The 56,536-nt window shown below is 68.2% G+C and carries 58 protein-coding genes and 1 pseudogene (2 of these 59 cut by a window edge); 29 read left to right on the top strand and 30 right to left on the bottom strand.

The genetic code is table 11. The features are described 5' to 3' along the window. The 3 genes from ftsX to ABZ420_RS04005 all read left to right on the top strand — a co-directional run. Positions 1–296: the final stretch of a permease-like cell division protein FtsX gene (gene ftsX, locus ABZ420_RS03995; RefSeq protein WP_062969379.1), read on the top strand. The gene continues 610 nt to the left of window position 1, outside the view; only the last 296 of its 906 coding nucleotides appear in the window; its start codon lies off the left edge, out of view; its stop codon occupies positions 294–296. A gap of 877 nt (positions 297–1,173) precedes the next feature. Continuing rightward, entirely contained in the window at positions 1,174–2,565 is a 1,392-nt protein-coding gene (locus tag ABZ420_RS04000; RefSeq protein ID WP_357116836.1) for an acyl-CoA dehydrogenase family protein, read from the top strand. A 33-nt stretch (positions 2,566–2,598) separates the two neighbouring features. Beyond that, entirely contained in the window at positions 2,599–3,828 is a 1,230-nt protein-coding gene (locus tag ABZ420_RS04005; protein WP_357116838.1) for an acyl-CoA dehydrogenase family protein, read from the top strand. A gap of 93 nt (positions 3,829–3,921) precedes the next feature. Here the strand turns inward: ABZ420_RS04005 and ABZ420_RS04010 are convergent, their stop codons facing one another. The 13 genes from ABZ420_RS04010 to ABZ420_RS04070 form a co-directional block, all read right to left on the bottom strand. Continuing rightward, positions 3,922–5,187, bottom strand: coding sequence for a site-specific integrase (locus ABZ420_RS04010; RefSeq protein ID WP_357116840.1), 1,266 nt, complete (start codon positions 5,185–5,187; stop codon positions 3,922–3,924). Continuing rightward, entirely contained in the window at positions 5,187–5,372 is a 186-nt protein-coding gene (locus ABZ420_RS04015) for a helix-turn-helix domain-containing protein (protein ID WP_280294954.1), read from the bottom strand. Before ABZ420_RS04015 ends, ABZ420_RS04010 begins: the two co-directional genes overlap by 1 nt. 11 nt (positions 5,373–5,383) lie before the next feature. Beyond that, positions 5,384–7,093, bottom strand: a complete 1,710-nt coding sequence (locus ABZ420_RS04020; protein WP_357116842.1) for a replication initiator — start codon at positions 7,091–7,093, stop codon at positions 5,384–5,386. Then, positions 7,090–7,722: a hypothetical protein gene (locus ABZ420_RS04025; protein ID WP_357116844.1), complete on the bottom strand. Its 633-nt coding sequence runs from the start codon at positions 7,720–7,722 to the stop codon at positions 7,090–7,092. The genes ABZ420_RS04020 and ABZ420_RS04025 overlap by 4 nt, the downstream gene beginning before the upstream one ends. Continuing rightward, complete coding sequence (locus ABZ420_RS04030) at positions 7,719–7,877, bottom strand: hypothetical protein (RefSeq protein WP_357116846.1); 159 nt, start codon at positions 7,875–7,877, stop codon at positions 7,719–7,721. The genes ABZ420_RS04025 and ABZ420_RS04030 overlap by 4 nt, the downstream gene beginning before the upstream one ends. After that, positions 7,874–8,059 (bottom strand): hypothetical protein, encoded by a 186-nt coding sequence (locus ABZ420_RS04035; RefSeq protein WP_357116848.1) that lies wholly within the window; start codon positions 8,057–8,059, stop codon positions 7,874–7,876. The genes ABZ420_RS04030 and ABZ420_RS04035 overlap by 4 nt, the downstream gene beginning before the upstream one ends. Further along, on the bottom strand, positions 8,056–8,385 hold the full coding sequence (locus tag ABZ420_RS04040) for a hypothetical protein (RefSeq protein WP_357116850.1): 330 nt from the start codon (positions 8,383–8,385) through the stop codon (positions 8,056–8,058). The genes ABZ420_RS04035 and ABZ420_RS04040 overlap by 4 nt, the downstream gene beginning before the upstream one ends. Beyond that, complete coding sequence (locus ABZ420_RS04045; RefSeq protein ID WP_357116852.1) at positions 8,382–9,608, bottom strand: hypothetical protein; 1,227 nt, start codon at positions 9,606–9,608, stop codon at positions 8,382–8,384. The genes ABZ420_RS04040 and ABZ420_RS04045 overlap by 4 nt, the downstream gene beginning before the upstream one ends. A gap of 95 nt (positions 9,609–9,703) precedes the next feature. Further along, on the bottom strand, positions 9,704–10,015 hold the full coding sequence (locus ABZ420_RS04050) for a hypothetical protein (protein ID WP_357116854.1): 312 nt from the start codon (positions 10,013–10,015) through the stop codon (positions 9,704–9,706). Between the two features lies 1 nt (position 10,016). Next, the gene (locus ABZ420_RS04055) at positions 10,017–10,670 is read right to left on the bottom strand and encodes a DUF2637 domain-containing protein (protein WP_357116856.1); all 654 of its coding nucleotides are present in this window, start codon (positions 10,668–10,670) and stop codon (positions 10,017–10,019) included. Continuing rightward, positions 10,670–10,849: a hypothetical protein gene (locus ABZ420_RS04060; RefSeq protein WP_357116858.1), complete on the bottom strand. Its 180-nt coding sequence runs from the start codon at positions 10,847–10,849 to the stop codon at positions 10,670–10,672. The genes ABZ420_RS04055 and ABZ420_RS04060 overlap by 1 nt, the downstream gene beginning before the upstream one ends. Then, positions 10,846–11,094, bottom strand: a complete 249-nt coding sequence (locus ABZ420_RS04065; RefSeq protein ID WP_357116860.1) for a hypothetical protein — start codon at positions 11,092–11,094, stop codon at positions 10,846–10,848. Before ABZ420_RS04065 ends, ABZ420_RS04060 begins: the two co-directional genes overlap by 4 nt. Then, positions 11,091–11,549 carry a hypothetical protein gene (locus ABZ420_RS04070; RefSeq protein ID WP_357116862.1) on the bottom strand — a complete coding sequence of 153 codons (459 nt, stop codon included), beginning with the start codon at positions 11,547–11,549 and terminating at the stop codon, positions 11,091–11,093. The genes ABZ420_RS04065 and ABZ420_RS04070 overlap by 4 nt, the downstream gene beginning before the upstream one ends. Positions 11,550–11,693: 144 nt before the next feature. On the opposite strand from ABZ420_RS04070, the gene ABZ420_RS04075 reads away from it, so the two are divergent. Together ABZ420_RS04075 and ABZ420_RS04080 are read left to right on the top strand one after the other, a co-directional pair. Then, on the top strand, positions 11,694–12,530 hold the full coding sequence (locus tag ABZ420_RS04075) for a nitrogen fixation protein NifE (RefSeq protein ID WP_063025364.1): 837 nt from the start codon (positions 11,694–11,696) through the stop codon (positions 12,528–12,530). A 5-nt stretch (positions 12,531–12,535) separates the two neighbouring features. Beyond that, a complete protein-coding gene (locus tag ABZ420_RS04080; RefSeq protein ID WP_357116864.1) occupies positions 12,536–13,330 on the top strand; it encodes a PP2C family serine/threonine-protein phosphatase in 795 nt (264 codons plus the stop codon). A gap of 326 nt (positions 13,331–13,656) precedes the next feature. Here ABZ420_RS04080 and ABZ420_RS04085 read toward each other — a convergent pair whose 3' ends face one another. The 3 genes from ABZ420_RS04085 to ABZ420_RS04095 all read right to left on the bottom strand — a co-directional run bounded on the left by ABZ420_RS04085 (position 13,657) and on the right by ABZ420_RS04095 (position 16,316). After that, the gene (locus ABZ420_RS04085) at positions 13,657–14,364 is read right to left on the bottom strand and encodes a hypothetical protein (RefSeq protein WP_357116866.1); all 708 of its coding nucleotides are present in this window, start codon (positions 14,362–14,364) and stop codon (positions 13,657–13,659) included. Between the two features lie 777 nt (positions 14,365–15,141). Next, positions 15,142–15,486, bottom strand: a complete 345-nt coding sequence (locus ABZ420_RS04090) for a DUF5994 family protein (RefSeq protein WP_357116985.1) — start codon at positions 15,484–15,486, stop codon at positions 15,142–15,144. Further along, a complete protein-coding gene (locus ABZ420_RS04095) occupies positions 15,405–16,316 on the bottom strand; it encodes a phosphatidylinositol mannoside acyltransferase (RefSeq protein ID WP_357116868.1) in 912 nt (303 codons plus the stop codon). The genes ABZ420_RS04090 and ABZ420_RS04095 overlap by 82 nt, the downstream gene beginning before the upstream one ends. 635 nt (positions 16,317–16,951) lie before the next feature. On the opposite strand from ABZ420_RS04095, the gene ABZ420_RS04100 reads away from it, so the two are divergent. Together ABZ420_RS04100 and ABZ420_RS04105 are read left to right on the top strand one after the other, a co-directional pair. Beyond that, positions 16,952–17,584, top strand: coding sequence for a hypothetical protein (locus tag ABZ420_RS04100; protein WP_357116870.1), 633 nt, complete (start codon positions 16,952–16,954; stop codon positions 17,582–17,584). Positions 17,585–17,668: 84 nt separating this feature from the next. Beyond that, positions 17,669–18,169 (top strand): winged helix-turn-helix domain-containing protein, encoded by a 501-nt coding sequence (locus ABZ420_RS04105; RefSeq protein WP_040868881.1) that lies wholly within the window; start codon positions 17,669–17,671, stop codon positions 18,167–18,169. On the opposite strand, the gene ABZ420_RS04110 is transcribed toward ABZ420_RS04105, so the two are convergent. After that, positions 18,137–18,739: a carboxymuconolactone decarboxylase family protein gene (locus tag ABZ420_RS04110; RefSeq protein ID WP_357116872.1), complete on the bottom strand. Its 603-nt coding sequence runs from the start codon at positions 18,737–18,739 to the stop codon at positions 18,137–18,139. The genes ABZ420_RS04105 and ABZ420_RS04110 overlap by 33 nt on opposite strands. A 250-nt stretch (positions 18,740–18,989) precedes the next feature. Here ABZ420_RS04110 and ABZ420_RS04115 point away from each other — a divergent pair, with 250 nt between their 5' ends. The 6 genes from ABZ420_RS04115 (at position 18,990) to ABZ420_RS04140 (ending at position 26,680) form a co-directional block, all read left to right on the top strand. Then, entirely contained in the window at positions 18,990–20,615 is a 1,626-nt protein-coding gene (locus ABZ420_RS04115; protein ID WP_357116874.1) for an acyl-CoA synthetase, read from the top strand. 176 nt (positions 20,616–20,791) lie between these two features. After that, positions 20,792–22,450, top strand: coding sequence for an acyl-CoA synthetase (locus ABZ420_RS04120; protein WP_357116876.1), 1,659 nt, complete (start codon positions 20,792–20,794; stop codon positions 22,448–22,450). A gap of 79 nt (positions 22,451–22,529) precedes the next feature. After that, entirely contained in the window at positions 22,530–23,093 is a 564-nt protein-coding gene (locus ABZ420_RS04125) for a hypothetical protein (protein WP_357116878.1), read from the top strand. 338 nt (positions 23,094–23,431) lie between these two features. Then, on the top strand, positions 23,432–24,901 hold the full coding sequence (locus ABZ420_RS04130; protein WP_357116880.1) for a PepSY-associated TM helix domain-containing protein: 1,470 nt from the start codon (positions 23,432–23,434) through the stop codon (positions 24,899–24,901). A 100-nt stretch (positions 24,902–25,001) separates the two neighbouring features. Then, on the top strand, positions 25,002–25,790 hold the full coding sequence (locus ABZ420_RS04135) for a hypothetical protein (protein ID WP_357116882.1): 789 nt from the start codon (positions 25,002–25,004) through the stop codon (positions 25,788–25,790). A 338-nt stretch (positions 25,791–26,128) separates the two neighbouring features. Beyond that, positions 26,129–26,680 carry a hypothetical protein gene (locus ABZ420_RS04140; RefSeq protein ID WP_357116884.1) on the top strand — a complete coding sequence of 184 codons (552 nt, stop codon included), beginning with the start codon at positions 26,129–26,131 and terminating at the stop codon, positions 26,678–26,680. Between the two features lie 111 nt (positions 26,681–26,791). Here ABZ420_RS04140 and ABZ420_RS04145 read toward each other — a convergent pair whose 3' ends face one another. From ABZ420_RS04145 to ABZ420_RS04160, 4 genes are all read right to left on the bottom strand, one after another. Further along, a complete protein-coding gene (locus tag ABZ420_RS04145; protein ID WP_357116886.1) occupies positions 26,792–27,202 on the bottom strand; it encodes an arsenate reductase ArsC in 411 nt (136 codons plus the stop codon). Positions 27,203–27,217: 15 nt separating this feature from the next. Further along, a complete protein-coding gene (locus ABZ420_RS04150; RefSeq protein WP_357116888.1) occupies positions 27,218–27,949 on the bottom strand; it encodes an MIP/aquaporin family protein in 732 nt (243 codons plus the stop codon). Further along, positions 27,946–28,323 (bottom strand): metalloregulator ArsR/SmtB family transcription factor, encoded by a 378-nt coding sequence (locus ABZ420_RS04155; protein WP_357116890.1) that lies wholly within the window; start codon positions 28,321–28,323, stop codon positions 27,946–27,948. The genes ABZ420_RS04150 and ABZ420_RS04155 overlap by 4 nt, the downstream gene beginning before the upstream one ends. Positions 28,324–28,392: 69 nt before the next feature. Next, on the bottom strand, positions 28,393–28,917 hold the full coding sequence (locus ABZ420_RS04160; protein WP_357116892.1) for an ArsI/CadI family heavy metal resistance metalloenzyme: 525 nt from the start codon (positions 28,915–28,917) through the stop codon (positions 28,393–28,395). A gap of 98 nt (positions 28,918–29,015) precedes the next feature. On the opposite strand from ABZ420_RS04160, the gene ABZ420_RS04165 reads away from it, so the two are divergent. Then, positions 29,016–29,375: an Rv2640c family ArsR-like transcriptional regulator gene (locus tag ABZ420_RS04165; RefSeq protein WP_040868902.1), complete on the top strand. Its 360-nt coding sequence runs from the start codon at positions 29,016–29,018 to the stop codon at positions 29,373–29,375. A gap of 111 nt (positions 29,376–29,486) precedes the next feature. Here ABZ420_RS04165 and ABZ420_RS04170 read toward each other — a convergent pair whose 3' ends face one another. Further along, entirely contained in the window at positions 29,487–29,783 is a 297-nt protein-coding gene (locus tag ABZ420_RS04170; RefSeq protein ID WP_357116894.1) for a hypothetical protein, read from the bottom strand. 313 nt (positions 29,784–30,096) lie between these two features. On the opposite strand from ABZ420_RS04170, the gene ABZ420_RS04175 reads away from it, so the two are divergent. After that, positions 30,097–31,293 carry a helix-turn-helix transcriptional regulator gene (locus ABZ420_RS04175; protein WP_357116896.1) on the top strand — a complete coding sequence of 399 codons (1,197 nt, stop codon included), beginning with the start codon at positions 30,097–30,099 and terminating at the stop codon, positions 31,291–31,293. A gap of 133 nt (positions 31,294–31,426) precedes the next feature. Further along, positions 31,427–31,882 (top strand): annotated as a pseudogene (locus ABZ420_RS04180) (SRPBCC family protein); the annotation flags it as partial. Between the two features lie 237 nt (positions 31,883–32,119). On the opposite strand, the gene ABZ420_RS04185 reads toward ABZ420_RS04180, so the two are convergent. From ABZ420_RS04185 to galK, 3 genes are all read right to left on the bottom strand, one after another. After that, positions 32,120–32,374 (bottom strand): hypothetical protein, encoded by a 255-nt coding sequence (locus ABZ420_RS04185; RefSeq protein WP_357116898.1) that lies wholly within the window; start codon positions 32,372–32,374, stop codon positions 32,120–32,122. 12 nt (positions 32,375–32,386) lie between these two features. Then, complete coding sequence (locus ABZ420_RS04190; protein WP_357116987.1) at positions 32,387–34,078, bottom strand: sodium:solute symporter family protein; 1,692 nt, start codon at positions 34,076–34,078, stop codon at positions 32,387–32,389. A 262-nt stretch (positions 34,079–34,340) separates the two neighbouring features. Continuing rightward, on the bottom strand, positions 34,341–35,465 hold the full coding sequence (gene galK / locus ABZ420_RS04195; RefSeq protein WP_357116900.1) for a galactokinase: 1,125 nt from the start codon (positions 35,463–35,465) through the stop codon (positions 34,341–34,343). Positions 35,466–35,800: 335 nt separating this feature from the next. Between galK and ABZ420_RS04200 the strand changes: the two genes are divergently transcribed. Beyond that, entirely contained in the window at positions 35,801–37,333 is a 1,533-nt protein-coding gene (locus tag ABZ420_RS04200; RefSeq protein WP_357116902.1) for a GGDEF domain-containing protein, read from the top strand. 1 nt (position 37,334) lies between these two features. Here ABZ420_RS04200 and ABZ420_RS04205 read toward each other — a convergent pair whose 3' ends face one another. Together ABZ420_RS04205 and ABZ420_RS04210 are read right to left on the bottom strand one after the other, a co-directional pair. Further along, positions 37,335–38,096, bottom strand: a complete 762-nt coding sequence (locus ABZ420_RS04205) for a DUF6319 family protein (protein WP_357116904.1) — start codon at positions 38,094–38,096, stop codon at positions 37,335–37,337. A 335-nt stretch (positions 38,097–38,431) separates the two neighbouring features. Beyond that, a complete protein-coding gene (locus ABZ420_RS04210) occupies positions 38,432–39,052 on the bottom strand; it encodes a helix-turn-helix domain-containing protein (RefSeq protein WP_357116906.1) in 621 nt (206 codons plus the stop codon). Between the two features lie 210 nt (positions 39,053–39,262). Here ABZ420_RS04210 and ABZ420_RS04215 point away from each other — a divergent pair, with 210 nt between their 5' ends. From ABZ420_RS04215 to ABZ420_RS04240, 6 genes are all read left to right on the top strand, one after another. Further along, positions 39,263–40,630 carry an NAD(P)-binding domain-containing protein gene (locus ABZ420_RS04215; RefSeq protein ID WP_357116908.1) on the top strand — a complete coding sequence of 456 codons (1,368 nt, stop codon included), beginning with the start codon at positions 39,263–39,265 and terminating at the stop codon, positions 40,628–40,630. Between the two features lie 7 nt (positions 40,631–40,637). Next, positions 40,638–41,795 (top strand): serine hydrolase domain-containing protein, encoded by a 1,158-nt coding sequence (locus ABZ420_RS04220; RefSeq protein ID WP_357116909.1) that lies wholly within the window; start codon positions 40,638–40,640, stop codon positions 41,793–41,795. Further along, positions 41,795–42,841 (top strand): NAD(P)-dependent alcohol dehydrogenase, encoded by a 1,047-nt coding sequence (locus tag ABZ420_RS04225; protein WP_357116989.1) that lies wholly within the window; start codon positions 41,795–41,797, stop codon positions 42,839–42,841. The genes ABZ420_RS04220 and ABZ420_RS04225 overlap by 1 nt, the downstream gene beginning before the upstream one ends. A 28-nt stretch (positions 42,842–42,869) precedes the next feature. Further along, complete coding sequence (locus ABZ420_RS04230; protein ID WP_357116911.1) at positions 42,870–44,519, top strand: class I adenylate-forming enzyme family protein; 1,650 nt, start codon at positions 42,870–42,872, stop codon at positions 44,517–44,519. Between the two features lie 4 nt (positions 44,520–44,523). Beyond that, on the top strand, positions 44,524–46,275 hold the full coding sequence (locus tag ABZ420_RS04235) for an amidohydrolase family protein (protein WP_357116913.1): 1,752 nt from the start codon (positions 44,524–44,526) through the stop codon (positions 46,273–46,275). An 84-nt stretch (positions 46,276–46,359) separates the two neighbouring features. After that, a complete protein-coding gene (locus ABZ420_RS04240; protein ID WP_357116915.1) occupies positions 46,360–47,208 on the top strand; it encodes an alpha/beta hydrolase in 849 nt (282 codons plus the stop codon). A gap of 7 nt (positions 47,209–47,215) precedes the next feature. Here ABZ420_RS04240 and ABZ420_RS04245 read toward each other — a convergent pair whose 3' ends face one another. Next, the gene (locus ABZ420_RS04245) at positions 47,216–47,500 is read right to left on the bottom strand and encodes a hypothetical protein (RefSeq protein WP_157172852.1); all 285 of its coding nucleotides are present in this window, start codon (positions 47,498–47,500) and stop codon (positions 47,216–47,218) included. Positions 47,501–47,691: 191 nt separating this feature from the next. On the opposite strand from ABZ420_RS04245, the gene ABZ420_RS04250 reads away from it, so the two are divergent. Next, a complete protein-coding gene (locus ABZ420_RS04250) occupies positions 47,692–48,723 on the top strand; it encodes a DoxX family membrane protein (RefSeq protein ID WP_357116917.1) in 1,032 nt (343 codons plus the stop codon). Positions 48,724–48,954: 231 nt separating this feature from the next. On the opposite strand, the gene ABZ420_RS04255 is transcribed toward ABZ420_RS04250, so the two are convergent. Then, positions 48,955–49,785 (bottom strand): mycofactocin-coupled SDR family oxidoreductase, encoded by an 831-nt coding sequence (locus ABZ420_RS04255; protein WP_062975264.1) that lies wholly within the window; start codon positions 49,783–49,785, stop codon positions 48,955–48,957. Between the two features lie 433 nt (positions 49,786–50,218). Here ABZ420_RS04255 and ABZ420_RS04260 point away from each other — a divergent pair, with 433 nt between their 5' ends. The 5 genes from ABZ420_RS04260 to ABZ420_RS04280 all read left to right on the top strand — a co-directional run bounded on the left by ABZ420_RS04260 (position 50,219) and on the right by ABZ420_RS04280 (position 56,216). Continuing rightward, a complete protein-coding gene (locus ABZ420_RS04260) occupies positions 50,219–50,446 on the top strand; it encodes a hypothetical protein (protein WP_157114249.1) in 228 nt (75 codons plus the stop codon). Positions 50,447–50,558: 112 nt separating this feature from the next. Then, positions 50,559–51,215 (top strand): class I SAM-dependent methyltransferase, encoded by a 657-nt coding sequence (locus tag ABZ420_RS04265; protein ID WP_357116919.1) that lies wholly within the window; start codon positions 50,559–50,561, stop codon positions 51,213–51,215. 125 nt (positions 51,216–51,340) lie between these two features. Beyond that, positions 51,341–53,467, top strand: a complete 2,127-nt coding sequence (locus ABZ420_RS04270) for a glycosyltransferase family 39 protein (RefSeq protein ID WP_357116921.1) — start codon at positions 51,341–51,343, stop codon at positions 53,465–53,467. A gap of 494 nt (positions 53,468–53,961) precedes the next feature. Further along, the gene (locus tag ABZ420_RS04275; RefSeq protein WP_357116923.1) at positions 53,962–54,678 is read left to right on the top strand and encodes a response regulator transcription factor; all 717 of its coding nucleotides are present in this window, start codon (positions 53,962–53,964) and stop codon (positions 54,676–54,678) included. Then, positions 54,675–56,216: a HAMP domain-containing sensor histidine kinase gene (locus tag ABZ420_RS04280; protein WP_357116925.1), complete on the top strand. Its 1,542-nt coding sequence runs from the start codon at positions 54,675–54,677 to the stop codon at positions 56,214–56,216. The genes ABZ420_RS04275 and ABZ420_RS04280 overlap by 4 nt, the downstream gene beginning before the upstream one ends. A gap of 211 nt (positions 56,217–56,427) precedes the next feature. Here the strand turns inward: ABZ420_RS04280 and ABZ420_RS04285 are convergent, their stop codons facing one another. Beyond that, positions 56,428–56,536 carry the 3' end of a PIG-L family deacetylase gene (locus tag ABZ420_RS04285; RefSeq protein ID WP_357116927.1) on the bottom strand. 695 nt of this gene lie beyond the right edge of the window, so 109 of the gene's 804 nt are visible here — the last part of the coding sequence; the start codon falls outside the window, past its right edge; it ends in the stop codon at positions 56,428–56,430.

Below are 56,536 nucleotides of genomic sequence, written 5' to 3' on the forward strand. Positions count from 1 at the left end.
GCACCGAGGTCGGCATCATGCGATTGGTCGGGGCGACCCGCTGGTACACCCAGTTGCCGTTCCTGCTCGAGGCCATGGTCGCCGCGCTGGCCGGCTCGGTGCTCGCGGTGCTGGGTCTGCTCATCGCCCGCCCGCTGGTGATCGACCGCGCCCTCGGCGACCTGTTCGCCAGCAAGGTCTTCCCCCGCATCACCGGCGACGACATCGCGATGACCGCGCTGGTCATCGCCCCGGTCGGCATCGTCTTCGCGGCGATCACGGCCTACGCGACGCTGCGCTACTACGTGCGCGAGTGAGCGCCGGAGCCGGTGGCCGCCGCGCCACCGGCTCGTCCGGGCCGGGCCTTCCCGTCGTATCGCCGCCTGGGGCACATCCCAGAGCACAACCTCGACATCTTCCTTGACGTCCAGATACGCCGACGAATCCCCCGCCATGTGTTCACGGGCCGCGGCTTCCAGCATTGTCCGTAGCCGGTGAGCGGCTTCCCGGTGTGCCCGAGTCGGCGATGCGCAACGGACGGCGGCTCCGTTCACCACCTCCACCAAGCGGCGGAACTCCTCGGGAAGCTCGCGCCAGATGCCGACCGTGATCGGCTCCGGCTGCACGTTGTCCGGCCTGGCTCAGTCGAAGATCGACACGTCTCCGGAGTGCAGTGAGGACGCGACCTGCCGCTCGAACAGGCCGCCACCTCACCCGGCCAGGGGTCGTACGTACTGCGCTACACCGGCCCCCGAACCTCCGGTGGTCCGGTCGGTAGCCGCAACAGTCGGCCCGCCCACCTGTCATCCCGCGGAACTCGCGATCGCTCGCCCCGCGCGGATCCCCCATGACGCGGGCAGTTGGAAACCCACCGGAACGGATAACGAATCAGGATCGATCGCCGCTTTCGCCTTGGAACGGGGCGAATCGGCGGCGGCCGCTTCGACTGTTCTGCCCGGCAGCTTCTCCAGCAGGCCGGAAAGCGCAGCTCATCGCCCTGGCAGGCGTGGTGCCGCCCCCGGTGCGGACGGTGTCCAATCGCCGACTGCCCAGCTCTGGGCACTTGTCCAGCAAGGCCCGAATTCCCCGCGTATGCTGCCTCTCGACGCCGTTCTTACTCAGCAGTAAGATAGCCTTACTCTGGAGTAAGATAGCCGGAGACAGACCGCACCAAACCGTCCGAGAAAACAGGTGATGATGAGCACTCGAGACAGCGCAACGAAGCGACGTCCAGACACGTCCGCGGTCGGCCTGACCCAACCCAAGCGGGATTGGATGGGCGCGGCGATGCGGGTCATGACGACTCTCACCGGGTCGGAACTCGCCGAAAAATACAACCTGCGCAAGCCGATCGAGCGCGTCACCTATGAGGGCACCAAGACCGGCTTCCGCACACTCGGCGCGGCGACCCGCGCGTTCGCCAGGGTGGCGGGCAGTGGCGCGCCGAAGCGCCTGGCCACCAACGAGGCGAAAAACAAGGACTTCTTCGACCTGACGCCGTCGGACGAACAGCAGATGATCGTCGAGACGGTGCGGGAGTTCGCCGCCGAGATCCTGCGCCCGGCCGCCTACGAGGCCGACAACGCCGCCAAGGCGCCCCGCGACCTGCTCGAGCGCGCCGCCGAACTCGGCATCACCCTGATCAACGTGCCCGAGGAACTCGAGGGTGCGGCCTCCGAGCGCGGTGCGGTGACCAACTCGCTGGTCGCCGAGGCGCTCGCGCACGGCGACATGGGTCTGGCCCTGCCCATCCTGGCGCCCAGCGGCGTCGCGGTCGCGCTCTCGCAGTGGGGCAGCGACGCGCAGCAGAAGACCTACCTGCCGTCCTTCACCGGTGAGAACGTGCCGCAGGCCTCCGTGGTGATCAGCGAGCCGCGCGCCCTGTTCGATCCGTTCGCCCTGGACACCAAGGCGGTGCGCTCGCCGAGCGGCTATCGCATCTCGGGCGTGAAGAGCCTGGTGCCCGCCGCGGCCGATGCCGAGCTGTTCCTCGTCGCCGCGGAGCTGGACGGCCGTCCCGCACTGTTCATCGTCGAGTCGGACGCGCCGGGCCTGGTGGTGGAGGCCGACCCGAGCATGGGTCTGCGCGCCGCGGGCCTGGGCCGCCTGATCCTGGACAATGTCGCGGTCGGCACCGACGCCATCCTGGGCGATGGTGACGCCGCGGCCCGCGCCGAGGAGTACGCCGACGCCGTGCGCCTGGCCCGCCTCGGCTGGGCTTCGCTCGCCGCGGGCACCGGTAAGGCCGTGCTGGACTACGTGATCCCGTACGTGAACGAGCGCGAAGCGTTCGGCGAGCCGATCTCGCACCGTCAGGCGGTCGCGTTCATGGTCGCCAACATCGCCATCGAGCTCGACGGCCTGCGGCTGGTGACGCTGCGCGGCGCTTCGCGCGCGGAGCAGGGCCTGTCCTTCGGCCGCGAGGCGGCGCTGGCCCGCAAGCTCGCCACCGACAAGGGCATGCAGATCGGCCTCGACGGCGTGCAGCTGCTCGGCGGTCATGGCTTCACCAAGGAACACCCGGTCGAGCGCTGGTACCGCGACCTGCGGGCCATCGGCATCGCCGAAGGTGTCGTGCTCATCTAACCGGCCCGTTCCGTTTTCCAGGAGACCTCACCCATGATCAATCTCGAACTCCCCAAGAAGCTGCGGGCCAGCGCGAACCAGGCGCACCAGGTCGCGCAGGAGATCTTCCGCCCGATCTCGCGCAAGTACGACCTCGCCGAGCACGACTACCCGGTCGAGCTGGACACCATGGCCGCCATGGTCGAGGGTCTGGCCGACTCCGGCACCCAGAAGATCGGCGGCGCCGCCGGTGGCCGTTCCGACGACAGCGACACCGACCGTCACGCCACCGAGCTGCTCGGCAACACCAACGGCGGCAACATGTCCGCGCTGCTGAACGCGCTGGAGACCTCGTGGGGCGACGTCGGCCTCATGCTGTCGATCCCCTACCAGGGCCTGGGCAACGCGGCCATCGCCGCCGTGGCCACCGACGAGCAGTTGAAGCGCTTCGGCAAGGTGTGGGCCTCGATGGCGATCACCGAGCCGTCGTTCGGCTCCGACTCCGCCGCCGTGTCCACCACCGCCGTGCTCGACGGCGACGAGTGGGTGCTCAACGGCGAGAAGATCTTCGTCACCGCGGGCCAGCGCTCGACCCACATCGTGGTCTGGGCGACGGTGGACAAGAGCCTCGGACGCGCGGCGATCAAGTCGTTCGTCGTGCCGCGCGACGCTCCCGGCCTCTCGGTGGCCCGGCTCGAGCACAAGCTCGGCATCAAGGCCTCCGACACCGCCGTGCTCCTGTTGCAGGACTGCCGGATTCCGAAGGACAACATCCTCGGTAGCCCGGAAGTCAACGTGGAGAAGGGTTTTGCCGGGGTCATGCAGACCTTCGACAACACCCGTCCGCTCGTCGCCGCGATGGCGATCGGCGTCGCCCGCGCCGCGCTCGAAGAGCTGCGCTCGATTCTGACCGGCGCCGGTGTGGAGATCTCCTACGACACCCCGGCCAACAACCAGAACGCCGCCGCCGCCGAATTCCTGCGGATGGAAGCCGATTACGAGGCCGCCTACCTGCTCGCCCTGCGTGCCGCGTGGATGGCCGACAACAAGAAGCCCAACTCGCTCGAGGCGTCCATGTCCAAGGCGAAGGCGGGCCGCACCGGCACCGACGTCACCTTGAAAGCCGTCGAACTGGCCGGGGCCATCGGCTACTCCCAGCGCACCCTGCTGGAGAAGTGGGGCCGTGACTCGAAGATCCTGGACATCTTCGAAGGAACCCAGCAGATCCAGCAGCTCATCGTGGCCCGCCGCATCCTGGGCAAGACCAGCGCCGAGCTGAAATAGGCTGGTAGACAACGGAAAACCGGTGCGAGTCCGCTCATCAACTCGCACCGGTTTTTTCGTGTCCGACGTTCGGCTCATCGGTCTACCGCTCGCTCAGGCCGCCTGTAGGCCGTCATCGCCGGAAAGCTCCCAGATTCGGGCCGCCTCATCCACGGCCTGACGGGCACGCTCATGACTGGACGGAAGCAGATGCGTGTAGACCCGGAGAGTGAATCCAGGATCCTCGTGCCCGAGGTAGTCAGCCAGCTCCTTGACCGACACCCCGCGCGAGAGCAACTTGGACGCATACAGGTGCCGAAGCCCGGAGTGCATCCCGTCGGCCCGATTCTGGTAGTCCAATCCCGCTTTGCCGAACGCCGGTTTCCACACGATCTTGGTGAACAGATCCCCGCTCATCGCGCCGCCTCGCTCGTTGACGACCAGCAGACGGACCGTGACCGGATCACCATCGGCCGAGCCCCACGGCAGCGTGACCGGCCGCGGCGGGAACAACTTCATATGCTGGTCGATCGCGTCAAGCACTGCACTGGACAGCGGAATGTAGCGGGTCTTCTCCCGCTTCGGGAGCGCGAACATCAGCGTGCCCTTGACGTACTTCACCTGTCGCTGAATGTGCACCGTCATGGCCTCTCGGTCGATGTCGTCGGGTGAGAGGCCAAGCAATTCTCCTTGCCGCAGTCCCAGACCCGCGCCGACCGGGATCGCGATCGAGTACCGCTCCCCCACGCTGCCCAGTCCACGTCGCACCGCCGTCACGCGGTCATCCGCCCACACGACGACCTTCGGGCTACGCCGCACCGGCCGACGCACCGTCTTGGCGTTGCACGGGTTCTGCCGAATCAGCTTGTCATCCACCGCTGTGTCCAGTACACCCGCGACGATGTCGAACAGCACAGCCATGTAGTTGTCTGAGTACTTCCGTTCCTCCAGCTCGCTCACCCAGTCGCGCACAGTGGACGGCAGAATGCGCCCCACCGGCAGGTCGCCGAAGGCTGGATAGATGCGAGATTCGAGCCGACTCCGCAGCGCTTCTCGTGTCGCCGGGTCCGACGACTGCGCCCGATACCAGCTTTCTGCCTGTTGCCGAAAGGTCTTCCGGGACGCGCGAGGGTCGATGTACTTGCCCTCCCGCTTGTCGGATTCAACCTCGATCAGGAAGTCGTCGGCGCGCTTCTTCTCCCGGTCCGGAAACGACTTCGACCGTTCCACGCCGTCCGGGTCGATGTAGCGAACCCGGTAGCGCAGGCCACGGCCGAACAGTTCGGTCTTCTCCATCACCGGCTTACCGCGGCCGTTGACGATGACCTTGCCGTCTTCGTCACGCTTGGGCCGCCACCAGCGATCATCAACGTGACCCATCAGGCAGCCTCATCCAGGTCAGCCCACGCCCGCAGCTTCGCAGGGTTGTAGCGCAGGTGCCGACCGATCTTGCGGACCGGCGGCCCCTCACCGAGCCACTTCCACTGGTAGAGCGTCTTGACCGGCACGTTCAGGAAGTACGCGGCTTCCTCCACCGTCCACAGTCGATCCTTCGGTAGATCCATGGCTACCTCCCCTATGCCGCTTGCTGAATTGCCGAATGTTCTTGCTGTGCTGCTGCTCCCGCCGCGAGCAGGGCGTTGGTGTATTCCGCGCGCCATTTCGTGCGTTGGGCGATCGCGGCCAGGATCAGGTGATCCCGGGGCGGGGCGGCCTGGTCTCCTGGTTCGACCGGCCGGATGATCAGATGCGAGGTGTCGGGTTTGTGGATGCCGACCGAGGCCAGCAGTTGCCGAACGAACTCCGCCCGATCCGCTTTGTGGTCCGGAAGCGTCTTCCCCGACCAGCGACGCGACACCAGCACCCGGCGACCGGGCAGGCCGAGAGTGTCCCGGCGGTGGGCCTTGCCCTTGCAGCGGCCGGGAATCGTCTTGTCACTGGCACCCTGGGGCACGATGCCGTACCGCAGCCACACCGCACACCGAGGCGAACACGGAGTGTGCTGGAGTTCGGCATGAAGTCGGTCGTAGTGGATCGCCGTCCGGGTCGACTCGGTCTCCAGGACCTCGCTGATGGACTTGGTGAGGTACTTCGTCACGTACCCGATGGCCCGGTCTGCCTTGTCGCCGGGGATGTAGCCCTTCATGTGGCCGGGGTCCATGCGTTCGCCGAACCGCACCGTGTACGCCGGTTCCAGATCATCCACCGCGTCCAGCACGTCGAGGGCGTCATCCCATCCGGTCAACGCCTGCCCCGAATCAGGATCGACGAAGGTCATGGCCCGGTAGTCCCACACCGGCATCTTCTCCCCGGAGTACACCTCGTTGTCGGGGTCGAAGTGCGGCCACCACACTTGGTGGTAGGTCGCCGCGGTCACCAGCCGCAGAATCTCCCGCGAGATGACGCCGCGCAGCAGCAGGTGCAGGTGCGGAGCGCCCCGCTTCTGCGGCTCGACGGTGGCGAAGTACTGCACGTCGTAGCCGACGCAGCGGCGCAGGTTCTGAATCCACCGGTCGACCAGCTTGGAGAAGAACACGATGTCGCGCGCCGCCCGCGCGTAGTCGTACTCGTCAGGCCTACGCGGCGAGCCATCCGAGCACGGCTTGCCCTCCGCATCCACCGCGCCGTCCTGATTGATCGACCCATAGGACGGCATCGTGAGCGTCACCATCATCGAGGACCGGTAGCCGCCGATCACCCGCCCGATCGTGTGCCGTTCGACCTTCTTGCGTGGCAAGTTCGGCACGTCCTGGCGCCGCTTGGTCGAGCGGGACCGCCGCTTCCGGTCGGTCGGGTCCAGTGGTGGGATGGGGCCGCGGAACCCGGAGTCTCGAAGGTCGCGGTCGAGACTGCCGACCACTTCACCGATGGCATCAGCCATCTCGTCATCACCGTCGTCGCGGGCCTGTCGGTATTGCTGCACCAGATCGGCGCGAGCGGTGAGCAACTCGGTTTGGGTGTCGGAGGGGTCGCGGGTTTCCTCGACCGGTTCGACTTCGGCGTGCCAGCCCTCCCGGCATTGGGTCATCCGCAGCCAGCGGGCCTTGTCCGCGCACGGCTTGCACACCGTGGCGACGGTGGACTTGCAGGGTGAGGCGACGTATTCGACCTTGCCGGTTCGCGGGTCGAACGACCGCATGGTCACCGGCCGCACGCAGACCCCGAACTTCTCCGCCGCAGCCAAGGCGACATCGGTGAAGTTCGGAAGTGCACGACGCTCAGCGGCAGTCTGGCGGACCGGAGCAGCCTCGTTGCCGTCGTTGTCGAGGTTGATGGGTGTGGTCATGCTGCTCGTCCTTCCCCCTTGGTCCAGTGGTCGACCCGCGGCAAGATGACCGTCTCCGCCAACGAGTCCAAGCGGCGGAAGGCGAGTTCCACCGTGCCGGGTCCCGTGATGGTGGCGCGGCAGTCCAGGGCGCCGAAGGCGTGCGCCAGATGCGAGACCCGGTTTTCGAAGTCGGCCGGGCAGTGGCCGTCGAGCATCCGTACCCGCACCCGATCGGTCGCCGGGCCGATGTCGGCCGACAGCAGCCGCGGGATGAACGTGCGGTCGTTACGGTCGATGCTCAGGTGGCAAGCCGTCATGAGTTTCGCCCAGCGACGGCGGTAGCGGAACCAGGTCAGGAACCGGGTACGGGCCCGTCGGGTCACCCACCGCTCGAACATCTCCGGACGCCGCAGCCGCCAGAGGATGATCCCCGCGGCCGACACCCCGACCACCACGAGGGCCGCGACCGGTCCCCAGAAAAGGCCGGCCGCGCACGCGAGGACCACCGGGACGGAGAACATCGGAAACAGCACCGCCCACTGGGCAAGCACGCCGCCCGAGATGAATGCCCACCACACGAGGTTGAGTGCGGCCAGCCCGATCAGGTCGAACGGGTCACGCTGCCCGCTCTTGGTTGTCGTGGTCACGACTGGTCTCCTTGCTTGGGATCGAACAGCGACAGGTGCCCCGAGCACGGGGCGGAAAGGTCCTTGCGGGGAAGCCGCTTGCGGCTGGTCACCTGGTCGGAAGCGGCTTGCACAATCGGGTTGACTTCAGGTGCGGCCGGTCGGGTCTTGCTCATGCCGCCCAGTCCCCGCCGTCGTAGTCGTCGTAGTCGTCGCTGCTGCCCCAGGCCGGGGCCGACCCGGTCTCGGCGAGCAGGTTGACCGCGATCGCTACCGGATCGAGGCCACGGGCTTCGAGCTGGCAACGGCGGCGGGCTTGCAGGTCGATGACGTTGTCGTCGTAGCGGTGGTTGCTCATGGCTGTGCCTCGATTTCAGGGACGCCGCACACCTCGCAGGTGCGGGAACGGGTGGAATTGCCCAGCGCCCACACCGTGGTGCGCCAGGACTCGGGGAAGGTGTGGCCGTGCTCGACGCACCGGTTAGTGGCCTGGCAGCCGTCGCAGGTGACCTTGTCGCCGTCGTAGACCCAGCCCACACCGCCCGCGGAATGGACGGTCAGATACGCGATGGCCTGGGTGATGGAGTCGAAGCAAATCGCTTCGTTCTCGCCCTCGGTGTAGTGGTCGCCGCAGGTATCGCAGTACACGACCACATGAACCTCGGTCACGAACCCGCGTTTCATGCCGCCACCGGCCCGTCTTCGGACTCGTCACCGAGGTCGTCGGGGTCGAAGTCGCTGTAGTCGCCTTGGGGTGCGAGGTCGATGCCGTGACCGCGCGGGGCGTAGCGCTCGCACAGTTCGGCGATGTCCTCGCGGGAGACGAAGTACGAACGCGCCCGCACGATGTTCGGGGTTCCGTCCTCACGCACGTAGGCGACACCGGGTGTGGTGTAAGGAATTTCGTCGCAGCGGGCGCCCCGCTCACGGGCCGAATCGCCGTGCACCATACCGATCTGGGTCTTCTCATCCAGACGCAGGGCGATCCGGATCGGGATCAACTGACGTTGCGGCAGGGTGTCTTTCGACGGGTCCTGCACACAGGTGATCACGCAGATACCCGGCGCCCGGCCCTGGGTGAGCAGCTTGCCGTAATGGCGGTCGAACTTCTTGGTCGTGTCGGGTTCGGCGTAGGCGGTCATCGCCGCCGCCTCGTCCACAATGATCACGATCAGCGGTTCATCCACGGTCGGGACGTGCTTCTCGATACCGGCTTCCATGCACCGCGCGGCCCGTTCCAACATGAGGGCTTCGGCGTCGGCCATCATCGCGACGATGCCCTCATCGGTGTACTCGAAGCGGGTCAGCAGCGCTTTGCCGCGCCCGAACTCCATACCGCCCTTCGGGTCCGCCACCCACAGCTCCACCAGACCCGAAGCGATGGCCGGGGCGAGTCCGGCGATGATCGCCCACACCAACCCGCCCTTACCGGCGTTGGTGCCGCCCGCGATCAACAGATGCCTATACAGCAGCGCCAGATACCAGGTGCCGCCGTCTTCCAGCACGCCGACGGGGATCGCCTCCAAGTCCACGCCGTTGTGGACCCCCGACGCCCTTGTCGGGTCCGCGAGCGTGTCGAACACCCGCAGTTGGAGACGAACCACCCCCGGATCAGGGAAAACCACCGTCACGTTCGGTACCGCCAGCACTTGCGCGAACGCGTCTATCGCGTCCTCACCGGCCCAGTCCTTGCGGGTCTGCCCGGCCATCATCAGGAAGTCGATTTGCAGGCCGTAGTCGGTGTAGACCCAGTCCTCCAGCGTCGGGAAACCGCTCTCGGCCGAGCCGAGCCCCAGCGCGGTGAACATGTACTGCTGCTGCCGCAGATCAGCGACCACCAGCACCGCCGTGCGCAGCTCGACCGGAGCAGCCGCAGCGACCTCACGGGCATCACCAGCCGGTTGCACGCCTGTACCGAATGCGGCGAGTGACCGCAGCCACCAGAACGCTGAGGCCCCCGTGCACATACCGCTAGCGAGCATGACCGTTCCCGCGACGCTCATCAGAATCCCCACCCTTCCGAGCCGCGCTCCAGCTCGCAGAACAGACGACACCCCTCCGGAGCCGGAGACGACGCCGGGGCCTTCTCGGTATTCGGCCGACCGAGACCGGCGTCCTCGCAGAACATCACGCACCCGCGCGGAGCCGGAGCAGCCGGAGTCTCGGTTGTGGTGGCTACCGCCGAGGAGGACGCAGCGGCCGGGACGATCGGGGCCGGAGTATCAGAGGTCTGGTCCACCAGCACCCCGACACCGGCCAGCACGCTCACCAGCGCCGACACACCCACCGCCACAGCAGGAACAAATGCAGTCATCTCAACCCCCAACAGGGACAGCGATCGGCAGCATGGTTTGCTGCGGTCGCGAGGAACGAACAGGAATGTGGACCGGCGCAGACGGCACCGGGTGAAGCTCAGCCACCCGCACCGGCTCAGGCACCGGCACCGGCTCGGGCTTGGGCTCGGGGACGGACACCGGTTCCGGCTCAGGCTCAGGCGTTGTCTGCTTCGCGGCAGGCTCGACCACCGGCACCGGGTCGGAAGCCGGGGCGCGGTGCACCCTGCGGAACAACAGAGCCAGCCCGTGAGTGTCGGCCAGCAGGCTTACCGGTGCCACCGCCGCGACGAGGGCCGCCGCCCACCCCGGTAGCGGGTGACCGGAAGCGACCGCGTGAATGCTGTTGCCCGCCACCGATACCGCCGCGCCGATACCGAGCACCCAGGCGAAGAACCGGCGGTCGGACTTCTCATCCGAGGCCAGCACCCCAGCGGTGGCCAGCAGGATCGTGCCGTCCACGATCAAGGGGAACAACCAGGCATCCTCGGCCGGAATCCGTGCCAGCACCCCGAGGTCGCGCAGGGTGGTGAACGACAGCCGGAACGCCGCCGCCGCTACCGCGATACTGATGACCGCGGCGGACCAGCGAGCCCAACGCCGCCATCCCGACTGCTGCTGATCCGCCGCACCCATCACGCGCCTACCCGCCCCGCCGTGACGGTGGCCGTCAACGCCGCCGCCAACTCCAGCGCCTCATCAGCGGTCATCGCCAGATACACCGAGTTCGAGTGCAGCGACACGAACACCTGATCGGTCTCCGCCACGTAACGCAGGTTCACCCGCTTCGGGTCCTCGCGCTTGCCGAACATCACGCCACTGCCTTATCCGCCGACGCGGACACCACGGCATCGTGCTCGGCCAGAACACCCGGCAGGGCTTCGGCCAGCGTGCGGGCATCCTCGATGCTCAGGCTCAAATACGCATGCGCATCGACCAATTCGATGAACACCGTCGCCGGGATCACACCGCCGCCGTATGTCGATTCGCGCTCGGGGTGGTACTCGGCGGTGATCCCGTCATAACCGGAAACGGTGGTGTGGAAGAACGACATGATCACGCCGCCTTACCGGTCGGACGAGCCGCACCCGGATCGGCCGGAGCCTGCTTCGCACCCGAGGTATCGCCCTTGATCCCCGTCGCGCGGATCATGAAGCCGATCGACTTGAACTGGCCGTTACCGACCACGCGAGGCTTGAGCAGCAGCCCCTCCAGCTCGATCGGACGCAGGCCCTCCATGACCTCCGGCTCCGAAGGAACCGGCATCTGGTCAGCAACAAACGTGATATCGAAACTGGCCTGGTTCGCCTTGCCGCCCGCCCGGTCCATGATCGTCGCCTTCCACAGGCGCTTACCCGAGCCATTGCCATCACGGTCGTAGTCGACCGCCTGACGCTTCGGCGCGTTGCGGTCCTCGCTGAACTCGGTCTGCGCCTCGATGTCGCCGAGCAGCAGCACACCCTTCGGGAACACCGAACGGAAATCGGTCGGAATCCACATGTCCTTCAATGCCATTGCTCAATCTCCTCGTTGGTAGTAGCTCGACTCGTTTACACCCTCTAAACTCAATAGATGCGAAACGCTCGGATCGGTTTAGGGGGGATAAACTCAGGCTACGTCAGTCAGCCCCACGAGTCAAGACCCTCTAAACTCACACTCGTGGCAACCCCCGATGACTTCGACCAGGTGCGGAACGATCCGGACCCCATCCGGCGTGGACAGAGGGCGACCGACCTCATGACCGTCTACCAGCAGCGCGCCACAGAGCTTGCGCGGTTGCGCAAAGCGGCCATTGAGGAAGCGCATCGCGAGCGGGGGATGAGCTACACCGAGATTGCAGAACTACTCGGGCTCACAAAGGGCCGTATCAGCCAGATCCGCACCACCGCACCGAAGCCCGAGCGGGCGTTCTTCGGTGTCGGTCCCGTGGCAGTCGGAATCCCTCGCCGTTTCGGCTTCGAGGAAGGACGCGAACGCCCCTTCTTCGACGCCTCCGATCAGGCAACACAGGAGGCGCTCGAAGCGACTCTCACACGGCTGTCGCTGGCATCTAGTCGATTCGCGATCGATCCAGACACCGCCGAGGTGCCGCAAGGCGACACGGTGGTCATCTGCGGCCCCAAGTCCGCACCTGTTGCGCGGCGACTCCTCGAAGGCGATCCTTTGCTCGACTTCGAGCGCACAGAAGAAGGTTGGTGGATCACCGATGCGCACACTGGTACGCGCCACCAATCACCCTTCCGCCGAGACGGGACCACGCTCACCGACATCGGCTACTTCTCGCGCCGAGCCGACGAAGACCGAGTGATCATCCACATCGCTGGTATCACCAGCGTCGGATCGCTCGGAGTCGCGCACTGGCTCGATCACAATCTCGCGACCCTGTTCAACCCGTCTCTTCGATTTGTCTGCGGCGTTGTCGAAGCGGACTTCGACACAAACTTCACCATCACCGGCAGCCGCCTCATTGTCGGCCCCTACCGTCCCGAAGGCTGACAGTTATGCAGGTTGCCGCAGCCCAACTTCCCGCCCAGTCCGGCGATGATCGAATCGTCACCACCGACGATTCAGTCGCCGTCCTTGATGGGGCCTCGTGCTTCGCGGCCGATGGCGTGCCCGCCGCGACGTACGTAGACACACTCAGCGAGGAGTTAGCCCACCACCTTCGGGGCGAGAACCGTGACTTGCCATCCGTCCTGTCAAGCGCCATCGCGGCCACAACAGTACGACTCAACTTGCATCCTGGCTCTGCCCCTTCAAGCACTGTCGCAATGCTTCGAATCAACCGAGAAACCGTTGAGACTCTGGTGCTCGGAGATTCGACCGCCGTCGTAGGAACGCCAGAAGGCACGTACGACGTCGTAGTCGACGACCGTCTTGCGCAGCTCGACTTACCTGAGTCCAGGCTCTACCGGAGCCGCCTGGAGTCAGGTGCAGGGTACGACGCCGAACATCGAGCCATCCTCGCGGAACTACAGAGAAAGGAACGGCTCAGCCGCAACCGGCATGGCGGCTACTGGATCGCCGAGGCCGATCCCCGCGCGGCGACTCACGCACTTGCTGCAAGCTACCCAAGATCGCAAGTCAGTTGGGCCGCCCTTGCCACCGATGGAGCGGCTGAGATGCTTGCGCCACTTGGTATTACGTGGCTTGACGTTGCACGCCTAGATTCCTTCGGGCTGGCCGCGATTCTTGCCCGCGCTCATCGTTGGGAAGCAGACGACGACCCTCACGGCCAGCAGCGACCACGCGCGAAGCGCCACGACGACAAAACGGTCGCCGTGATTCACCTCTAGCTAGCTTCGCCCGTGCTTGTGCGAGTTGTTGCCGAATTTCGCCATACAGGATCAAGGGCGGCGCTGGCGCGCCGCCTACGCGGCGCACCGCGCCGCGACGCGCAACCGCCGGCCTCCGCAAGCTGCGGCAGGCGGGCGCGTCGGTGCGTTGCCCCGCGTTTGGCGACGTGGCAGAACGTGCCCTGTTCCTATCTGGCCGCTTTCTCAACGTCCTCGCAGTGCTGGGCACGCCGACAGCCGTACCCGACTGACCTCCCGCAGTCGAGTGCAGTCCGTGCTGCGATGTGCCAGTCAACCGGCTGTGGTCACCAAAGCCAACACTGCTGTCAGAACGGTCCGATACCCCGCCCGAAGCGACGGGCAATACCTGCGGCATCGGCAGAGGGAATTGTGTACTGGATGCCAGGCCGCTGGGCCATTGCGGCAGGACCCTCGCGCTTCAGCTCTTCGAGGACTTGCTCTTGAACGAGCTTGATCTGCTCCTCCAGGTAGTTGACCCAGCAGCGGGCAAGGTCCCTAAGCCCGATCGCCAACTCGACACCAGCCGGTAGACCCCTGATAGTCAGCCAGCCGACGCCCGCGACCGGATCTTGCTGGCCGCTCTCCCCCGCGTGGCACAACCCCCCAACCATCACTGCCTCGAAAGGGCTCACAGAATGCGCGACGTGCTTGTCCCGCAGGTCGCAGACAAATCTGTGCAGCTGCCGAGCAGCTCCAGGCTCGTTCTGAGGCAGTTGATCAAGCGCAGCGGATTCCAGCTTTCCGCGTACGCCACTGCCGAAGCATCGGGCGTAGGCGATCACCGCAGCCGAGAACAACGCTTGCTGCAGGACCCAACGCTTGTCCTTTCGCGACTCATCTTGACTCGGATCGGGTTGCGGCTCCTCCTGCATCAGGGTGGCGACCTGGTCGAACGCCTCGGCGACAAACGTCATGTCCTCACGGATCCCCAAGAACTTGTAGAGCTCTTCGACGTGCGGGACATCCTCAATATTCACCAAGGGAAGGGCATTTTCCTCTGGGGCAACACTCAAGGCGAACGCTCCATTCGTAGGGGCCGACCCTGCTATCCAACCAGCTGCACCATAGCCGGAAGGTACGACCAGTCCTCGCCAAATAGGCGCGACCTTCGGCCGCGTGGCCCTACTGGGTGGTGGCCTGCATTGTGTTCCCGCGCCCCTCCAGCGTCAAGAGCGCCTATGGCGTCACTACGTGATGGCTTCGCCACTCTTGACCCCGGAGCCTCTACGCGCGAAAGGCAGGCTGATAGGGGCAGGCGCAGCCAGCCCGCCGTTGTGTACAGGCCACCACCCAGCAGGGCCAACGTGTGGTGCCGTCTACAGGCCGTCTACAGGCCGTGGGACACCAAAAACAGGTCAGAACGCGCGAGAACCCACGAGACGGTACATGCAGCTCAGGAGCGGTTTTCGCGAGATGTCACCAAGTCAGCCGTATCCGGCCGCAAGATCCTGGACATCTTCGAAGGCACCCAGCAGATCCAGCAGCTGATCGTCGCCCGCCGCGTCCTCGGTAAGACCAGCGCCGAGCTGAAGTGATACCGGCTTAGACGATCCGGGTAGCGAAATCCGGTGCGAGCTTCTCGGACTCGCACCGGATTTTTCGTTTCCAGGCCATCTAGCAATACGAATGACGTGTCCACCGAACAGATTTGGTGATCAGGCGGCTATGGCTTCCGGACCGGATGTTCCGTATTCTTCGCGCACATGTGGAGCATTGTTCTCATTTCGATCGTCAGTTGTTTCGTGATCGCCGCTGGATTCGCGTGGGGGTTGCCCGGCGACTGAGGCATCTCAGGATCGGGTTCGCTCGCCGTCTTGGATGTCGCGATGCGGCGCTCCGGTGGAGGATTCACGGTCGGCCGCTTGTCCCGCTGCTTGTCGCATGCGTCGGTCGGCGATCCGGGGTTCGGTGTCGGCGGGGATCACCAAAAGGGTCAGGCTGGTGCCATTGCGTCCGACCAGTCGCATGGTGTCGGAGGGCTGGCCGGTGACCGGGCTGTGGATACGGATGCCGTCGTCGTCATCTATGCGGCGCTGGGCGAGGCTGATGGCGTTCAGTCCGGCGGGGCGGCACTCCGGCGCGCGAGCTGGGCGGCGGTGAGGTCGGCCGTCCAGAGGGGCTGGAGCATGTGCCAGTCGGCGGGGTGGGCGGCGATACCGGCGGCGAAGCGATCGGCCAGCGCCTGGGTGGTCTCGCCTACTCCACGGCTGGTGTCGAGCGGGGGATCCACGTGGACTCCCCAACCGTCCGGGGTGAACCAGCAGTGCACGGGGAGCAGTGGCGCGCCGGTGTCGATCGCCAACCGGGCCGGACCGGCGGGCAGCCGAGCGGGCTCACCGAAGAAAGTGACCGGTACGCCCGTGCCGGACAGGTCGCGTTCACCGAGCAGTCCGACTATCCGTCCCTGCCGGATCCTGGCGAGCAGCTGCGGGAACGGCGGCGTCGCGGTGCCGGTGAGCGGGATGATCTCGAAACCCAGACGTTCACGGAAACGGACGAAGCGCCGGAACAATGATTCCGGCGCGAGCCGCTCCGCGACCACAGTCGGTGAGCCGACGCGCTGCACCAGCCAGACTCCGGCCAGGTCCCAATTACCGCTGTGCGGCAGGGCGAGCACCGCGCCGGTGCCGCGTTCGACCGCCTGGTGGATGTGTTCCAGCCCGGTCGCCGAGGATTCGATGGTGTCGGCCAGTCGCACCGGGTCCATCGACGGCAGCCGAAAGGCTTCGCGCCAGTACCGGGCATAGGAGCGCAGGCTCGCCCGGACCAGCGTATGCGGCACCTCGTCCGGTGCGGTGCCCAGGACACGGGAGAGATTGCGGCGCAACTGGTTCGGTCCACCGTCGCGGGCCGCGCGTTCGGCGCCCGCGTCGAAGAGGCGGACGGCCAGCGATTCCGGCAGGGCGCGCACCAGCCGCCAACCGGCGGCGTAACCCAGGTCCCAAACCCTGCCGGCGGGATGCACTAATCGCCGCCGGAGTCGACCGGTCCCGCTTCGTCGGTCGCCGCGGACGGCGTCGCGGCGACGACGTCGCTGAATACGGGCATGGGAACGCCGGCCGTAGGCGCGCCGACCTCGGCGGGCTCACTCGGATGGCTGAACAAAGGTGACCGGTTACTTCGATGCATTTCTCTGGATTCTCCGCTCATTCGCGATCGATGACGCCCGATTGGGTGGCGCACCGTACAGATACGGTCACCAACGCCGCGGATTCGGCGGTCGCCTCGAAACCCACACTACCCTCGGCCAGACCATACTGAACGGTTTATCGACCATGCGCCCCCGCAGGCCCCCGGTCGGCAGCGACATCGGTTGACGCCATGATGTCCACGAGCGGGCATCCGAACGCCCTCGGCGACCCGTTTCGCAGAGGCTCGCGCGGCGTGGAAACCGCTGCGCCCTATGATCCCTCGCGCTCGGCCCCGCTGACGAGCACGCCGCTGCGTCGATGAGTCGACGACACGATCACGCCATTCGGCGCTCACCCCTGGACAGGCGGCGCACCGACCAGGCAGCCTATCGCCCTGAGTCGCTGGATCGACGAATCAGCGGACGTATTTCACTCGAGCTGTACCAGAAAACTTCGAGGAGAACTGGTTATGCAACGACTGAGTCTTACGCGTCGCCTCGCTACCGCCTTCGCCGCCTCCGCGGTGCTGGTAGCGCCCTTCGCCGGGCATGCCGCCGCGCGGCCTGCCACGGTGGACTGGACTGCCGCCGCGCAGCAGCTGCGTGCCGCCGCCGTCGGGAACGCGGCAGCCGAGCAGGCGGTGGATCGGCTGATCGCCTCCGGGCAGCCGGCCGAGGCCGAGCAGGTGGCCTTGCCCGCGCAACCGTTCCAGATTCCCGCGCAGTCGGATATCGGACGAGGAGAGGGGCCCGGCGTATACGGATCGGGAATCGCCCTCGGGGTCGACGGATTCCGTCTCGGGTTCTTCGGCGGACCGGGCACCATCTCGCCGAACCAGGGCGGCGCGAAGCTCGAAGTGCTGTGGGTCAACCTGGCCAACGGACGCAGCGGCACCGAACTTCTCTACGAGCACAACGATGTTCCGGTGGACACCACCATTCGCACCCGCGCCCTGGACACCGGCGCGGGCCCGGTCGTCGCCGCGGTGTACGGATCGCTGTGGCACCGCTGGTCGGTGCCGGTGAGCGACGAGAACCCGGACGGGTACGCCTACCGGCTGGGCACGATCTCGGTCCCGTCGTTCGGCGCCGTCTACAACTGAACTCGCGGGCTCCGGCTCCCGCCGCCCGCGGGACCGGAGCCCTCGGTTTGTCGGAGAATACGTACTTCCGTAACTTTTGGATTCGTGAGTCTGGAAGACCGAGTCGCCGAGCTGGAGCGGCGGCTCAGCGCGCTGGAAGAGAACGTACGGCCGGAGAGCCTTCCTCCGGTCACCGCGGAGTGGGCGGTGGCTCGCCTACAGGAGGAGTTCGCGGCGGCCGACGAGCCCAACGGCGGCGTCGTCTTCGCCGGGTCGGTCCGCCTGCCCAACGACCAGCAGCGCGCATGGCAGGCCAGGTTCACCACCGGCGACCTCATCGAGGACGACTGGGCCGAGACCGCCGAATGCCTTGCCGCACTGGGCAGCCCGGTCCGGCTGCGTCTGCTGCGCGAGATCATGGGCGGGCGCAGAACCGCGGCCGAACTCGCCGGGGTGGACGGTGTCGGCGACTCCGGCCAGATCTATCACCATCTGCGGCAGCTGGCCGCGGTGGGTTGGCTGCACACCGCGGGCCGCGGCCGGTTCGAGGTCCCGGCCGCCAGGGTGGTTCCGCTACTGGTCGCCCTCGCCAGCGCCAGGCGCTGATCCGGGCGCCGCCCCGGCGGCGACGTATCCGGCCGTGGCGAGCACCGCGCCCATCTGCTCGTAGGCCGCGCGTTCCCGGGGCGCGATCGTGGCGAGGCCGTCGACGTAGCGGTTGAACATGCAGAACGCGGCCGCTACCAGTACCGCGTCGTGGATGTCCTCGTCTTTCGCACCCGCCACGCGCGCCTGCTCGACGTCCTCGGGGGTCACCGCCAGCCCGGACTGCCGCACCTTGTCCGCGATCCGCAGCAGTGCACGGAGTTTCGGATCGATCGCGGCGGACTCCACGTCTTCGATGACGGCATCGATCACGTCGCGCCCGCCGTCCACCAGCACCGCCGCCGTCGCCGCGTGCGACTGTGTGCAGAAATAGGTCTCGTTGCGCGAGGACACGTACGCGGCGATCGTCTCGCGCTCCCCCGGCGTCAGCGGAGACGACCCACGCAACAAGGTTTGCGCGAACTCGCTCAGCGCCGCGCCGGTTTCGGGTTTGAACGCGAACAGACTCCGGATGCCGGGCAGATCGCCGGGAACGTCGATGAACGGTTTGCGGTCCTGCGGATCGGACATCGGCCGCATCTCCCTTCGAGCGGGCTCGGGACGTTGCGAGGGTATCGCTACCCGCCGGTAGCCACTGGCCGAAACCCGGAATCGGGCGGCACACCGCTCCTACCAGCGGCGGACGCCACCGATCCGAGACTGATTTGTCCGGTTCAATTGTGACCTGTCACACTCCGCACTGCTACGGTGGCAAGTCAACACGCCGTACCGGTTCGCTAGGTCGAGGACCGACGCGAGGGTTTTGTGGAGGTAATTCGACATGAACTTGGCCCACACGCTGGAGGCCGTGAAGGCACTGGGTGTGCTGCGCTCCCGGGGTGTCACCGATCCCCGGAAGCCACTGGAAACGCTGCGGACGATGAAGGAATCGCGCATCCTCGGCCCCCAGGCCACCTTGATCAGGCACTCCGCGCGGGTGGCGCCGGACGCGCCCGGCATCGTGGACGAGGCAGGCGCCCTGACCTACCGCGAACTGGACGACCGGTCGACGGCCGTCGCCCGCGGCTTGCAGGCGGCGGGCATCACCGAGGGCATGGTGATCGGCCTGCTCGCGCGCGACCACCGCGGCCTGATCATCGCCATGGCCGCCGCGGGCAAGCTCGGCGTGCGCGTGGCACTGATGAACACCGGGTTCGCCAAGCCGCAGTTCGCGGAGGTGTGCGAGCGCGAGAAGGTCAGGGCGGTGCTGCACGACAGTGAGTTCCTCGGCCTGCTCGACGCGCTGCCCACCGACCTGCCGCGCTACCTCACCTGGGTCGACGAGGGCACCGCGCTGCCCGAGGGCGCGCAGACCCTCGATGATCTGGTCGCCGCCAACTCCGCCGATCCGCTGCCCGCGCCGAGCAAGCCCGGTGGCTTCATCATCCTGACCAGTGGCACCACCGGCCTGCCGAAGGGCGCGCCGCGCACCAAGGTCACTCCGCTGTCCACCGCGCAGATGGTCGATCGCATCCCGTTCCCGCAGCGCGGCACCCAGGTGATCGTCTCGCCGATCTTCCACAGCACCGGCCTGGCCACCTGGCTGGTCGGCGCGGCCCTGTCCAACAAGGTGGTGGTGCGCCGCCGGTTCGACGCCGAGGCGACGCTCGCCCTGGTCGCCGAGCACAAGGCCGACATGCTGGTGGCGGTGCCCACGATGCTGCACCGGATGGTCGAGCTCGATCCGGCGATCCGGGCGAAGTACGACACGTCCTCGCTGAAGGCGATCGTGCTGGCCGGTTCGGCGCTGTCGCCCGAACTCACCATCAAGGCCACCGAGGCGTTCGGCCCGGTGCTCTACAACCTCTACGGCTCCACCGAGTGCGCCGTGGCGACCGTGGCGAATCCGGAGGATCTCGCACTCGCGCCCGGCACCGTCGGGCGCGCGCCGATCACCTGTGAAGTGCGGCTCTACGACGAGAACGACCAGCGCGTCACCGCCATCGACACCACGGGGCGGATCTTCATCCGCAGCGGCGCGCCGTTCGAGGGCTACACCGACGGCAGGCACAAGCAGATCATCGACGGCTACATGTCCAGCGGCGACGTCGGCCACTTCGACGAGAACGGCCTGCTCATGGTGGACGGCCGCGACGACGACATGATCGTGTCCGGCGGCGAGAACGTCTTCCCGCAGGAGGTGGAGAACCTGCTGCTGGAGCGGCCCGACGTCTTCGACGTGGCGGTGGTCGGCGTGGACGACGTGGAGTTCGGAAAGCGCCTGCGCGCTTTCGTCGTTCCCGAGCCGGGCCACTCCCCCGACGGCGAGGAGATCAAGGCGTACGTGAAGAACAACCTGGCGCGGTACAAGGTGCCGCGCGAGGTGGTCTTCCTCGACGACCTGCCGCGCAACGCGACCGGCAAGCTGCTGCGCCGCGTGCTGGTGGACTACGAGGTCCAGGCCTGATCCGCAGCGGGCCGGGCTTTTCCGCCCGGCCCGCTACCAGCGGGTAGCACCCGCTGAGATACATGACACAGCCGGTTACACGAGCTTGCTACTGTTAGCGCCAGCACTGGGTATCGAAATTGCGGTCCGCACCACCCGGAGGACCACCGGGTGACACCGCCGGAAGGTTGTCGTCGATGTCTCTTTCCCTCCCCGCGCTGGGCGGCACCGCCCGCAAGGCGGGCGATCTGGCCCTTGGCGTGAACGTGATGGTCAAGCGGCGGCTGTTCAATCCGCTGCGCCCCGACCACGCGGCGCGGTCGGCGTTCAATATCTTGAAGTTCGGCCCGTTCGCCGGGGTCGTCATGCACGCCGCGCAGACCAGGCCGCACGCCGTGGCCATCGTCGACGAAGGCGGGGAGCTGACCTTCGGCCAGCTCAACGAGCAGTCCAACGCCCTGGCCCGCGGATTGCAGAACAAAGGCATCAATCCCGGTGACGTGGTGGCGATTTTGGCCCGCGACCACCGCGGCATGGTGCTGAGCCTGCTGGCCACCGGCAAGCTCGGCGTGCGCGGGGTGCTGATGAACACCGGGTTCGCCAAGCCGCAATTCGCCGACGTGGCCGAGCGGGAGAACGTCAAGGCGGTGCTGCACGACAGCGAGTTCATCGACCTGATGAGCGCCATCCCCGCCGCGATCCCGCGCATCCTCACCTGGGTGGACGAGAAGGACAACGCCGATCCCGCGATACCGACCATCGACTCGCTGATCACCGGGCAGTCCGGCGCAGCGCTGCCCGCGCCCGCCAAGCCGGGCGGCATAGTCATCCTGACCAGCGGCACGACCGGCACCCCCAAGGGCGCGCCACGCGACCGGGTCAGCCCCTTCGCCTCGGCTCAGTTCATCGACCGAGTGCCGCTGCCGAACAACGGCACAATGCTCATGGCGGCGCCGATCTTCCACGGCACCGGCCTGTCCCAGTTCACGCTCGGTCTGGCGCTGGGCAATCGGGTGGTCTTCCAGCAGCGCCGTTTCAATCCCGAGCAGACGCTGGCGAATATCCAGACCTACAAAGCGGATTCGCTGGTCGTGGTCCCGACCATGCTGCAACGCATCCTCGACCTGGATGCCGACGTACTGGCGAAGTACGACGTCAGCAGCGTCAAGGTGATCTTCGCGGCGGGCTCGGCCATCGCGCCCGACGTGGTGACCCGCACGCTCGACCACTTCAACGACAGCCTCTACAACCTGTACGGCTCCACCGAGTGCGCCGTCATGACGGTCGCCACCCCCGAGGATCTGCGCAAGGCGCCGACCACCGCGGGCAAGGCGCCGGTCGGCATCCGGATCGTGCTGCTCGACGAGAACCGCAAGCCGATCACCGAGCCGAACGTCACCGGAACCATCTTCGTGGACAACGGTTTCGCCTTCACCGGCTACACCGACGGCCGCACCAAGGAGGTCGTCGACGGCATGATGTCCAGCGGCGACGTGGGACATTTCGACTCCGACGGCCTGCTCTACATCGACGGCCGCGACGACGACATGATCGTCTCCGGCGGCGAGAACGTCTTCCCGCTCGAGGTGGAGAACCTCATCGCGGGCCGCGACGACATCTTCGAAGCCGCGGTCGTCGGCGTGGACGACCGTGAGTTCGGCAAGCGGCTGCGCGCCTTCGTCGTTCCCGGCCCCGACTCCAAGCGCGACCCGCAGGAGATCAAGGACTACGTCAAGGCGAACCTCGCCCGCTACAAGGTCCCGCGCGAGGTGGTCTTCCTCGACGAACTGCCCCGCAATGCGACCGGCAAGCTGCTGCGCAAGCCGCTGATCGAGATGGAGGTCGAGGCGGGCTGATCGGCGCGCGGGCCGAGCCTTCCGGGGTAGGCCTGCCGATGCGGTCGGGCGCCTGCAATCGGTCGGCTATCATCAGCGGGTGAGTTATGAGTTCGACCGGTCCGCCGCGGGACGTCGCGGCGCCGTCGCGCGACTGCGCGGTGGTTCGGCCGGTGCGATCTCGGGGGCCATTTCCGTAGCGGCGCACGGCTGGGCTTCCGGCGGCATGCTGCCGGATACCACCGCGGTGGCGCTTCTCGCCGCCGCGTCCGCCGTGATCGGGGCGCTGGTGGCGAACCTGGCCCCGTTGCGCGAGACGTCGTCCGGGCTGATCGCGGCGCTGATCGCCGGGCAGCTGCTCGGGCACTTCACCATGGGGATCAACTCGGGGCACCTGCATCACGGTGATGCCCAGCTGACTCCGGCCATGCTCGCCGCCCACCTGTGCGCGGCCTTCGCGGCGGCGATCGTGATCCGCGGTGCGGAAGCCGCGTACCGGATCGGGACCGCGGTGCTGCGCCGCGTGCTCCCGCTGCGCCACACCCCGTCCGTCGTCGCGGACCGCGCCCCTCTGCGGACGCTCCACCGCGACCGGGTCGTCCTGCGCGTGTTCGCCGCGGAGGCGTTGCGCACGCGGGCTCCGCCCTTCGCGGTCGTTCTCTGATTCCCTCCCCCACCCGGTGCACGTGGCGCCGTGGCGCGAGTACCGCTCACGTCACGGTCTTTCCCGTGCAGCACGATATCGCCGCGCACTCTCGTGCCCATACCTGAGCGTGCCGCCGCGATGTGCCGTCCGGGTCGCGAACCATCCTTCCGAGCCGCGGTGCGATCACGTTTCCTCTGATGAGCGCGTTCACCGTCGGCCGAAAGGTCGCCGCTTCACGTAGTTCCGCGACCAGCGTCCGCGAGGTACGCGCTGTCGCCGTAGTGGCCGCTTGTCCACGGCCACCGGGAAGCGGTGTGCGCCCGTCCGGGGTTCCCGCCGTGAGAAACGAAACAACCGTGAGTACAACAGAAACCATCACTTCCGACGCCGACTTGCCGGAGCCGTCGGACTCCCCCGCCGCCGCCCGCCGGGCCACCGCGCGCAACAGCTTGTACGCGCTGGCCATGCGGCTGCACTTCTACGCAGGAGTGTTCGTCGGGCCGTTCATCTTGATAGCGGCCGTCACCGGCGCGCTCTACGCCATCTCGCCGACTCTGGAGTCGATCGCGTCGCGTGATCTGCTGACGGTCACGCAGGCCGGAACACCGAAGCCGCTGTCGGAGCAGGTCGGCGCGGCCGTGGCCGTCCGGCCGGACCTGCCACTCGTCGCGGTCGCCCCGGCCGCGGGCGCCGAAGACACCACCCGCGTGCTGTTCAGCGACCCGTCGCTGGGCGAATCCGAGCGGCGGGCGGTGTTCGTGAACCCGTACACCGCGCAGCCGGTGGGCGACGCCGTCGTGTACGGCAGTTCGGGGGCGCTGCCGATGCGCACCTGGATCGATCGGTTGCACCGCGACCTGCATCTGGGCGAGCCCGGCCGGCTCTACAGCGAGCTCGCCGCGTCCTGGCTGTGGATCGTCGCGCTGGCCGGTCTGGTCATCTGGGTGCGCCGGGTGCGGGGCCGCCGGGCCCGCGACGGCTGGGGATGGCTCTGGGCGGCCGATCGCTCACAGCGCGCGCGGGGCCGCACCCTGAACTGGCACGGCGCGGTCGGGATGTGGGTGCTTCCGCTCGCGCTGCTGCTGTCGGCCACCGGCATGACCTGGTCGACCTACGCGGGCGAGAACATCACCGAATTGCGTGAGCAGCTCAGCTGGACCACACCCGCGGTCGGCACCGCCTTGCCCGGAGCCGTTGCGTCCGAGCATGATTCGGGCTCCGAGCACCACGGCGGCGGCCACGCGGAGCACGCGCCCGCCGACCCGGCCGACCGGATCGCCCAGCTGGATCGGGTGTACGCGAGCGCCCGCGCCGAAGGCATCACGCAGGCGGCCGAGATCGCCGTCCCGGCCGCGCCGGGCAAGGCGTTCGCGGTGAAGGAACGCCGGATGCCCGGCGTCTACACCGTCGACTCGGTGGCTGTCGACGGCGCGACCGGCGCGGTCACCGATCGACTGCCCTACGCCGAGTGGCCGCTGATGGCCAAGCTCACCAACTGGGGCATCCAGTTCCACATGGGGCTGATGTTCGGGCTGCTCAATCAGTTGTTGCTGCTCGCGGCGATGATCGGCCTGATCACCGTGATCGTGCGCGGCTACCTGATGTGGTGGCGCAGACGGCCGACCCGGGATGCGGGCCGGTTCGTCCTCGGCCGGGCTCCGCGACGCGGCGCGTTGCGCAAGTCCTCGCTGTGGCTGGTCATCCCGCTGGCGGCCGCCGCGCTGGTGGTGGGGTGGTTCGTCCCGCTGGTCGGATTGAGCCTGCTCGTCTTCCTGGTAATCGATGTGCTGATCGGCGTCGCCGGACGCAGGCGCGCCACCGCGTAGATCCCACATATCCACGGGCGAACGCCCGTTCTTCCACGACCTACCGAACCTCACAAGGTATGGCCGTCGCTTCGCCATGCCTCCGAAACCAAGGATTTCCATGCACATCACGAAACTCGCCCTGGCCGCCGCGTTCACGACGGCTGCCGTGAGCATCTGCGCGGGCACGAGTTCCGCCGCGCCCGCCGTTCCCGCGGACACCGTGTCCGCGGAGGCCACGTCGACGGAGCCCACGTCCGCGGAGTCCACACCTACCGAGACCGCCGCCGGGGGTGTCGGCTTCACCGCACACGCCACCGAGACCTCCAGCATCATCACCACCGATTCCGGCTCGCTGGTGGTCGAGGACCAGGTGCTGAAGCTGAAGGCCGCCGACGGCACCGTCGTCGCGGGCGCGCCGTTGACCTTCCACCTCGACGAGTTCGAATTCCCCATCGCCGCCGAGATCTCCGAGCGCACCGCGACGCTGACGCCACAGTTCGACCTGGCGCACGCGACCTACAAGCCGGTGGCCCTGCCGTTCGAGGACAAGGCGCCGTGGAAGACCGAGTACGACCGTGAGCAGGCCGCCTGGTCCCGTTTGACCAGCACGGTCGGCATGGGCGCCACCATCGGCACGCTGGTCGGCGGTATCGGCGGCGCCTCGGTCGGCTGCATCCTCGGCGGCATCGCCGGAGCGACCGTCGCCGCCGCCACCATCGTCGGCATGTTCGGCCCGTTCATCCCGGCCGCCGCCGTCGGCTGCCTCGGCGGCATCGTCGCCGTCGGCGCCCTCGGCACGGTCGCGGGCCAGATCCTCGTGACGGCCCCGGTCGCCGTCGGCGCGGCGATCATGTACTTCAGCACGATCAATTCGCCCATGCCCAAGGCACCCGAACCCCAGAAGTAGCCTTTTCGCCCCGGCCCCGGCCCCAGCGCCGGGGCCGGGGCTGCGGCGTCGTCCCGGGAGGAGTATTCATTTCCGACCCGGTCATCGGTCGATTCTTCTGAGTAAGAATCAAAGTGCTTGCGCGCGGTAGAGCTTCGCCGGTTCGATGCCGCCGAGTAGCGAGCGAAGGGGGGCCGCAACGTCGATGTTTAGGGGAAAAATCCGACCGCGAATACGAAAATTTCTCATACCCGACACTATCGACACTGCTCAGGTTGAGGGTGAAAGATTATACCCGACGGTCACTGTCGCCCGTCCGGGGGAAATCCAACAACATCGTCCGATGATTGGACTTCCAAATGTTTATCAAGAAATTGGTGGCTACCGCCCTGTTGGCCGTCGCGTCAACGGGGATAGCAATGGCCACAGCACACGGTGAGGGCACCCTGGCAGACCTCACGATGAACGGGGTGGATGGGCCTATCTCCTACACGACAACGCTGGCGGCGGATCACCGCACCGCTACCGTCGATCTGGCTTCGGGACGTTTCGAGGTCACACCGGCAGCGGTCAACGTGCTCTCCGACGAGGGCGCGATCGTCGGTGCGATCCCGACGACACTACGTATGGAGACCGGTCAGAATTTCAGCGTCATACCAACGCTCGATCCGTCGGCTAGGACGCTGACACTGACACCGGCGGCCGGCGTGCCGTCACCCGGCGCGGTCGCACCCGAGGTGCAGGGCCTGATGCACGACGCCCTGTTCGGCGGTGCCGTGTTGGGCGCGGCGATCGGTTGCGCGATCGGCATTGCCATCGGCATCTGGTTCTTCATCGTCGGCGCCGTCATCGGTTGCGTGGTCGGCGCAGCCGTCGGTGCGTGGTTCGGCTTCTTCTTCACGCCGTTCTGATCGATACGGAGGACCGAATTCCAAGTATCTACACGAGCCGGGCGGGTCACGAACCCACCCGGCTTTCTCTGTGAAAAATGCGCCTGGGGTTCCGATATGCGGCGGGCTACGTCACGTCGTCGCTATCGCGAGGTCGGCGAGCAGGGTCCGTACATGTCGTTCGATCTGGTGGCGGATGGCACGCACGGTGTCGTGATCTTGTCCGGCGGGGTCGTCGAGTTTCCAATCGAGATAACGTTTTCCCGGATAGTAGGGGCAGGCGTCACCGCAACCCATGGTGATGACGACATCGGAGGATTCGACGGCTTCGGGGGTGAGGATCTTCGGTTTCCGGTCGGTGATATCGATGCCCATCTCGCGCATGACATCGGCGACGACGGGATTGATGCGGTCGGCGGGCGCGGAGCCCGCCGAGCGGACTTCGACCCGGTCGTGCGCGAGGTGAGCGAGCAAGGCGGCGGCCATTTGGGAACGCCCCGCGTTGTGGACGCACACGAATAGCACGGTTGGTTTGATCGACATTCGGCTCGGTGTCTTTCAGTGGGTTGCGGTGGTGTGGCCGGGGACGACGGCGTTTTCGGCGGCTGCGGCCGTGGTGGCCGGGTAGAGGACGGTGACCAGTGCGAGGCCGATGAGCGCGCCGATGATCTGGGCTGCGATGTAGCCGGGTGCGGAGGCGGGGGCGATTCCCGCGAAGGTGTCGGAGAAGACGCGGCCGACGGTCACGGCGGGGTTGGCGAAAGAAGTGGAGCTGGTGAACCAGTAGGCCGCCCCGATGTAAGCGGCGACCGCGGCCGCCGACAGCGCGGCGCGCCCGGATCGCGCGAGAGCGAAGACGACCGCGACGAGTCCGGCGGTGGCGATCACTTCGGCGAGGAGATGGCCGCCGGTGACGCGGTGCTGCGTCGAGATCTGCACCGCGGGCCGGTCGAACATGAGGTTCGCCAGGATCGCGCCCGTGCTGCCGCCTGCGAGCTGGGCGGCGATGTAACCGGCGAGATCTCCGCGAGGTAGACCGGTCCCGTGGCGGCGACCCAGTAGCCAGTCCGCGAGCGAGACGACCGGGTTGAGATGGGCGCCCGAGACAGGCCCGAAGACCAGGATCAACACCGCGAGCCCGAGCATGGTCGCGGTCGAGTTCTCGAGCAATTGCACGCCGATGTCGTTCGGCGACAGCTGCTGGGCGGCGATGCCGGAGCCGACCACGACGGTGACCAGTAGTGCGGTGCCGAGGTATTCGGCCAGCAGCCTGCGCGTCAGCTCGGTCATCGCGCCGCCGCTTCGGGAGCGGCGATATCCAATAGCTGGGACAGCTGCCGCAGCGCGGCGGGTTCGACGCGGTAGTACACCCACGATCCGCGTCGCTCACTGCTGAGCAGCCCAGCTTCGCGCAGCACTTTCAGGTGGTGGGAAATGGTGGGCTGGCCGACATCGAAGCCCTCCGCGAGTTCGCAGACGCAGGCCTCCTGCCCCGCGCGGCTGGCGACCATCGACAGCAGCCGCAACCGGACCGGATCCGACAGTGCTTTGAAAATGCCCGCCAGCTCCGTGGCGGCGCCGGTGGTCAGCGGTCGACGGACCAGGGGCGTGACCTCACACGACGGTGAGGTCACGCCGATCAGCGGCAACTTCGATTTCGACACTCATCGATATTGATATATATCGAATCCACGGGCAAGCGAACACTTGGTGAACCCGTGCCCCGTGCCGGATCAGTTGCAGCAGGTGGCGCCGGAGGCGACCGCCGCTTTCTTCGCGGTCGAGCCGCAGCAAGCACCTTCGGCGGCGGCTTCCTCGACGGTGCCGCAGCATGCCTGAACCGCTTCGGCGTCGGTGAGCCCGGCCGCACCGGCGGGGGCGGCGCCGAAGGTGTCGCTGTCGGCGAGGACGGTGTAGACCTCCCAGCGTTCGGCGTCCGGGCCGGCGACCCAGACCTTGTCCTGGGTGGCGAAGCAACAGGTGGTGGCCATCTGCTCTTCGGTGAACAATCCCGCTTCCGAGAGGCGCGTGATCTCGGCGTGCACCTGGCCGGAATTCTCGACCTCGACACCGAGGTGGTTGACACTGCCGCCGTGGCCGGGGTTCTCGATCAGCACGAGTTTCAGCGGCGGTTCGTCGATGGCGAAGTTGGCGTAGCCGGGCTTGCGCTTGGCGGGCTCGGCGGCGAAGAGGGTCGAGTAGAACTGCACGGCCCGGTCGATGTCGTCGACGTTCAGGGCGAGTTGGATGCGGGACATGACTACCTCCACTTGTGTGACATATATCGAAGAACTTCTCCGGTGCCGAGTCTGCCACCTTTTCGACATATGTCAACATAGTCGGTACTGTTGATCTCATGCCCAAGACGCTGCCCGTGATCGATATGTCCGCCCCGGTCTGCTGCCCGCCGGTCGCCGCCGGACCGGTCGACGACGCTGCCGCGCTGGAAGTGGCGCTGCGCCTGAAGGCGATCGCCGACCCGGTGCGCGTGAAGCTCTTGTCCCTGCTGCTGACCAGCCCTCCCGGCGAGGAGAACGGCGGCGACCTCGCCGCAGCCGTCGGAGTGTCGGAGTCGACGGTCAGCCACCACCTCGGCCAACTTCGCAAGGCCGGCCTCGTGGACTCCGAACGCCGTGGCATGAACACTTTCCACCGCGCCCGCCGCGACGCCCTGGCAGCGCTCTGCGTAGTCCTCGACCCGAACTGCTGCCGCTGATCGCGGTTCGCCGCAGCGATGTGCCACTCGTGCGCCGTCGGAAAGAGCTGCCGCGTGTGGCCGTCGAGGCAGACATAGTGGCTGGGCTTCGATTCGCCGCGGGCGGGGGTGTCAGGAGGTGTGGCGGTTGACGAGGAGGGGGATCAAGAGATCGAGCGGGGACAGTTCAGGGGCCGCGTTTTCGAGGGGGTGATCGAGAAGGGGGGCGGCGTAGAGGCGGCCGGTATCGGGTCCGGCCACCGTTCGGGCACTGGCGATCAACTCGTAGAGCACGATCGCGACCACGTGAGCGCGTTGATCGCTGGGGTGGCGGCCCTGGCACGCGGCGACCGCCAGTGCCGCGTCGACGGCGACGATGACGTCGGTGAGAACGGCTATCTCTGCTTCGGCGCGTTCGTCGTAGATCATGCGGTCGTCTCTGGGTCGCGCTGGTGGTCGTCGACCGCGGCGGGGCGACGGAGCGTCCCCATCAGGAATGTTCTGCACTGACAGGCCCTTCGCGATGGTCGGTCGAGCCGGGACCGGGGACGCAACGCCACCCGGCACGAGGTGTCGCGCACCATTCGGACATCCCGTCACACAGGGTTCGGTTGTGCGACAAGGTTTCCCGGTTCCAGGTACACAGGCCACAATGCCGGGGCAAAATGCCTGGTGGAAGGCAACGGACACGCAAGTTCGAGCAATCGGCAGCAACAACCGTTCAGCGGGCCGAGGGGGAACCGTGGCAGAAGTGACGATGTGGACCGGCACGGATGTGAAGACGCTCCGCGATGCGTGCAGGTTGACGCAGAGCGAACTCGCGGAGCTGCTGCGTTGCGGTCAACGGACGGTGAGCTTCTGGGAGAGCCGACCGAACCGCCACGTCGGTATCGGCCATCAAGCGCGGCTGGACAGGGTGTTGGAAGATGCGGACCATGGGGCGCGGAAGCGTTTCCGGGCGTTGATCGGAGACCTGGACGTGAACCGGCGACACTTCATCGCCGCCACCGGCGCGGTCATCGGCGTGGCGACGATGAGCGGAAGCGGTGGTTGTCCGACCGTCACGTCCGACGCGATCGGCCATCTGCGCAACACCGTGCACTCCGCACAACTCCTGGACGACCAGCTGGGGTCGGATGCGGCGCGACCGATCATCGAAGCCCAAGCGCAGACATGCGTGTCGCTGCTGCGCGACTGTCCGCCGAGTCTGCGCCCGGCACTGCAATCGCTGACCGCGGAGGCCATGGCCAGCAGCGCGTGGTCCGCGTGGGATCAGGGCGATCTGGATAACGCGGACAAGCAGTTTCGAATCGCCTATCGGCACGCGGACGAATCGGGTGACCCCGATATCGCGACCGGCATCCTCTGTCACAGGACCCAACTGGCTGTCCACATGCGCGAATTCCGAACTGCCGCCGCCCTCGCGGACGGGATGCTGCGGCCGCAGGTGAAAGACGGTCGCGTCGACGACTTCCGCAAGCTGTGCGCCGCGCAGGCATTCGCCTCCGACGGACGGAATTTCGACGCGTGGCGACAGCTGCTTCGAGTACGCGACGAATTCACCGAGCAGACGACTCCGGACGAGTCGTATTGCTACTACCAGAGCGCGTGGACGACCGGCGCCATGACCGCCCGCTGCCTGGAAACGGGTGGTGAGCTCGAAGCGGCGGCCGACACGATCGACGGCGTGCTGGGACTGATTCCGGCCCATGCGGCCCGCGACCGAGCCTTGTGGAATCTCAGCCTCGCGCGACTGACCGCGCCACGTGACGTCGACCGTGCGTGCGCGGCCGCCAGGCATGCCATCGACCTGGCCGCGCGGAACACCTCGCCGCGGCTGCGCCGGGCATACACCGAAACCCGGGCGGGATTCGAACCGTGGGCCACGACACAACCGGTCCGGGAGCTGGACTTTTACGCGGCGACCGTACTGGTGTAGACCTCGCCCTGTTTGTCCTCCCACCCCTCGGGTAAGCGATGAATGTCCCGAGTCGCCCCCAAGGGAGCGCTTGTCAACCGAAAGACGCCCGTCCACGCGAGATGGTGTGGGTGGGCGAGGAAAGGGGTAGCAAGTGAGCACAATGGCCGCCACTGTGGACGTCGAGGTTCCGGTTCGTACCGCCTACAACCAGTGGACGCAGTTCGAGTCGTTTCCGCATTTCATGGAGGGTGTCGAAGCAGTGGACCAGCTCGACGACCGGCACACGCACTGGCGTGTCCATGTCGGCCCGTCGACGCGTGAGTTCGACGCGACGATCACCGAGCAGCATCCCGACGAACGGATCGCCTGGAAGTCCGACAGCGGACCCAAACACGCGGGCGTCGTCACCTTCCATCGGCTCGACGACACCCACACCCGGGTGACCGCGCAGATGGACGTCGACCCCGAAGGGTTCGTGGAGAACGTCGCCGACAAGCTCGGGGTGCTGAAGCACCGCGTGAGCGGTGACCTCGAGCGCTTCAAGCACTTCGTCGAAGAACGAGGCCGCGAAACAGGCGCTTGGCGCGGTGATATTCCGCGACCGGGCGCCGCGGACACCGCTACGGAGCGCGGCGCGACTCCCCGCCCCGGCGCCGGCCAGACCGGCACCCCTGGTGTCGGCGGGACCGGCACACCTGGAATGGGCGGAACCGGTACGCCGGGCGTCGGTGGTACGCCGGGCACCGGAGGAACCGGCACCTGGCCCGGCGGAACCACCCGCCCCTGACGCCTGATCCGTGCGACAACCAGTGCCCCCCGGGTTTTCCCGGGGGGCACCGTCGTGTCAGGCGGAATCGCGCTCCTCATCGGCGCCCTCCGCCGGGCGCGGTTCGGGCGGCACCTGGACCGGGCGCAGCAAGACCCAAGCCACGAAGGCAAGCGCCACGGCCCCCATACCGAGCCCGGCCCAGAGGTTCACGTTGATCCCGCCGGTCTTGGCCTGCTCCGCCGCGGTGTCGTGTACCAGGCCGGTGACGACGAGAACGACCGCGTAGCACCCGAGCAACGCGCCGACGATGGTGCGGATATCGAAAAGCATTGTGGCGGCTCCTTATCCGACGACAACGTTGAGCGCGATGACGAGCGCGAGCGCGATGCCCGCCAGCAGGACCGGGCGCTGATACCAGGGCAATGTGCCTGCCTCGGGATCGGTGCGGACCTCCTTGGGCGTCTCCGAGTACACCAGCCCGACCAGTTCGGACGCCGGCTTCGGCCGCGTCACCTGGGTGACGAGCACGCTGACCACGATGTCGACCACGAAGGCCACCCCGGCGGCGACGAAACTCGCTCCTTGCCCGGACAACTCGAACACGCCTGTCTTGTGCAGGAGGAAAACCAGGATGGCCGAACCGGTTCCGCAGACCAGACCCATCCAGCCCGCGGTCGGCGTCATCCGTTTCCAGAACATGCCGAGGATGAACGTGGCGAACAGCGGCGCGTTGAAGAAGCTGAACAGGGTTTGCAGGTAGTCCATCATGTTGCTGAACCCGGAGGCGATGAACGCGGTGAAGATCGCCGCCACGGTCGCTCCGATGGTGGCCAACCGGCCCACGCCGAGGTAGTACCCGTCCGGGCGGTCCCGGCGCACGTACTGCTGCCACAGGTCGTAGCTGAACACCGTGTTGAAGGCGGAGATGTTGGCCGCCATGCCCGCCATGAACGCCGCGAGCAGGCCGGCCAGCCCCACCCCGAGCAGGCCGTTGGGCAGCACGTCTTTCATCAGGTACAGCAGCGCCTGGTTGTAGGTGGTGTCGCTCTCGAAGTCCGGGTTCGCGGTCACCGCCGCCTTGTACTCCGACATCTGCGGCACCAGCACCGCGCTGATCATGCCGGGGATCACGACGATCAGGGGGATGAACATCTTCGGGTAGGCGCCGATGATCGGGGTGCGCCGCGCCGCCGAGATGGAATGCGTCGCCATGGCGCGCTGCACTTCGACGAAGTTCGTGGTCCAGTACCCGAACGACAGCACGAAACCCAGTCCGAACACGATGCCGAGGATCGACAGGAAGTCGTTGCCGAACCCGCTGAGTGCGTTGCCCGGCCAGGATTCCCACTGCTGGGCTCCGCCCGGTGACGCGCCGATCTTGTCCCGCAGGCCGTCCAAGCCGCCGACCTTGTGCAGGCCGACCAGGGTGAGCGGCAGCAGCGCGGCCACGATCACGAAGAACTGGAGCACCTCGTTGTAGATCGCGGCCGACAGACCGCCGAGGGTGATGTAGGACAGCACGATCACCGCGGCCACGATCACCGAGACCCACAGCGGCCAGCCCAGCAGCACGTTCACGATGGACCCGAGCAGATACAGATTGACCCCGGCGATGAGGATCTGCGCGACGGCGAAACTCAGCGCGTTCACCAGGTGGGCGCCGGTGCCGAAGCGGCGGCGCATGAACTCCGGCACGCTGCGCACCTTGGAGCCGTAGTAGAACGGCATCATCACCACGCCGAGGAACAGCATGGCCGGTACCGCGCCGATCCAGAAGTAGTGGAAGGTCGGGAACCCGTACTCCGCGCCGTTGGCGGACATGCCCATGATCTCCACCGCGCCGAGGTTGGCGGAGATGAACGCCAGGCCGGTCACCCAGGCGGGCAGCGAGCGGCCGGACAGGAAGAAGTCGATGCTGGAGGACACGCGCTGCCTGGCCAGCAGGCCGATGCCGATCACGAACACGAAATACAGGGCGACCAGCGCGTAATCGACCGGCTGCGCGTCCAACCGGAGGGTCTCGGCGGCTACCAGGTGCGGGGGTGGGGCGGCCGGGCGCAGGTCGGACACGATCGGCACGGCGGCGAGAACGGACGGATCGGCGAGCGGCACAGCGTTCCTCCTGGCGGTGAAACCGGGGCGGCGAGTGAGATCGTCCGTCGTGCGAGAGCATGCGTCGTGCTGGTCCTGCCCGGCGTCGCGCGACCTCCTCGTCGCCCGCCGAATGGTGTCGGCTGACACCACTCTGCGTGATCATGCCCTACCGGCGCGAGATTCGCGCACAATCAGGTCGGTCTCAGCCGGCCCCGTGCGCTCCGGCGGCGGCGACCACCGCGAAGGTGCGCGGAGCAGCCAGACCCGCGTCGGCGAAACGCCGCCGCACCGCCGCCACCACCGCCTCGGTGCCCTCCCGGTCGACGAGCGCGATGGCGCTTCCGCCGAACCCGCCGCCGACCATGCGCCCGCCGTGCGCTCCCGCCGCCACCGCGGCCTCGACCGCCGCGTCGAGTGCCGGGGTGGACACCTCGAAGTCGTCGCGCAGCGAAGCGTGCCCCGCGGTGAGTATCGGCCCGATTCCCCGGGGGTCGACGCCTTCTCGCAATTTCTCGGCAACCGCGAGCACCCTGGCGTTCTCCGTCACCACGTGCCTGGCGCGGCGGCGCAGCACGTCGTCGGCGATCCGGTCGACGTCGGCCGCCGCCACATCGCGCAAAGCGGTGACGCCCAGCGCCTCGGCCGCCGCGGCGCACTGGTCGCGGCGCTCGGCGTAGCGGCCGTCCACCAGTTCGTGCGGTTGCCCGGTATCGATCACCAGCAGTTCGAGTCCGAACGCGGCGAGGTCGAAGGGGATCTGCTCGTGCCCGGTCCCGCGCGGCGCGGCGGTGTCGGCGGCGAATGCCCGCACGTCCAGCAAGAGCGCGTGCCCGGCCGTGCACAGCAGCGCGGCCGACTGGTCGAGCAAGCCGGTCGGCGCGCCGACGTAGTCGTTCTCGGCGGCACGGGCCATGTCGATCAACATCCGGTCGGTCAGGCCGGGCGCGAACAGGTCACGCAGCGCGACGGCCACCGCGCAGGACAACGCCGCCGAGGACGACAGCCCCGCACCGATCGGCACCGCGCCGTCGAGGTCGAGATCCACGCCGGGAATCCGGTGCCCGCGCCTGGTGAACTCGGCGACCACGCCGAGCGGATAGCGCGCCCACCCGGGCACCAGTGCCCGCTGCCGGGCGAGATCGGACACCGCGACGAGCACCGGCTCGCCGGGCCGCTGCCGCGAGCCCACCCGCACCAGCCCGTCGGTGCGCGCCGCCGCCGCGCACCGCACCACCAGCGGCAACGCGATAGGCAGGACGTAACCGTCGTTGTAGTCGGTGTGCTCACCGATGATGTTGACCCGCCCCGGCGCCACCCATGTCCGCAAGCTCGTCCCTCGCTGTCCTCGTCGGTCGTGTCAGGGTACGAGACACCCCGCGTGTGCAGGAGTACATGGCGCACCCGGTTTCACTCTTGTTGCGCCAACTGCCCGCGAGGGGGCGGCATTCCATGCCATGATCAAATCAGTTGTCCAGGGCGGTTGGTTGCCGAGCGCGCTGCGGTCGGTTGGGACATTCGCTCGTACAACAACACTCGGTTCTCGTTCGCCGACAGCATCCGGGCAGTGCTCGACGAACAGGCGAACGTCGAAGTCGCGGTGGAGGGTTCCCAGATCTGTTACGCGGCCCGGTGCACCGGGGATGGAGCGACCAAGGGGGGCTGATGACACCCAGTGAACAGCCACAGCCCGGCTGTCGGCGCGGTATCGGATCGGGCTGGTACGCGGTGCTTCTCGGGGGCGGCGGGGCCGCGATCGCGGTCAACCTGACGCTCGACTCGCAAGTGGTGGCGTTCGCCACGATGGCCGTCATCGTCGGCGAGACCCTCGCCATGATCGCCGTCGGCGTGCACATCCACCGGCCCGCGCACCCGTTGCCGTGGTATCTGCTGTCCGGCTCGGCGGTGCTGTTCGCCACCGGCACCACGCTGCGTGACATCGGCGACCATGCGCTGCATCCGCTCGACGACGCGTTCACCCTGCTCGGTTATCTCGGCGTAGGGCTCGCCGCGCTGATCTGGTTCTGGCCGCGCCACGTGCACGGCAACTACGACCTGCTGCTGGACTCCGCCCTCATCGGGCTCGGCGCGCTGCTGGCTTCCTGGACCTTCCTCATCTCCCCGATCCTCCAGTCCACCGAGACCGGGCTCGACGCCGTGGTGGCGGCGACCTACCCGGTGCTCGACGCACTGCTGCTCACGTTGGTGGCGCACTCGATGGCCACCTCCACGCGCGCGGAGACCTCGCTGTGGCTGTTGCACGCCGGGCTGATCGCGGTGCTGCTCGGCGACCTGGGCTACAGCCTGGAGACCGCGGGTGCGACCGCGTTCGGGCGCGAGGTGCTGCTGGCTCCCCTGCTCGCCGCCTACGCCACCGTGGGCGTCGCGGCGCTGCACCCGACCATGGCCGCGCTCGGCATGCCGCGGCGCATTCACCCGCACCACTCCCGACAGCGCGCCAGCCTCATCGCGATCGCGCTGATCGTGGCCTCGCTGGTGCCGGTGGTCGGGTCCAGCCTGCGCCCGCTCGACCGCGTGGTGGTGTCGTCGCTGTTCGCGCTGTTGCTGATCGGGATGCTGGTGCGCAGCGAGCGCGCGATCGTGCGCAGTGCCCGCAGCGAGCGGCGCGCGCAGTACCAGGCCGACCACGACATGCTCACCGGATTGCTGAATCGGGCCGCGCTGCTGCGCGCGCTGCGGCAGCGCGGCGAACAATGGGCCGAGCGACCGATCTGCCTGCTGTTCATCGACCTCGACGGCTTCAAGCGGGTCAACGACAGCTACGGCCACGCCGTCGGTGATGAGCTGATCGCGACGGCGGCGAGCCGGATCCGGCGGGTGGTGCGCCAAGAGGACGTGGTGACCCGCTACGGCGGCGACGAGTTCGTCGTGCTCGCCCCGCTCGCCCGGCCGGAGGCCGCCGTGCTGGCCGAACGGCTGCTCGGCGCGTTCGTCCGGCCGTTCGGGCTGAGCGCGGGCGAGATCCCGATCACCGCGAGTGTCGGCGTGGCGTGCGTGGGTCCGCGCAGCTCGGACACCGACGCGCACAGCCTGCTGCGGGACGCGGACGCGGCCATGTACCACGCGAAGCAGTACTCGCTCGGCTACGCGTTCCACGACGACGTGCGGCGCGAGACTCCCGGCGCCGAGCGCCGGATCTGGCGCGCGGCCGCCCGATCCGCCAGTCCCGCGGTGTGACTCAGTCGCTCAGCTCGTTCAGCAGGCGCTTGGCCTCCTCGAGCTCGGCCTGTAACTGCTGCACCTTGGCCTCCTGCACACCGCGCAACGCGTCCAGGACCCCGGCGACCACCTCGGCCACCTCCGGATGCAGGATCTTCGCCGCCTGCGCCACGGTGGATCCGGCCACCGGAAGGCCGCGCAGGGTGCGCTTCTTACCGCTGACCACGTCGATCGACCACTCGCCGTCGGCGGTGCCGGTGAGCGTTACGGTGACCTCGGGCGCCTTGGTCTTGCGGGCGGCGGGCGTTTTGGCGGGCTTCGGCGCCGTCGCCGCCGCGGCTTGCTTGCCCGCGCTCTCGGCACGGCTCGTGGCCGCGGTGGTCTCCGCGGGCTTCGGGCCCGCCGACGGCTGGGGTGCGCTCGCCTGCGCGGGCTGAGTCGCGGTGCTCGTCGTAGTCGACGACTGGGTCACAGGGGTTTCCTTCCTAGGGGTCGACTTCGGCTGTGCGGTGGCGCCCGCCGCCCCTCGCGGCGGCTTGGTCAAGGTCACCTCGATGGGAGAGAAGGACAGTACATCCTTCGATCCGGTCGGGCGGACCTGCAGGAAGTCACCGTCGGCAGGGTCGCCGAGGGCGATCACCTTGCCCGAGCGCCCCTCCGGAACGCCGACCGCGGCGGCGGTGAACCACACCATGGGCGGGCGGCCACCGGCGATGTCCGTGGCGATCTGCTGAATCTCGCTGTCCGACAATGGTTGCGGCTTGGTTCGTGGGGAGGGCATGGTGACTCCGAGCGATTTCGTGGTTGGCTGCGTGCACAGATGATGCCCCACGCCGCCGACAGATTCGCGGGCCACCGTCGGATCGAGGCCGCGGATAGTCCGATCCGGGCAATCAGCGAATATCTGGCAACAGATTCCGGCATGCGCGAGCGGCGACTCGGCAGTCGACTCCGGTACCGCATACGCGACATGATCCGCTCCGGCGAATCAGTATGCGGCACCGGTGATCAGGCGCCGCTCCCTCGAACCGGTATCCGGCAACGGGCGACATCAGCGATGCGGCATACGACGCTCCTCGCGGGGGCGCCACCGCACACGGATTCCCCGCGGCCCGCTCAGCTCGACGCTGTCGGCGCGCGCAGCGCGGGGAACCAGATGTCGGTGAGCACCTCGACGGCTTGGTCCGCCGAGACGTCGATCGTGCCCTGCATCGCCCAGCGGGTGAAGAATCGTTCCAGTTGCGAGACAAGCAATTCCACCCGCAACCTCGCTTCGTCGTGCCGATCGGCGGGCCACCCGGCGAGGTAGGCGGTCATCGCGTTGGGCAGCGCGAGGATGCCGTTGCGGGCGATCTCGCGGAACTCCGGCTCGAGTGCGGTCGCCTCGTCCCAGGCGAGCAGCATGTCTTTGTACTCGTGGAACCACTCGATCGCGCGGGTCATCCAACCGGCGAACTCGGCCCGCGAACCGGTCTCGAGCACCCGGTCGAGGTCCTGATAGAAGTGCAGCGCCGTGGGCGCGGTGCCCTGCTCGGCGATCGCGCGCAGGATCTCCAGCTTCCCCGCGAAGTGCAGGTAGAACGTGGCGCGGCTGCAACCGACCGCGGCGGCGATCTCGTCCACCCGCACGGCCGCGTAGCCACGGGTGGCGAACAGCTCCTTGGCGGCCTCCAGCAAGCGGGCCCTGGTCTGCTGCTTCTGCTCGTCCCGCAGGTTCGTGTTCGCGTTCGTCCGCATGGTGAACCGGTACCTCGTCTCCGTAAAAGGCGGGCTGACGTGCTGCTTCCGCTGACAAAGTCTACGCATGGACGGTCTTGATAGACAGTGCGTCATTCACTGGACGCGATGTCTAGCGAGTGTTATTTTGTTGCCTACGTCACTCCGGCGTCACCCGCGCCGGATTGTTCGGCCGTCATCGACGACGGCCCTCCAGCACGAGGACAGTGAATGACGTCAACCGCACTCCCCCGCGTCTGCGTGATCGGGGCGGGCCCCTCCGGGATCACCGCCGCCAAACGGCTGAACGACCACGGCATCCCCTTCGACTGCTACGAGGCGTCCGACGAAGTCGGGGGCAACTGGTATTTCAAGAACCCCAACGGCATGTCGGCCTGCTATCAGAGCCTGCACATCGACACGTCCAAGTTCCGCTTGGCCTTCGAAGACTATCCGGCGCCCGACGAGTGGCCGGACTTTCCTCATCATTCGCAGCTGTTCCAGTACTTCCGCGACTACGTCGACCATTTCGGCATCCGCGACCGGATCGTGTTCAACACCGAGGTGACCGCCGCCGAGCGCGGGGCGGACGGTCGCTGGCTGATCACGACGAGCGACGGGCACACCAAGGACTACGACGCGCTCGTCGTCTGCAACGGGCACCATTGGGATCCGCGCTTGCCGGACTACCCGGGCGAATTCGACGGCACGCTGCTGCACAGCCACGCCTACAACGACCCGTTCGACCCCGTCGACATGCGGGGCAAACGGGTCGTGGTGGTCGGCATGGGCAATTCGGGACTGGATATCGCCTCCGAGCTGTCGCAGCGATTCATCGCCGCGAAGCTCTACGTCTCCGCCCGGCGCGGGGTCTGGGTGCTGCCGAAGTACGTCAACGGCAAGGTCGGCGACAAGCGCTCGATGCCACGATGGATGCCGCCGAAGCTCGGTCTCAAGCTCAAGCAGCGATTCGTCCGGAAGTTCCGCGGCAATATGCGGGACTACGGCCTGCCAGAGCCGGACCATCTGCCGTTCGAGGCCCATCCCTCCGCGAGCGAGGAATTCCTGCACCGCGCGGGCTGCGGCGACATCGCCTTCAAGCCCGCGATCACCGCGCTGGAAGGTCCGCGGGTGCGCTTCGCCGACGGCAGCGTCGAAGAGGTGGACGTGATCGTCTGCGCCACCGGTTACCGCATCTCCTTCCCGTTCTTCTCCGACCCCGAGCTGCTGCCCGACCGCGACAACCGTTTCCCGCTGTTCAAGCAGATGATCAAGCCCGGCATCGACAATCTGTTCTTCCTGGGGCTCGCCCAGCCGCTGCCCACGCTGGTGAACTTCGCCGAGCAGCAGAGCAAGCTGGTCGCCGCCTACCTCACCGGCCGCTATCACCTGCCGTCGGCGGAGGAGATGCGGGCGGCCATCCGGTCCGCGGAATCGGCCAGGACGGGCCGCTACTACGACTCGCCCCGGCACACCATCCAGATCGAATTCGAACCGTACGTGCGGGACCTGCGGCGGGAACTCGCGCGCGGCGCGAAGCGCGCCACCGCCGCGGGAAACGCATTGCCGGTGCGGGCCCGGGCACTCGAACAGGTGTGAGGCGGCGATGACCACTACCACGGGAACTGCCACATCGGGCTTCTGCGCCGAGCGATTCGCGCGGGTCCGAACGGAACTGGAGACCCGGCTCGCTTCCGGTGACGAACTCGGCGCCTCGATCTGCGTCACCGTCGACGGCGAACCGGTCGTCGACCTCTGGGGCGGGTACCGCGACCCCGGACGCACCTCGCCGTGGACCGAGGACACCTTGGTCAACGTCTTCTCCCTCACCAAGACCATGACGGCGCTGTGCGCCCTGCTGCTGGTCGAGCGCGGCGAGCTGGACGTGTACGCGAAGGTGGCCGAGTACTGGCCGGAGTTCGCGGCGAACGGCAAGGGCGACATCGAGATTCGTCATCTGCTGGCGCACACCTCGGGCGTCTCGGGGTGGCAGCCGCCGATCGAACTCGCCGACATCTACGACGCGGAAGCGTCCGCCGCCCGCCTGGCGAGCCAACCGCCGTGGTGGGAGCCGGGCACCGCCTCGGGGTACCACGCGCTCGCCTACGGCCACCTGATCGGCGCGGTGATCCGCCGCGTCACCGGACGCTCGCTGGGCGAGTTCTTCGCCGCGGAACTAGCCGGGCCGCTGGGCGCGGACTTCCACATCGGCACCGCGCCCGAGCACCACGGGCGGATCGCCACCTTGGTCCCGCCCACCATGCCGGAGTTCGACATGGCCGCGCTCGACCAGGACAGCGTGCTGGTCAAGACGCTCACCAGCCCGCTGCTCGACGTCGCCGAGACCGCGAGCGCGGCATGGCGGCAAGCCGAGATCGGCGCGGTGAACGGTCACGGCAACGCGCGTTCGGTGGCGCGGGTGCAATCACTGGTCTCCTGCGGCGGCGAACTCGGCGGACGGCGGCTGCTGTCGGAGGACACGATCGAGCTGATCTTCCGGCAGCAGTCCGACGGCGTGGATCTCGCGCTCGCGACGCCGCTGCGGTTCGGCATCGGCTACGGTCTGCCGCAGCGGCAGACCGCCCCGGAGGTGCCCGACGGCCGGGTGTGCTGGTGGGCCGGGTACGGAGGCGCGATGGTGGTCAACGACCTCGAGCACCGCACCACGTTCGCCTACACCATGAACCGGATGGCGCCCGGCCTGATCGGCTCCGACCGTGCCGACGCCTATCTGCGCGCGACATTCGCGGCGGTACGCGGATGATGCGGGCATTGCAGCTCACCGACCCCGGTGTGCTGGAACTGCGCGAGGTGCCGATCCCGGAGATCGGTCCCACCGATCTGTTGCTGCGCGTGGGCGCGGCGGGAATCTGCCATTCGGACCTGCACGTGCTGCACATCCCGTTCCGGATGCGCGAGGAGCCGTTGACCTTGGGCCACGAGATCGCGGGCACCATCGAGGCCGTCGGCGACGGGGTGGACGGACGCAGGACAGGCGAGCGCGGCATCGTGTATCTGTGCTGGTCGTGTGGGGTCTGCCGCGAGTGCGCGGGCGGCAACGAGAACGTCTGTCGCGCCGCGGGCCGCACCGCCATGCCGCCGTGCCCCGGTCTCGGGCCGGACGGCGGGATGGCCGACTACATCCGGGTGCCCGCGAGTTCCTTCGTGCCGATCGGCGACCTCGATTTCGCCCAGGCCGCGCCGCTGGCCGACGCCGCGCTGTCGAGTTATCACGCCATCCGCGGTGTTCGCGAGCACCTCGGCCCCGGGTCGGTGGCAGTGGTCATCGGGATCGGCGGGCTCGGTCACGTCGCGGTGCAGATCCTCGCCGCGACCACGGCAGCCCAGGTGCTGGCCGTGGACGTGAGCGCCGACAAAGTCGAACTCGCCGCGCGCTGCGGAGCGGCGGAGGGATTCGTCGCGGGCGACGACACCGCCGGAGAGATCCTCGACCGGACCGGAGGCCGCGGCGCCGACGCGGTGTTCGACTTCGTCGGCGTCCAGACCACCGCACGGCTCGCGGTGGAGTCGGTGGCGCCCAACGGGGCATACCGCATGATCGGCCTCGGCGGCGGCGCGCCGGAGATCACCGCGGCGCCGGCCGACGGCACCGGTTGGCCGTGGGGCGCGTCGGTACGGAAGACCTACGGCGGCACCAGATCCGACTTGATCGACTCCGTGGCACTGGCCGCGTCGGGCAAGCTACGCGTCGAGGTGGAGCGCTACCCCTTGGCCGAGGGTCGCGCTGCCCTCGACCGGCTGGAACGCGGCCTGATCACCGGCCGAGCGGTCCTGCTTCCCCAGCCGTGACTCATCGACCCACTAGGAAGTACCCGATATGACAAAGCCCTTCGACCAGCAGGCATTGGTGGCGGAGGCCGCGGGCAGGCTCACCGGCCCCGGCGGTCGATTCGAGATGGTTATCGAGGACGTGCTCGGCGCACCGATGCCGGTGGTACGCCACCGCAAGTCCTCACTGCGCGAGGTACTCGTCGCCGCGGCGGCGCACGGCGACCGGGACTATCTGGTCACCACGGACCGCCGGATATCGTTCACCGAGCACGCCGCCGCGGTCGCGGCACTGGCCACGGCCCTGCGCGACGGATTCGGCGTCGGCGAGGGCGACCGCGTCGGCATTCTCGCCGCGAACACACCCGAGTGGGTCATCACCTTCTGGGCGGCCCAGGCGCTCGGCGCGATCGCGGTGGGTTACAACGCGTGGTGGGCGCCGCGCGAGATCGCCTACGGCGTCGAGCACACCGGCCCCACCGTGCTCGTCGTCGACGCGAAGCGCGCCGCGGTGGCGGCGGAACTGGACATCCGGATTCCCCTGCTCACCATGGAGCACGACGTACCAGCGCTGATCGCCGAACACCGGACCGCCGAGTTGCCACACGCCGATATCGACGAAGACGACCCCGCGGTGATCCTCTACACCAGCGGCACCAGCGGACGCCCCAAGGGGGCGGTGCACTCACACCGGAACCTGGTGGCCGTCACCGATTATCACCTCTTCAACGACGCGCTGGCCGCGGCGCTCACCGGCGCTTCCGAACTGCCCAGCGGTCGGCGCTTCCTACTCACCTCGCCGCTGTTCCACATCGCCAGCCTGCACAACCTGGTGGTCCCCCGGCTGGTCAGCGGCGACGCGGCGGTGATCCACCAAGGCTCGTTCGACGCCGACCGGGTACTGCGACTGATCGAGACCGAACGGATCACCAACTGGGGCGCCATGCCGACCATGGCCACCAGGATGCTGGATCTCGACCTGTCCGGCTACGACCTGTCCTCGCTGGCCTCGTTCTCACTGAACTCGGCGCCGTCGTCGGCCGCGCTGCAACAGAAGCTGCGCGATCAACTGCCCGTCGCCCGCAACGCGCTGGTGACCAGCTACGGGCTCACCGAATGCAGCACCGCCGCGACGCTGGCGAGTCCGGCCGAGCTGGCGGCGTTCCCGGACACCGTGGGACGACCGGTCGTCGGGGTCTCGCTGGAAATCCGTGACAGCGCCGGCAACGCGGTTCCCGACGGCGCGGAAGGCGAGATCTGGGTGCGCAGCCCCTACGTGATGCTGGGGTACTGGCAGGACGAGACGGCGACCGCGGCGGCGATCACCGCGGATCGCTGGTTGCGCACCGGCGACATCGGGATCCTGGAGGACGGCAGACTGCGGTTGTCCGGGCGCCGTTCGGATCTCATCCTGCGCGGCGGGGAGAACGTCTATCCCACCGAGATCGAGCAGTGCCTCGAGGAGCATCCCGCAGTGCGCGAATGCGCGGTCCTCGGCGTGCCCGACGCCGACCTCGGTCAGCAGGTCGCCGCGTTGGTCGTGGTCGACGACAGCACGGCCATCAGCGAAGACGAGTTGTGCGCGTTCACCGCCGAGCGGCTCGCCTACTACAAGGTGCCCGCCCGCTGGCGGCTCACCACCACCGCACTCCCCCGCAACGCGACCGGCAAGGTCGTACGCGCCCGACTCGAGGTGTGAATCCATGTACGACACCATCATCGCGAACGGCCGCTGGTTCGACGGCACCGGCGCGCCCTCGGCGATCAGGCATCTCGGCATCCACGACGGCCGGATCACGACCATCTCGGCCGAGCCGATCGACGACCCGGCCTGCCCGAACGTCGTGGACGCCACCGGGAAGTGGGTGATCCCGGGGATGCTGGACATCCACACCCATTACGACGTGGAGGTGCTCCAGCATCCGGCGCTGACCGAATCGCTGCGACACGGCATCACCACGGTGCTGCTCGGCTCGTGTTCGTTGTCGACCGTGCACGTCGACGCCTCCGACGCGGGCGACCTGTTCGCGCGGGTCGAGGCGATTCCGCGCAAGCACGTCGTCGCGGCGGTGGACGAGCACAAGACCTGGCGCTCGGCGCACGAGTACGCGGCCGCCCTGGACCGGCTGCCATTGGGCCCGAATGTCGCCGCGTTCATCGGGCATTCGGATATTCGTGCCGCCGAACTCGGTCTGGAGCGCGCCACCCGCAAGGACGTCCGGCCCGATGCCACCGAACTGGCCGGGATGGAGGCGAAACTGACCGAGGCGCTGGACGCGGGCTTCGTCGGTATGTCCTCTCAGCAGTTGTTGTTCGACAAACTCGACGGCGAGGTGTGCCGGTCCCGCACGCTGCCATCCACCTATGCGACGCTGCGGGAACGGCACCGGCTCAACGCCGTGCTGCGACGGCGCGGCGGGGCGTTGCAGGGCGGGCCGGACGTGTCCCGGCCACACAGCCTGGTCACCATGGCGGCAAGCAGCCTCGGCCTGTTCCGCAGGCCGCTGAAGGTCAGCCTGCTCTCGGCCGCCGACATCAAGGCGATTCCCGCTGTCGTGCACCTGTTTCCGCTGATCGCCCGAGTGCTGAACAAGCTGGGCGGCAATTTCCGCTGGCAGCACCTTCCGGTGCCTTTCGAGGTCTACGCCGACGGCATCGACCTGGTGGTGTTCGAGGAGTTCGGTTCCGGCGCCGAAGCGCTGCACCTGGCCGATCAGGTGGACGCACGACGGGAACTGCTGCGCGACGAGAACTACCGGCGCCGATTCCGCGCGGATTACGACAAGAAGTTCGGTCCACGGGTATGGCACCGCGACTTCTTCGACGCGCAGATCGTCGAATGCCCCGACCGCACGGTGATCGGCAAGACCTTCGGCCAGGTGGGCTCGGAGCGTGGCGGCGTGCATCCGGTGGACGCGTTCCTCGACCTCGTGGTGGAGCACGGCAGCAAGGTGCGCTGGCGCACGACGATTTCCAATCATCGACCGGAGGTGCTCGATCGGCTCGCCGCCGATCCGGGCGTGCAGCTGGGCTTCTCCGACGCGGGGGCCCATCTGCGCAACATGGCGTTCTACAACTTCGGGCTCCGCTTCCTGCGCCGCGTGCGCGACGCCGCGGACGCCGGCCGCCCGTTCCTGTCGGTGGAACAGGCGGTGCACCGGCTCACCGGTGAACTCGCGGACTGGTACGGCTTGGACGCCGGGCATCTGAGGGTGGGCGACCGAGCCGACCTCGTCGTCCTCGATCCGGCCCGCCTGGACGATTCGCTCGACGTCTACCAGGAATCGCCGATCGCCCCGTTCGACAACCTGCCGCGCATGGTGAACCGCAACGACGACACGGTCACCGCGGTGTTCGTCGGAGGCGTGCGGGTCTTCGGTGACGGCGCTCCCGCTGAGGTCCTCGGCACCCGCCGGACCGGCCGGTTCCTGCGCGCGACGACCGCCGTCCGGTGATCGGAACGCCCCTGCGCGGCCGTGCCCGCCGGTAAAATCGCGGGGACCGGCGGCTCGGTCGCCGGTCGTTCGTAGGGAGTCGGCGTGGACGTTTTCGAGCATCGGGGCAGGGCCGTCGTCTACGACCGCGTGGGCAGCGGGTCCGCGATCGTGTTCCTGCACAACGCGGGAACGCAACGCCGGATCTGGGACGACCAGGTCGCCGCACTGCGCGACGAGCACGAGGTCTTCGCGCTCGATCTGCCGGGCTACGGGCAATCCGACCAGCCCGCCACGGGCTACCGCCTCACCGATTACGTCGACATGCTCGCGGCGTTCCTGGACGCCCACCGGCGCACCGACGTGGTGCTGATCGGCAACTGCCTCGGCAGCGCCACCTCGCTGCGCTACGCCATGGGTCATCCGGAGCGGGTCCGCGCGCTCGTGCTGATCAATCCGCTCACCCTGGACACCGTCAGTTCGGGACAATCGGCGGCCTTGGCCTGGCTCGACGCGCGGCTGCCGCTGGCGCCGCTGGCCCGCCGGATCAGTCTGCCGGACCCGGTGGTCTCGCTGATCGTCGGCAATCAGCTCGGCCCCCGCGGCCGAGACCGGAACATCCGGCACGAGCCGCGCGTGCGGGCGCATTGGACGGATCGGGGCAGGCTGCTGGCCCTGCACGGCTTGGTCCAGGATTTCCCGTCCTACCACGCGCTGGACACGTTCGATCCGCCTGCCGGATTCCCGCCGATCTGCACGATCTGGGGGCGGCGCAATCGCGTTCTGTCGGCGAAGGCGGGCGGGCGGCTCAACCACCGGCTGCGCCCGCACACGGCGGTGGAGCTACCCGACTGTGGTCATCTCCCGATGGTGGAGGCCCCGGAGCAGGTGACTTCGATCATCACCGGCTTCCTCGCCGATACCGGCGCGCGGGAGCGGGCGGGCGAGCGCTGAGCCGCGCTCAGAGCGGAGCCGCGGTCGGGCAGAGTTCGGCGAAACTGTCCGAGTGCACGCCGCATCCGGCGCATTCGAACACCATGCCGATATCCAGCATCCAATGGATGCGGGTATGGCAGGTCTCGCAGAGGAAATCCACACCCGCCGGGTGGCAGCAGGACCGTTTACGGATGAACCATTCCGCGCGATGACGACACGGGACGGAGTCGAAGCGGAACGTGCACCTCGGTGCAGCGGGCAGCTCGGCGACAACGGCTTCGAAAGCCGTTGTGGCCGTGTAGGTGTTCACAGCGGATACCTTCCAGCGGAGCAGGGCGGGAGGCGGGAGCGTCAGCCGCGGCGCCTTTCTCCCTGAATCGATCTCTCTCGATTAGCTGTTACCCGGAGGAGGCGGCCTTCACACGGCGGCGGACCGGCTTGTTTGGTGACGAAGCGGGCGGGAATCCGATTCGTGACTACATCAAGGGAAGGGGTTCTGTCATGTTGTTGCGCCGACTCGCCCGGCCGCTACTGGCCACCGCGTTCGTAGTAGACGGGGTCGATACGCTGCGGCGCCCGGATGAGCGGGTCAAGGCCGCGAACGCACTGCTCGAACGGGGGCACCGGCAGCTGCCCGAAGAAATTGCCACAAAATTGCCGTCCAATCCGACGACGGTCGTCCAGGTCAACGCCCTCGCTCAAGTGAGCGGCGGCGTGCTGCTGGCACTGGGCAAGGCGCCGCGACTGGCCGCCCTGGTGCTCGCGGCGACCGTCGTGCCCGCGGCCGTCACCGAGCAGGATTTCTGGAACGAGCAGGATCCGGCCCGCAAATCGGCGAAGCGGACCGCGTTCCTCAAGGACCTCGGTCTCCTCGGCGGGCTGATGATCACCGCGGCCGACACCGAGGGCAAGCCGTCGCTGGGCTGGCGCGGCCGCCGGGCCGCCCGCGACGCGGCCGCCGCGGTCACCGCCGCACTGCCGTTCGGCGCTACCTCCGATACCGCCACCGGCGCGGCATTGCGCAAGCACGCGCAGGAGGCCGCGGAACGGGCCCGGGCGCTCGGAGCGGTGGCGGCGAGCAAGGGCGCGGAACTCGCCGAGACGGCTCAGCGTCACGGCCCGGGATGGGCGGAAGCGGCCAAGGAACACGGCAGTGAGCTGGCCGGTACCGCCAAGGAACACGGGTCGGAGTGGGCCGAGATCGCCAAAGAGCGGGGAGCCGACTGGGCGGAGGTCGCCAAAGAGCGGGGCACCGACTGGGCGGAGGTCGCCAAGGAGCGCGGCGCGGAGTGGGCCGAGATCGCCAAAGAGCGGGGCGCCGAGTTCGCGGAGATCGCCAAGGAACGGAGCGCGCATCTCGCGGAACTCGCCAAGCAGCGCGGGGCCGAATGGGCGGAGGTCGCCAAGGAGCGCGGACCGGAGATCGCCGACACCGCCCGGGAACGCAGCGCGCACACGGCGCAGCTGGCTCGCGAGCGGGGCGCCCGGAAAGCGCAGGCGGCCCGCGAGGCGATCGAGTCGCGGCGCCACTGAGGCTCCGGATGAGCGGGCGGGCGCCTCGCCTCGGGGCGCACCGCCGGCGCGCCGGCGCCCCTTCTCCGACCGCACCGGTCGGGCGGGTCTCGTTGCCTGACCGGAAAGCGTAGTCCGCGAACATCGTTCGCGCCGTGGCGCTCCTGTCCAGACCTCGCTTCACTGGAAGCGCAAAGTCTGTGCAGTGCCATGCCGCCCTCGTCGCCCTCGCGCCCGGTTACGACCGGGATCCTAGGACGTACTCGCGCTTCCGCCGCAGGAGATGGTGACGGCCTCCCCGTTGAAGTGGCGGCCGTGCTCGGAGACCAGCAGCAGCACCGCCTCGGCCACCTCGGCGGGCTGGATCAGATCGCCGTTGGGCGGGCCGGATTCGATGATCGCCATCCAGTCCTCCTTGGTGGGATTCTCCTTGTCCGGCATCATGAGCCGCCAGGTGGCGGGGTTCTGGATCATGTCGGTGTCCACCCCGGACGGCAGCAGGGCGTTCACCGTGATGCCGTACTCCGCCACCTCCAGGGACAGCGACTTCACCAAGCCGAGCACGCCCCATTTGCTCGCGGCGTAGTGCGCCGCGTTGCGCACGCCCATCTTCGCCACGATGGACGAGGTGGCCACCACGCGACCCCAGCGACGCTCGATCATGTGCGGCACGACCGCGCGGAAGCTGTGGAACACGCCGGTCAGGTTGGTGTCGATCATGTCCTGCCACAACTGCTCGTCCATCTCCGCGACGGGCGAGTTGGAGGCGATGCCCGCGTTGGCGATCAGGATGTCGATTCGGTCGAATTCCTCCAGCGCGCGCTCGGCGACCGTCCGCATCTGTTCCAGGCTGCGCACATCGGCCCGCACCGCGACGCAGCGGCGGCCGGTGCGCTCGACCAGGGCGGCGGTCTCGGCCAGATCGTCGGGAGTACTCAGCTCGTAGGGAAGGCCGGACAAGGGTGCGGCGATGTCACACACCACGATGTCCGCACCCGCGTTCGCCAACGCGAGGGCGTGCGCACGCCCCTGTCCGCGGGCGCCGCCGGTGATCACCGCCACCCGATCGTCGAGATGCCCCATCACTGGCCCTTCATCGGTCGGTACCTGCTTCGGCCGCCACCCATCGTGTCACGTGTGCACGGCGCGGGGTCCCGATTTTCCGGCAGGCCGAGCCACCGTGGAGCGATTTCCCGCCGATGGGAACGAGCGGTGGGCGCGCCCGCGCGCGGCCACCGGTGCGCGCAGCGCCACGCGCGCGACCTGCGCCGACGGGCTGATTTGCCGAAATCCCCAGGGACAGTGGAACAATGGTTGCGGTCTCGGCGCCGGAGCGGGCACGGCCACGGCGCGCACGAACCGACCCGACTGCGGCACGGAGACGACATGCAACCTTTCCGACCCGGTCCAGCGACCAACTGGGTGCGATGTACGCTGCGCCCCGGAACGATTTCGCCCGTGCCTACCCATCGTTCCTGGCACGGTCGGCGCATCCACAGTGGTTCCAGGGGGCCCGATGACCGATTGTGAGTACCTTCCCGTGAATCTCGACCGACAGCTCGACACCGAACCGACCGAGCACGACAGCACCCTGGCGGCCCGGCTGACCAGCCCGCGGCTGCGCAAGCTGCTGCACACGGCCATCGGCCTCTCCGAGGATTCCGTCGATCTGCTGACGACCATGACCACGCGCCTGCGTGCCGCCGAGGGCATGATCCTGCGCGACCCGCTCGACGACTGCTGACACCCGGGCGGGCGTGACGGGGTCTAGACGGCCCCGCCGCGGCCGCCCGAGGTGGTTGCCGAATCGGCAACGATATTTGCCGATACGTGCGGTCCGGTGGATGGTGGGACGCATGAGCGCGACACACCACCACCGGGACGTGACCACGCCGACGACGGTCGAGTTCTGGGAGTCCTTCTACCAGGAACGCGACCAGATCTGGTCGGGACGGCCGAACTTCCTGCTGGTGCGGGAGATCGAAGCGGTCGCCCCGGGTACGGCACTGGACCTGGGCTGCGCCGAGGGCGCCGACGCGATCTGGCTGGCCGAGCGCGGCTGGCGGGTGACGGCGGTGGACGTCTCGGAGACCGCGCTGGCCCGCGCCAGGGCACAAGCGGCGCGACAGCAGTTGCCCGGCGAAATCGATTGGCAGCGGCACGATCTCGACCACACCTTCCCGTCCGGGCGCTACGACCTCGTCACGGCGCAGTATCTGCACTCACCGGCGGCTCAGGACGGTGAACGGACGCGAATCCTGCGCCGGGCCGCGGAGGCGGTGGCGCCCGGCGGGCTGCTGCTGATCGTCGGGCACGCGGAATGGCCCAGCTGGGTACTGGAACCGCCCGCCGACGTGCACTTCCCGACCACCGCCGAGGTGCGCGCCGGCCTCACGCTCGACCCGGCCGAATGGCAGGTGGAAGTGGAGGACGTGGTCGAGCGCGAGCACGCGGGCCCGGAGGGGCAGCCGGGCACGCGGAAGGACAACATCCTGCGAATTCGCCGCCGCTGACCCGAGCCGGAAACCCGCTCGGCGCCGTCGGCCCGCACAGCGCACTCCCAGGTTTGCCCCAGGTTGCGGGCAGACAGCCTTCCTAGCCTTCGAAGTGGAGTTCACACGGAAGGAAGGCGAAGATCATGGCGTCGATTACGAGCGTCCCGCCGGGCGTGGAGGCCGTCGCGAGACCCGTCGGCGCCCATCGCGACTCCACCCACGAGCGATCATGGGCGGATCGCGCGTTCTTCGGGCCCGCGACGCAACCGCGGTGGGCGCGCCCGGCGCTGTTCGCGCTGCTGATCGCGACCGCGGTGCTGTATTTCTGGAATCTGACGGTCTCCGGATGGGCGAACGAGTATTACGCCGCGGCGGCGCAGGCGGGCACGCAGAGCTGGAAGGCGCTGCTGTTCGGCGCGCACGACGCGGGCAACGCGATCACGGTGGACAAGCCGCCCGCGTCGCTGTGGGTGATGGGGCTGTCGGGGCGGTTGTTCGGATTCGGCTCGTGGTCGCTGCTGGCGCCCCAGGCCTTGATGGGCGTCGGCTCGGTGGCCCTGCTGTATGGCGCGGTGCGACGGTGGAGCGGCCCCGGCGCGGGCCTGCTGGCCGGTGCGGCGTTGGCGGCCACTCCCGTGGCCGCGTTGATGTTCCGCTTCGACAACCCGGACGCCCTGCTGACGTTGCTGCTGGTCGCGGCGGCCTACTGCACCGTGCGGGCGATCGACTCGCACGGGCTGCGCTGGCGTTCGGCGAGTACCGGCTGGCTCGCCCTGGCGGGTGCGGTCATCGGTTTCGCGTTCCTGACCAAGATGATGCAAGCGTTCCTGGTCCTGCCCGCGCTGGGGTCGGTGTTCCTGGTCGCGGCGGCGGGAGGCTTCTGGTCCCGGATCGTCAAATTGGTCACCGCGTGCGCGGCCATGGTGGTCGCGGGCGGATGGTATGTGCTGCTGGTCGAGCTGTGGCCCGCGGATTCGCGCCCCTATATCGGCGGGTCGACCGACAACAGCCTGTGGGAACTGGCGCTCGGCTACAACGGGATGGGCCGACTGCTGGGCGGCAGCGGCAATCCGAGCGGGGGCTCGGGCGGCCCCGGAGGCGGCGGCATGGGCAGCGCGTTCGGCGGTGACACCGGATCGGCCCGGCTGTTCAGCGGCAGCATGGGCACCGAGGTGTCCTGGCTGCTCCCGGCGGCGCTGATCGGGCTGGTCGCCGGGCTGTGGCTGAGCCGCCGCGCACCGCGCACCGATCGGCTGCGGGCGGCGATGATCCTCTGGGGCGGGTGGCTGCTCGGCACCGGCCTGGTATTCAGCTATATGAGCGGCATAATCCACCCGTACTACACGGTGGCCTTGGCGCCGGGCATCGCCGGTGTCGCCGGAATCGCGGTGACGCAGTTGTGGTGGCGGCGCGGGCACGTGGCGGCCAGGATGACGTTGGCGCTGCTGTCGGCGGTCACCGGCGTTTGGACCTTCGGGCTGCTGGACCGCACGCCGGACTGGTTGCCCTGGCTGCGCTGGACGGTGCTGATCTCGACCGCGCTCGCGGCGATGGGCCTGCTGGTAGGCGCGCACCGGTCGCGCGGGATCGCCGTGACGATCGCGGCGGCCGCGTTGCTCGGCGGGTTCGCCGGATCCACGGCCTACGCGGTCGAGACGGTCACGCACGCGCACAGCGGGGGCATCCCCACCTCCGGGCCCGCGCAGGCGGGTTCGATGGGCGGGCCCGGCGGAGGCGCAGGAGCGGATGGTCCGCCTGCCGACGGCCGCACCGGCGCGACGGACGGCACCGATCTGCCGACCGGAGACGCGGCTCCCAGCGGCAACGACCTGCCGACCGGAGACCTGCCCGCCGCCGACGGCGGACGGTCCACCGGCGACGCGACTCCCGCGGGCGGCCCGGGCGGCCCGGGCGGAAGCGCGGGCAACGCGGAGCTGGACGCCCTGCTGGAGAACACCGACAGCCGGTGGTCGGCGGCGAGCATCGGCTCCGGTACCGCGTCGAGCCTGGAATTGCGCACCGGCACGTCGGTGATCGCGATCGGCGGCTTCAGCGGTGGCGACGACGCGCCGACGCTGGCGCGGTTCCAGCAGTACGTGGCCGATGGCGAGGTGCACTACTTCATCGCGCAGGGTCAAGGCATGCGCCCCGGCTCCAGCGGGGAGAAGTCGGCGGCGGACGAGATCACCGAGTGGGTGAAGGGGCACTTCACCGCGAAGACGGTCGGCAGCATCACCGTCTACGACCTGACCGCACCCACCGGCAGCTGATCGCCCGGATCCCGACCGCAGAAGTAACGCCGCACCGCAGGGTGCGGCGATACTCCTGCCGCATGTTCGGCGGCAGGGCCGCTAGACCGCCGCCGACGGCCCTTCGAGTTCGCCCGGCACCGGAAACCGCCGGAGGCGGCCGCCGCGGATCGCCCCGGCGAGGGCGCGCCCCGAGGCGTATAGCGAGCCCATGTTCAGCTCGCCGGTCCGACGATCGACACGAACCATGGGCCGCAACCCAGGGCACGCACCGTCGCGGACAGTGATGATCGGCGGTTGCGGCGCACAGCGTGCCGATCGGCAAAGACCCCTCGCCGACGCACCACCGCCTCGCTTGTCGCCGACGAGCCCGGTCACCCGGATCGGACACCAGCCGCACCAGGCATGATGAACCGGGAGGACGGCGAAAGCGCGCCGGGCCGGGTCCGCGCGCTCCCAGGAAACACCCAGCTTGCTCGCAGGTTGCTCCGTGCCTGCGAGGCAATCATGGACTCATGACCGGCACCGAACCCGAAGCCCGCGTCCTCATCGTGGACGACGAACCGATGATCATCGAACTGCTCGCCGTGAGCTTGCGGTTCCAAGGGTTCGAGGTGGCCACGGCGCTCAGCGGCACCGAGGCGCTGGATCGGGTGCGTGGATTCCGGCCGGACGCGTTGATCGTGGACGTGATGATGCCCGGCATGGACGGGTTCGGGATGCTGCGGCGGCTGCGCGCCGACGGGGTGACCGCGCCCGTGCTGTTCCTGACCGCCCGCGACGACGTCGACGACAAGCTCACCGGACTCACCCTCGGTGCGGACGACTACGTGACCAAGCCGTTCAGCCTGGAGGAGGTCATCGCGCGGCTGCGAGTCATCCTGCGCCGCAGTGGAATACAGTACGCCGACGAGGTCCTCAACCGGATGACGGTAGGTGATCTGGTACTCGATGACGACAGTCACGAAGTGTGGAAGGCGGGTGCGCCGGTGTCGCTGTCGCCGACCGAGTTCACCTTGCTGCGCTACTTCATGGTCAACGCGGGCAAGGTGCTGAGCAAGCCGAAGATCCTGGACCACGTCTGGCGCTACGACTTCGGCGGCGACGCGGGCGTGGTCGAGTCGTATGTGTCGTATCTGCGGCGCAAGGTCGACACCACCGAACCGAAACTGCTGCACACGCTGCGCGGCGTCGGTTACGTGCTGCGCGAACCCCAGGTGAGCCGGAGGTGAGCGTACGAACGGAACTCGCGCGGCGGATATCGGCGGTCCCGCTGCGGGTAGGGCTGGTGATCGTGCTGCTGCTGCTGACCGCGGCGGCGCTATTCGCGTCGGGCGCGGCGGTGACCTCGGCGCTGAGCCGATCGCTGACCCAGCGCACCGACGAACAGCTCTACGACGCGGCGCGGTCCTGGGCGCAGCCGCGCCCGATGCGGCAGGTGATCACCAGTGACGGTCGCACGCAATGGATTCCGGCGGACCTCCCGGCCGCGCCGGTGCAGCCGAGATCGGTGGGCGAACAGCCGCGACGGTTCTTCGAACTGCGCACGGGAGCCGACGGCCAGGTGTATCCGGACCCGCCCGGTGGCAACAGCGCCGCGGGGGCCCCGGATCTGGGCGGCTCGAGCGCCCAGACGCCGAGAACGGTGGATTCCTCGGACGATTCGTCCGTGCGCTGGCGGGTGCTGACCACGACCAACGAATACGGTTCCACCACCATCGGCCTGCCACTGACCGACAACCAGGAGACGGTCTCGCGGCTGATCTACTTCGAGGTCGGCACGGGGGCAGCGGCTCTGCTGGCCCTGGGCGCCGTCGGCTACCTGGTGATCCGGCGCAGCCTGCGGCCACTGCGCGAGGTGGAGCAGACCGCGGCGGCCATCGCGAGCGGCGACCTGCACCGGCGGGTGCCGGTGCGCGGCGTCGACACCGAAGTCGACCATCTGGCGCGGTCGTTGAACGAGATGCTCGCGCAGATCCAGCACGGCGTTGCCGCGACCGAGGCCTCCGAAGAAGCCGCCCGCCGCTCGGAGGCGCGGATGCGCCGCTTCGTCGCCGACGCCAGCCACGAACTGCGCACGCCGCTGACCACGATTCGTGGTTTCGCCGAGCTGTACCGGCAGGGCGCCAGTACCGATGCGGTAATGGTGGTCGGCCGAATCGAGGCCGAGGCCGAGCGCATGGGTGTGCTCGTCGAAGATCTGCTGCTGCTGGCGCGGCTGGACGAGAAGCGCCCGCTGGAGCGCAGACCCGTCGACCTGCTCGCGCTCGCCGGCGACGCCGTGCACAACGCGCGGGCCATCGCCGCCCGCCAGAAGCCGTCGCCCGACGCGCCGGACCGCCCGATCACCCTGGTGATCGGCGAGGGCGAGGGAACCATGGACGTCGTCGGCGACGAGGCGCGCCTGCGCCAGGTCCTGGGCAACCTGCTCGGCAACGCCCTCACCCATACCCCGCGCGAAGCGGCGATCACGGTGCGGCTCACGGCCGCGCCCGATCGCGTCCGCATCGACGTGGTCGACACGGGCCCGGGCCTGTCGCCCGACGCCGCCGCGCGGGTGTTCGAACGCTTCTACCGCGCGGACGCCTCACGCACCCGCACCAGCGGCGGCACCGGCCTCGGCCTGTCCATCGTCCAAGCGCTGGTAACCGCCCACGGTGGACGCGTCTCGGTCGACAGCGAACCGGGCCGCGGGGCGACCTTCACCGTCGTGTTGCCCCGTGAACCCGCCGATACGCGGCCCGCGGTAGAGCGAACCCCATCGCAGTAGCGCTTACCGGAGGCCTTCCGGCATCCGGCAGCGCCAGCAGTTCCACAACGACCACGGCCGCGTCACGATCGTCGCGGGCAGCGTCCCCTTGCGGAAATGTGCCCGCCGGGATTCACGACATGGCCTCGGCTCGCAGTCATAGTCGGGAATGGGCGACGCCCGATCGGCGGCTTTGCCCAGCAACGGCAAGTCTCGAGGAGGGCAACCGACATCATCGACGGAACGCGGGAAGGAAGATGTCGTCGAGCGGCGCCCCGGGGCCGGGGGTGGCGCCTTCTTCGGCGAACCATTCCCAGTGCATCACGCGGGCGAGGATCGGG

Source organism: Nocardia sp. NPDC005745 (assembly GCF_040630775.1).
Lineage (GTDB): Bacteria > Actinomycetota > Actinomycetes > Mycobacteriales > Mycobacteriaceae > Nocardia.

Coding starts and splice junctions, on each gene's coding strand:
- ABZ420_RS04000 (WP_357116836.1), top strand. CDS start 1,174: ATGATGAGCACTCGAGACAGCGCAACGAAGCGACGTCCAGACACGTCC.
- ABZ420_RS04005 (WP_357116838.1), top strand. CDS start 2,599: ATGATCAATCTCGAACTCCCCAAGAAGCTGCGGGCCAGCGCGAACCAG.
- ABZ420_RS04010 (WP_357116840.1), bottom strand. CDS start 5,187: ATGGGTCACGTTGATGATCGCTGGTGGCGGCCCAAGCGTGACGAAGAC.
- ABZ420_RS04015 (WP_280294954.1), bottom strand. CDS start 5,372: ATGGATCTACCGAAGGATCGACTGTGGACGGTGGAGGAAGCCGCGTAC.
- ABZ420_RS04020 (WP_357116842.1), bottom strand. CDS start 7,093: ATGACCACACCCATCAACCTCGACAACGACGGCAACGAGGCTGCTCCG.
- ABZ420_RS04030 (WP_357116846.1), bottom strand. CDS start 7,877: ATGAGCAAGACCCGACCGGCCGCACCTGAAGTCAACCCGATTGTGCAA.
- ABZ420_RS04035 (WP_357116848.1), bottom strand. CDS start 8,059: ATGAGCAACCACCGCTACGACGACAACGTCATCGACCTGCAAGCCCGC.
- ABZ420_RS04040 (WP_357116850.1), bottom strand. CDS start 8,385: ATGAAACGCGGGTTCGTGACCGAGGTTCATGTGGTCGTGTACTGCGAT.
- ABZ420_RS04050 (WP_357116854.1), bottom strand. CDS start 10,015: ATGACTGCATTTGTTCCTGCTGTGGCGGTGGGTGTGTCGGCGCTGGTG.
- ABZ420_RS04055 (WP_357116856.1), bottom strand. CDS start 10,670: ATGGGTGCGGCGGATCAGCAGCAGTCGGGATGGCGGCGTTGGGCTCGC.
- ABZ420_RS04070 (WP_357116862.1), bottom strand. CDS start 11,549: ATGGCATTGAAGGACATGTGGATTCCGACCGATTTCCGTTCGGTGTTC.
- ABZ420_RS04080 (WP_357116864.1), top strand. CDS start 12,536: ATGCAGGTTGCCGCAGCCCAACTTCCCGCCCAGTCCGGCGATGATCGA.
- ABZ420_RS04100 (WP_357116870.1), top strand. CDS start 16,952: ATGCAACGACTGAGTCTTACGCGTCGCCTCGCTACCGCCTTCGCCGCC.
- ABZ420_RS04110 (WP_357116872.1), bottom strand. CDS start 18,739: ATGTCCGATCCGCAGGACCGCAAACCGTTCATCGACGTTCCCGGCGAT.
- ABZ420_RS04115 (WP_357116874.1), top strand. CDS start 18,990: ATGAACTTGGCCCACACGCTGGAGGCCGTGAAGGCACTGGGTGTGCTG.
- ABZ420_RS04120 (WP_357116876.1), top strand. CDS start 20,792: ATGTCTCTTTCCCTCCCCGCGCTGGGCGGCACCGCCCGCAAGGCGGGC.
- ABZ420_RS04135 (WP_357116882.1), top strand. CDS start 25,002: ATGCACATCACGAAACTCGCCCTGGCCGCCGCGTTCACGACGGCTGCC.
- ABZ420_RS04140 (WP_357116884.1), top strand. CDS start 26,129: ATGTTTATCAAGAAATTGGTGGCTACCGCCCTGTTGGCCGTCGCGTCA.
- ABZ420_RS04145 (WP_357116886.1), bottom strand. CDS start 27,202: ATGTCGATCAAACCAACCGTGCTATTCGTGTGCGTCCACAACGCGGGG.
- ABZ420_RS04150 (WP_357116888.1), bottom strand. CDS start 27,949: ATGACCGAGCTGACGCGCAGGCTGCTGGCCGAATACCTCGGCACCGCA.
- ABZ420_RS04160 (WP_357116892.1), bottom strand. CDS start 28,917: ATGTCCCGCATCCAACTCGCCCTGAACGTCGACGACATCGACCGGGCC.
- ABZ420_RS04165 (WP_040868902.1), top strand. CDS start 29,016: ATGCCCAAGACGCTGCCCGTGATCGATATGTCCGCCCCGGTCTGCTGC.
- ABZ420_RS04170 (WP_357116894.1), bottom strand. CDS start 29,783: ATGATCTACGACGAACGCGCCGAAGCAGAGATAGCCGTTCTCACCGAC.
- ABZ420_RS04185 (WP_357116898.1), bottom strand. CDS start 32,374: ATGCTTTTCGATATCCGCACCATCGTCGGCGCGTTGCTCGGGTGCTAC.
- ABZ420_RS04200 (WP_357116902.1), top strand. CDS start 35,801: ATGACACCCAGTGAACAGCCACAGCCCGGCTGTCGGCGCGGTATCGGA.
- ABZ420_RS04205 (WP_357116904.1), bottom strand. CDS start 38,096: ATGCCCTCCCCACGAACCAAGCCGCAACCATTGTCGGACAGCGAGATT.
- ABZ420_RS04210 (WP_357116906.1), bottom strand. CDS start 39,052: ATGCGGACGAACGCGAACACGAACCTGCGGGACGAGCAGAAGCAGCAG.
- ABZ420_RS04215 (WP_357116908.1), top strand. CDS start 39,263: ATGACGTCAACCGCACTCCCCCGCGTCTGCGTGATCGGGGCGGGCCCC.
- ABZ420_RS04220 (WP_357116909.1), top strand. CDS start 40,638: ATGACCACTACCACGGGAACTGCCACATCGGGCTTCTGCGCCGAGCGA.
- ABZ420_RS04225 (WP_357116989.1), top strand. CDS start 41,795: ATGCGGGCATTGCAGCTCACCGACCCCGGTGTGCTGGAACTGCGCGAG.
- ABZ420_RS04230 (WP_357116911.1), top strand. CDS start 42,870: ATGACAAAGCCCTTCGACCAGCAGGCATTGGTGGCGGAGGCCGCGGGC.
- ABZ420_RS04235 (WP_357116913.1), top strand. CDS start 44,524: ATGTACGACACCATCATCGCGAACGGCCGCTGGTTCGACGGCACCGGC.
- ABZ420_RS04250 (WP_357116917.1), top strand. CDS start 47,692: ATGTTGTTGCGCCGACTCGCCCGGCCGCTACTGGCCACCGCGTTCGTA.
- ABZ420_RS04255 (WP_062975264.1), bottom strand. CDS start 49,785: ATGGGGCATCTCGACGATCGGGTGGCGGTGATCACCGGCGGCGCCCGC.
- ABZ420_RS04260 (WP_157114249.1), top strand. CDS start 50,219: ATGACCGATTGTGAGTACCTTCCCGTGAATCTCGACCGACAGCTCGAC.
- ABZ420_RS04265 (WP_357116919.1), top strand. CDS start 50,559: ATGAGCGCGACACACCACCACCGGGACGTGACCACGCCGACGACGGTC.
- ABZ420_RS04270 (WP_357116921.1), top strand. CDS start 51,341: ATGGCGTCGATTACGAGCGTCCCGCCGGGCGTGGAGGCCGTCGCGAGA.
- ABZ420_RS04275 (WP_357116923.1), top strand. CDS start 53,962: ATGACCGGCACCGAACCCGAAGCCCGCGTCCTCATCGTGGACGACGAA.